We start from the raw sequence: 57,671 nt of genomic DNA, 5'->3' as shown, positions 1-57,671 counted from the left end.
GGACTATGGCCTTGCAAAGACCAGGTCGATTCCGCTGGCAAACCGAACAGCCCATGGCACAATTGATGGTAGCTGATGGACATAAAATTTGGGTTTATGATAAAGATTTGGAGCAAGTTACTGTTAAAACCCAACGGAAAGGTTTAGGTGGAACTGCTGCTTTATTCTTAAGTGGTTATGACAATACCGTAACCCGTGATTTTAGTGTGACTCAGAGTAGCATGGGGAAAGACCTGGTTTTTGATCTCAAGTCAAAATCATCAAAAGCGAATTTTCAGCGCATAAAATTAATTTTTCGACAAGATAGCTTAACGGGATTGGAGCTATATGACCAGTTAGGGCAGGTGACTACAGTGAAATTATCACAAATCAAGTTAAACCCTAAACTTTCAGGTAATTTGTTTCAATTCAAAACACCCAAAGGGGTTGATGTGGTACAGCAATGAGTTTATTTAATACCAACCCCAACCCTCCGCTTGCAGAACTGTTAAGGCCCAAAAGCCTGGATGAGGTGATAGGGCAAAGTCATTTATTGGGTGAAGGGAAATCATTGCGACTTAGCTTTACCAGTAAAAAATGCCACTCTATGATCCTATGGGGCCCGCCTGGGGTTGGGAAAACAACAATTGCCCGTCTTGCTGCTGAAGCATTTGATTGTGAATGGATTGCTCTTTCAGCCGTATTCTCGGGAGTCAAAGATATCCGTGCTGCAGTGGAAAAAGCCCAGGAAAACCTCAGCCACGGAAAACATACTCTTTTGTTCATTGATGAAATTCATCGTTTTAATAAAGCCCAGCAAGATGCCCTGTTACCCTACACAGAATCGGGTTTGGTAACCTTTATAGGGGCAACCACAGAAAATCCCTCTTTTGAAGTGAATTCTGCTTTATTGTCCCGTGCCCAAGTTTATGTTTTAAAGTCTCTAACTGATGAAGAGTTGAGGCAATTGTTTCTAAAAGCTCATCAAGCAGTGTTATCTCCAGTGCAATTTGATGATGATGCTGTAGAAATGCTGATTGGATTTGCTGATGGCGATGCGCGACGTTTATTGAATAGCCTTGAGCAACTTCACAATGCATGTACTGCAATGAATATTGAGGATGTAAGCAAAGAATTTGTCATGAATGCGTTGGCAGAACAGGGCCGGCGTTTTGATAAAAAAGGTGAACATTTTTACGATCAAATTTCTGCTTTACATAAGTCAGTACGTGGGTCTAATCCAGATGCCGCACTCTATTGGCTATGTCGAATGCTGGATGGGGGGGTGGATCCTCGTTATCTGGCCCGCCGTATAGTGAGAATGGCTTGGGAGGATATAGGCTTAGCTGACCCCCGTGCAATGCAAATTGTAAATGACGCTGCAGAAACCTATGAGCGATTAGGTTCTCCTGAAGGAGAACTTGCACTCGGGCAAGCGGTTATTTATCTGGCAATTGCCGCCAAGAGCAATGCAGCCTATGTTGCTTTTAATCAGGCGATGGATTTTGTAAAGCATGATAAGTCTCGTGAAGTGCCTGTTCATTTACGTAACGCGCCTACTCGTTTAATGAAAAAACTGGGATATGGAAAAAGGTATCGATATGCTCATGACGAGCCCCATGGATATGCAGCTGGGGAGCAATATCTACCTGAGGGAATGAAAGAGCCCGGTTGGTATAAACCGGTAGGGCGCGGGTTAGAAATTAAAATTGCCGAGAAAATGGCATTTTTGAAATCTCTGGATGAAAAAAAGCCCAAATCCTGACAGAGATTCGGAAAAAAAGTCCAAAATTACAAAAATTTTCGCGCCTGCTTCTCCATTTACACCGTTTCGGAATATCCAACAACTCTCCTTTTCGCTGTCGCTAGAGATGTAAGTTGTTGCCGTCTCGGAAAAAAAAATATCACTTTGATTTTAAAAAAACACATAAGTCATTAGTGGAGTGAGGAAAGTGAGTTACAAACCTAACTTAATTTAATTGCCTGATTTTAAATATATTTTCATTTTATTCCAAATTTGCTACAGTCTTCTTATTAATTATAATAATTTCATCCAGTATGCATTATTCTAATTACCAAACATGTGCTGTAAGACCTCATATACCTCTTTCCGAGTGGGATATTCTCTCCAGCTTGCCAACTGCTCTGGTGATTATAAATTCTCAGGGACGTATTGTTTGGTTAAATCCCCCTGCAGAAGCAATGTTAGGCTATGGTTTGCTTGATTCTTTATGGTTGGACGTGCTTTTACGAGCGTTTGTTCCTCGTGCTGATGACGGTCATGAAGTTTCTCTTGCCGATGGCCGCCGTGTTCATGTAGCGATTGCAACTTTGGATAGTCTTCCTGGTATATTAGTCAGTTTGACTGATATTACCGCGACCCGAGATTATGAGAAAGCAAAAGAAAATGAAAAACGTTTAGTATCAATTGGTACAATGACTGCACAGCTTGCACATCAAATTAGAACCCCTTTGGCCTCCGCAATGCTTTATACGGAACATTTAAACAATCTCCCGGATTTAGATGTACGAACCCAAAACTGGATTCATCGATTGCAAGAATGCCACTCCAGTATTGAGCAACAAATTCAGGATTTATTGCTTTTTGCTCGGGGTACCACAATAGAGCCAACTCGGGTGGATATGAATTCCTGGTGCTCTTTGCTTGTTCAGCGCGCACAACCCTACGTTTTGGCCAGAAATGTAACTTTTAATTTGAATAATCGACTGGTTACTCAGGAGTCATTAATTCATACAGAGTCGCTAATTGGTGCTGTTTTAAACTTGGTGATCAATTCATTACAATCCGATGCAACAGAAATTAATTTAACACTTGCATCTATGGATGATTCAGGTATACAAATATCAGTAGAGGATAATGGTAAGGGAATGACAGAAGATGTAAAGAGCCAGGCCTTTTCACCTTTCTATACTACAAAGGCCCAAGGCAATGGTTTGGGTTTAGCCGTCGTATATGCAGTAGTAAAAGCCCACGGTGGTCGAGTAAGCCTGGAGTCTAGAGAAGGAGTAGGTACACAAGTTAATTTGTTTTTGCCGTAATATTTTGAGTCGTCCCCCTGCCTATGGCGATGTATCTCCTGATTGGATAGTATGATTAAAGTTCAGGAGCATACTTTCTTCATTCGGGACGATCTCCTTTATAACACTTAGAAAAGGGACTTTCTATGAGTCATGTTTTAATCGTTGAAGATGATCCAGTATTAAGGGAAGCGCTGGCTGAAACAATGACTATTGCTGGCCATACATATATTACTGCTAAAGATGGCAAGGAAGCTTTGGCTCTTCTTGAAATCCATAATCCTTCGGTTGTATTGACGGATATACGTATGGATGAACTTGATGGAAATCAATTACTCGCGGAGATCCAAAAAAGAAGGCTGGGATTGCCCGTAATTTTGATGACTGCTTATGGTTCAGTACAAGATGCGGTAAACGCCCTCCATCATGGAGCTGTGGATTATTTACAAAAACCATTCAGTGCCCAGGTACTAACAGAAAAAATCAATCAATACATCAAAATCGAATTTGATGAAGATACTGGGGAACCCATTGCCAAAGATCCAAAAAGTCAAGCGCTGTTGACTATGGCACTAAAAGTTGCCCAATCGGATGTAGGTGTGATGATTAGCGGCGAAAGTGGGACTGGTAAAGAAGTTTTAGCTCATTTCATTCATGATCATTCAGCGCGGAAAAAACAACCCTTTATTGCGATTAATTGTGCCGCGATTCCTGAACAAATGCTTGAGGCGACCTTATTTGGTTATGAAAAAGGCTCATTTACTGGAGCTTATAAATCAACGCCAGGGAAGTTTGAACAGGCACAAGGAGGGACTTTATTACTGGATGAAGTCAGTGAAATGCCTTTAAGTTTGCAGGCTAAATTGCTCCGTGTTTTACAAGAGAAGGAAGTAGAGCGAATCGGAGCCAATAAAACGATTAGTTTGGATGTGCGTATTTTGGCTACGACCAACAGACAACTTAAGGATGAAGTGAAAGCCGGTCGTTTCAGGGAAGATTTGTTTTATCGTTTGAATGTTTTTCCTTTGCAATGGGATCCTTTACGCGAACGAAAAAATGATATTATTCCTTTAGCAAACTATTTAATTCGAAAACATTGCCAACACAAACACACTGCAGTCCCTGTAATTTGTCCAGCAGCCCAGAAACTGATGTTGGCTTATCCATGGCCGGGGAATGCGAGAGAACTGGATAATGTAATTCAACGCGCGTTAGTCCTGCAGACGCAAGGAATAATAGAAGCGGAACACTTGCAATTGTCTTTAACCAATACACTAACTTCAGAAACATCTCCTGCTGCCACCAGTAAAAATCTACAAATCCATGAGTTTGAATTGATTGAAAAAACTTTATTGGAAAATGAGGGGAATAGGCAAAAAGTAGCCGCTTTATTAGGAGTGAGTGAACGCACATTGCGTTATAAATTGGCAAAAATGCGCGAGGAAGGTTACACAGTATAAATCAATGGATTGGGAGCGAATTTAACGTATTGCTCCTCAGAAAGACAGACAGAATTGTGACTAAACCTGCACGGTTTTTCTCCCGGGACTACAAAGGTAGAAGGGATGTACAATTCACATTATGAGGTAAATAAGGATATGAATGATATTAATACAGTAAACCTGCTTAACCAGATAAAAACGATGTCTGCGAAGGCAGAGAGCGGCATTCTTGAAACAGAAACCAGTCAATCTTCGTTTGGAACAGTATTTCAGCAGGCTTTAAATCAAGTGAATGATTTAAATCAAAATGCAGATGCTTTAAAAACCCGTTATGAAATGGGCGACCCTGATATCAGTTTGGGGGAAGTGATGATAGCAGCTCAAAAGTCTAATCTGGGTCTTGAGGCTACTGTTCGAGTTCGCAATAAAGTAGTTCAAGCATATCAAGATATAATGAATATGCCAGTATAAGTAGGAGTTTGATATGGCATTGGCTGATAGTGCATCAACAGTAGCTGCAAAGTTTTCGAATTTATCTATTGCACGGCAAATTGGTCTATTAGTAGGTATAGCTGCAAGCATAGCAATTGGTCTAGCAGTCGTTTTATGGTCGCGTGAGCCCAATTATGTGCCTTTATATACGCAAATGAATGCACGCGATGCGGCAGAGATAGTATCCGCACTTGAACGGAATGGTATTGATTTTAAGATTGACAGTAACAACAGCGTAATTATGGTTGCATCACAGGATCTGCAAAGTGTACGTCTTAAATTGGCAATGGAAGGATTGCCTCGCGAGCCAGTAGGTTCAGAAGAACTTTTTTCCAGTTCAAATGCATTTAATAGCAGTCAGTTTATGGAAAGTGCCCGCTATAAACAAGCCCTGGAAGCGGAATTAGCTCGCACAATAAGTAAATTTAATGACATTAAATCTGCTCGAGTTCATCTGGCAATTCCACGTGAATCCGCTTTTGTTCGCGATGCTCATGAACCTAGCGCCTCTGTTTTTCTTGATGTTTATTCCGGTTTGGAGCTGAAAAAACATACCATTGCTGCCATTGTGAATTTGGTTGCATCCAGCATTCCAAATTTGTCCTCAAGTCGTGTTACTGTGGTTGATCAGGATGGACAGTTATTGAATGAAGGCGGGGGACAAACGCTCTTTTCGGATACCGAGCGCTTTTTGGACTACAGACAAAATTTGGAACATCAATATGCGCAAAAAATTCAAGACATTTTGACACCTATATTGGGTTATGGCCGTGTTAGGGCAAAAGTGTCTGCTGATATTGATTTTACCAGTTATGAACAAACTCAGGAAATGTTTAATCCGGAACTGCCTTCATTGCGTAGTGAACAAATTATGGAAGAAAAACGCAAGACTTCAAATGATGCAGTTGGGGTCCCGGGCACTTTATCAAATATACCGCAAAATAATCCTGCGCTTGCTGCCAAGAATACGCCTCCTAAAAATGCACCACAACAAGGACAAGCCGCAACAGAATCCGATGTAAGTCAATCCTCAGATTCGCGCACTCAAAGTACCAAAAATTTTGAGTTGGATAAAACAGTGAGTCATACTAAAAATCAGCCCGGTACGATTAAACGAATCACTGTTGCTGTTTTGGTTGATAATCGAGCAGTAATGGATGAAAAGACTAAAAAACTAACCAAAACTCCACTGACTCCAAAAGAAATTGATCAAATTAAATTACTTGTCGCTGATGCAATTGGCTTAAATGCACAGCGTGGTGACAGTTTAAATGTAATCAATACTGATTTTGTTAAACCTGATCCTATAGCTGCCATTCCTGAGGAACGATTTTGGGAGAAAGATATCTTCTGGTCTATAGTGAAACAGGTTGCGGGTGCGTTATTTGTTTTAGCATTAATTTTTGGGGTGCTAAGACCAATGCTTAAAACATTGGCAAGCAATCGAAATGTTGGCAATATTGCGAATGATGAGCAGTCTTTGGGTGATTTAACCTATGATGGAACCATTTCAATCAAGGAAGCCAATGATTATGAGTCGCAACTGAATTTATTACGCCAGGTAGTTGATAAGGAACCCAAAAGGGTAGCACAGGTCGTTAAAAATTGGGTTGATCGGGGGTAATTATGGATGGAATCGAGCGTGCGGCCATTTTGCTATTAAGCATGGGTGAAAAAAATGCTGCGGAAGTGTTAAGGCATTTGGAACCGAGACAGGTACAAAAAGTCGGGGTTGCCATGTCAACACTTAGTAATGTAACCAAGGCAAAAATGGAAAACGTCTTGGTTGAATTTACCAATGCGATTGGAGAGCAAACAAGCTTAACCGTGGATACAGAGCATTATTTACGGACTGTACTCATTGAAGCTTTAGGTTTGGAAAAAGCGACTCCGTTTATCGATCGAATCCTTATCTCCGATAAAGACAGTGGCCTGAATCGTTTAAAATGGTTAGACGGACGATTAATTGCAGATGTGATTCGAAACGAACATCCCCAAATTATTGCTACCATACTCATTCATTTGGATAGCGAGCAAGCGGCTGAAGTAGTACGTTATTTTAGTGTAGAAAAAAGGTCGGAAGTGCTTCTGCGGATGTGCAATATTGATACAGTTAAACCCGAGGCTATCTCTGAACTCGGACAGGTTATTGAGAAACAACTTAGCGGCCAAAAGGTAAGTAAAACTTCTTCTGTAGGGGGAATCAAGAGTGTTGCTGATGTGATTAACTATTTTGATGGGGCTATGGAAGAGGAAGTGCTGAATAAGATCAAAGATTGGGACCAGGAGTTAAGTGAAAAAATCCGCGACAAAATGTTCGTTTTTGAAAATTTGGTCGATATGGATGATCGAAGCATGCAAACTTTATTGCGCGATGTCACTCCTGAGCAATTAAAACTCGCCTTAAAAGGTACAACTGAGCCTACTAAAGAAAAGATATTTTCCAATATGTCCAAGCGGGCGGCGGATTTATTACGTGAAGATATAGAATTACAGGGGCCTGTGAAAGTAGTTGATGTTGAGCGCGCACAACGTGATATTTTAGCTATTGCAAAAAATCTTGCTGAAGATGGCAAGATTGCACTGGGATCCAAGGGTGGAGATGAGATGATTTAACAATGGAACCTGCCTGCAGTATTCGGTTCCTCAGAGAGAAACTTCACTAATTTATTGAATATGATTTCAGGAAGATAGTATGGCGGATGAATTTGAACCCTACTTAAAGAAAAAAGAAAGTATACAAGGGTTTAGTACCTGGAAATACGAATCGGTTTTAAATAATGAAGTAAAGCAAGAAATGAGCGAAGAAGAGCGATTTCTTGCCGAATGCGAACGTTTAAAAAAGGAAGCGGTAGAAAAAGGTTATGCGGAAGGAATGCAACAAGCGCAGACGGAAATAAATGAAAAGAGACAACACTTCCTACGCTGGTTTGATATTCTAAAAAATCCGGTAAAACTTCTGGATGAACATGTAACCCAAGAAATAATTAAAACAGTAATTTGGTTAAGTCAATATTGTATTGGGGTCGAATTAACTGCTTATCCGGATAAATTAAAAAATTTACTCGACTCGATTAAAAAGGAATTACCTTCCCTACATGCTTACAAAACACTGGCTATGCATCCGGAGGATGTAAGCTGGGTTCAACAGGAATTTAGTGAGAATGACATACCTGGATTACAGGAAATTTTAGTAGCAGATCCCTCATTAAGCCGAGGCGACTTTTACCTGAAAGGGGAATATAGTGAGTTAGATGGCCGGTTGCAAACCCGCTTAACAACCCTCTTTGAAAAATATATAAATCAAGAAAATCTGTTTGTTCCTAATAAAGATCAGGATTGATCGATGACTATTTATCAATCTTATGTCCTTAAAATATTGTCTGAAGTTCGCGAAAAAGAGCAATCAGGTTTATTGCATTGCGGTCGGATCAGTCGTGCTGTAGGCCTTACCCTTGAAGCTAAAGGATTTAATCAGCCTATAGGAGCAAGATGCTTTATTACTCTTGATGAAACCCATTCAATTGAAGCAGAAGTGGTAGGTTTTGGCCCTGATTGTGTTTATTTGATGTCTCTAGGGGCGATCCATGGACTTGCACCCGGTATGATAATCACCCCAACGGGGAGAGTTGCCCAGGTTGAAGTGGGAAATCAATTATTAGGGCGAATTGTAAATGGCTCAGGCGCCTTTATCGATGAGGGTCCCCCTCTTGATTTGACTGAAGCGTATCCCTTAATCAGTCCCGCTATCAATCCCTTAAAAAGGGCAGTCATTGATACTCCTTTAGATGTAGGGATTCGTGCAATAAATGGATTGCTTACTGTAGGTCGGGGACAACGAATAGGATTGTTTGCTGGCTCTGGAGTAGGAAAATCTGTTTTGTTGGGAATGATGACGCGTTATACCAATGCGGATGTAGTTGTTGTTGGACTAATTGGAGAACGGGGCAGGGAAGTCAAGGAATTTATTGAATTAAATTTAGGTGAAGAGGGCTTAAAGCGGGCGGTTGTAGTTGCTGCTCCCGCAGATGAAAGCCCTTTAATGCGATTACATGGAGCTAAAGTTGCTACAAGTATTGCTGAATATTTTCGTGATCAGGGCAAGCATGTCCTGCTCCTTATGGATTCTTTAACGCGATTTGCTCAAGCACAAAGGGAAATCGCTCTTTCTATAGGTGAAGCACCGGCAACCAAAGGCTATCCGCCTTCAGTTTTTGCCAAATTACCCAAACTGGTTGAGCGAGCAGGAAACGGGGCGCCAGGAAGTGGTTCCATTACTGCATTTTATACCGTTTTAACCGAAGGAGATGACTTGCAGGATCCCATTGCAGATGCGGCCCGAGCTATTTTGGACGGGCATATCGTGTTAAATCGGTCTATAGCTGAAGAGGGACAATACCCTGCTATTGATTTGGAGGCGTCAATTAGCCGGGTTATGCAATCCATAGTATCTGAGCAACAAATGAATGATATGTTATTATTGAAAAAGAATTTATCATTATATGAAAAAAATAAAGATTTCATTTTACTGGGTGCTTATGCAAAAGGAAGTGATCCAAATATTGACAAGGCGATTCACGTTAGAGAAAAAATTAGGGAATACATGGAGCAAGGAATGAATGAGCGGTTCAATTATAAGGAAAGCGTAGCTATGTTATCCCGTTTGGCTTCATCTTTGGGAGCTAATTGATGAGCCAGCGACTGGAACGTTTAAAACAACTCCTTCAGATTAAAAAAGATGCGACACATGCTGCCTATCAAGATCTCTTAAAAACCCAAGAGCAATTTAAGCAAAATAAAATGAAGCATGAGCAGTTAGTCGCCTATCGACAGGATTATTTACACCAAGTTGAGAAAATTGGTCAACAGGGAACAATAGTTGCCCGATTACGTAATCGCATCGATTTTATTAGCCATTTGGATACAGCTTTAATACAATTGAATGCCCATTTGGCATATTTAGCAAAATTAAGGGCTAAGGCAGAAATGAACTATAAACAAGCGAGAATCTCTGAAGAGGGAGTCAGCCAATTGGTGGACCGGGTTAACAAGAGTGAACAAATCAAGATACAGCGCATGGAGCAAAAAGAAAATGATGAGTATGCGCAAAAGCAATGGTATAGTAAAAAATATCAATGAGTAATCGAAAATTAGGCGTGAGCAAAGTACTAAAAAGAATTTGGATGCTTTTAGCTGTCCTGATTATCTTTATGGCTGTTTTATCCAGCATCTTTCGTTCTCTGACTCCTTGGGCAAAAGAGTATAAGGGGGAAGTAGAGCAGCATCTATCACTTCTGATAGGACAACCGGTTACCATTCAAACGATGGAAACAGGATGGTATTGGTTTCAACCTGTGCTGAAATTGAATCAGGTCACTCTGGGCGACGATTCAAAACAAAATTTCCGAATTAATAAATTATTGGTCGGTATAAACCTTTTTAAATCTTTGTGGAGCTGGCAAATTCAGCCTGGTGTTCTCTACATTGATGACATGCATCTGAATTTGCGAGAAAAAGACAATCATTGGTCCATAGATGGAGTGACAACTGACTCCCTCAATAGCACTGATATGACTCCCGAAAAGACCAGACAAATTCTGGTCTGGTTGTCACAGCAAGATCATTTAATCATCAGACGTGTTTCAGCCTATTTTCATTTTAGCGATGGGGGATTGATACCTGTTAATGGTTTAAATATATCTGTAGCGAATAGAGGGGGACATTATAAGTTCAAGGGTGAAGCACGGCTTGAACAAACCAGCAGTACTGATTTTAAACTCCTGGGTGATGGTTATTTTGATCCGGACCATTTCGAGGATATTGAGGGTAAGTTTTATTTTTCCGCCAAAAATATCGTACCTGCACAGTGGCAAATTCTTTTTCCAAGGACAACAGAACATTTGGAGGGGGGCAAAGGTAATATTAATTTATGGTTGGATGTGCATCATGGCGCGATATCTTCGGTACAAGCAGAACTTTCATTTAAACGGCTCGCTTGGAAGCTGTTGAATAATCAACAAAGCCAATTAATTCAATCATTTTTCGCTAATGTGTCGTGGAAACCTGACAATGCCGGTTGGGAGCTTCATGTTGCCCCAATAAGATTACGTACAGGAGGAGTGACCTGGCCGGAGAATCAAGTATTAGTTAAGTACAACAGAGAACAGCAAAGTTATTTGCTTTTTGTTAAATCAATCATTATTGAATCATTATTATCTAACGCTATAAACTGGCCACAATCTATCCAGAATATATTGGCAATGAAACCTCAGGGAGTTTTACAAGATACTCAGGTTCTCCTTCAATTAAATATCCCTGTTTCAGTTATTCCGCCCGTTCCCTATTTCAGTACTGCTGTAAATGATACACCCTCCTTAGCGGAAGATGAGAACAAGATTTCTATAAATGGCTATTCAATCAATTATGTATTAACCCGATTTATGCAAATAGGATGGGATGCCAAAGAAAGTATTCCCCAGGTTAAAAACTTATCAGGTGTGATCAGTTGGCAACCTGAGCAAGGGCGTTTGGAACTGGATTCCGAAAATTCATCGATAAAAGTAAAAGGCTACCCCGAACAAACATTGACATTACTTAATGGGGCATTTGACTGGAAGGAGTTAAGCGACGGTTTGCGAGTCAGTGTAGAGCGGCTTGCAATAACCCAGCCTGAATTAACGTTAAGCTTGCAAGGGGCCGTTGATCAAGTGACTTGGCAAACTATTGGCAATATACGTCTGGGTGCAGAATTCGCTGGTAAAAACTGGCAGCAATGGGTTGCATTCTTACCTAAAAAATACATGAAGCCCAAATTGTATCTATGGTTAAAAAATGATGTGAAACGTATCGCTGCAGCCAGTGGAAAAATCAGAATTATTGGTTTAGCAAAAGAGTTCCCTTTCGATAATAATACAGGCGAATTCATTATCGACAGCTATGCAAGCGGAGGCGAAATAGCTATTAATTCCAAATGGCCAGTGGTAAAAGAAATTGATGGATACATTCATTTGAAAAATCGTAACCTGAATATTGATATAGTCCACGCCAATTTCCAGGGTGTTCCTGCAAAGAATATGCATTTGCGCATTGATGATATTGGCAAGAACAAAGAAAACTTACTGGTAAATGGAACTATTGATGCTTCTGTGCAAAAAATGATGAATTATGTGATGGCTTCTCCTTTAAGGAAAAAACTGTCACTTTTAAAAATGCTTTCCATTAAAGGCCAAGCATTGCTGAATTTAAGCGTACAAGTACCTTTGTATCCGGAAAATGATGAAGTACTTGCTAAAGGAAATGTGACCTTTAAAAAAAATTCGATGCAGGTCAATTACGAGTTAGTTCAATTTGCTGTACGAAACCTATCGGGTGTATTGATGTTTAATGAAGCGGGAGTGACAGATAGCTATCTTTTTGCTGAACTCCTGGGCCATCCGATGAATATTAAAATTCAATCAGTCAAACTACCCAAGCCTGCCACAACCATCGCCATTACTGGAAAATGTTCCATCAGTTCGTTAAAGCACCAGTTCAAATTGCCTTTATTTGATTTGTTGGATGGTTCTTTTAATGTGAATGCCTTATTGAAATTAAGCGATAAGCCCTCAGAGGCGGACAGCATCAACGTTACTAGTTCATTAGAAGGGCTGGATATCAATTTGCCCGAGCCCCTTGGTAAAAAATCGGCTGCAAAAACTCCCCTGAATTTAAATCTTGAACTTAAGTCTAAAAAGTTCATGCGTGTGCGAGGTAATTTTGATAAACGATTCAGTGCAGATTTGCTGTTTAAAAATAACAAAGAGGGTTATGCTTTTAATTCAGGCCAATTACGTTTGGGTAGTGCAACTGCCGTAAATCAGAATTTACCAGGCCTCTCCGTTATAGGCACTTTGAAAGGGTTTGATTTTCAGGAATGGAAAGAGGTATTCAATCAATTTTCTTCAGCAAAAACAGACAACTCCATCTTGGCTAATCTGAGAATTATCCATATAACGATAGAAAAATTAAATTTTTTAAAACAACAGTTTAATACTATGGTTGTTAAAGCAAAAATACTGCCTAATAAAGACTGGTCTTTCAATTTGCAACAAAAAAATATTGCAGCTGACTTGGTTTATCATCCACCCTTAAATGAATTAAGTGGCCATGTGCATTATTTGCATATAGATAAAATTGAATCAGCAAGTGATGAGCTTACTGAGACTTCGGAACTGCATCCCAATCAAATACCTAATCTTAATTTGCGTGTTGATAATTTGTCTTTGGGTAAAGTCAATGTGGGTGATGTAACTCTGAAAAGCAAATCGACTGCTGAAAAATTAAAAATAGAATATTGCCAAATAAATTCTCCAGTATATCAATTTAATGCCCAGGGGGAATGGCTTCAAAAAGAAAAAGCTAATCAGACTAATTTTGATGTAAAACTCAATATCACAAATTTAGCTAAAACATTAGAGCTTTGGAATGTAATGCCTGCTGTGCATGCCAAAAAAGGGTATGTGGAATTTCATGGAGGCTGGAAAAAAAGCTTGTATGCGTTTTCGCTTGCTTCAGTCAATGGGAATATGTATATACAACTAAAAAATGGAAGAATTACGCATTTAAGTAAAGAGACAGAAGAAAAATTGGATCTGGGTAAATTACTGAGTATTCTGAGTCTGCAAACTATTCCGCGGCGCTTGCAATTGGATTTCAGTGATTTGGCGCATCAAGGATACAGTTTTGATATTTTCCAGGGAAATTTCGCTGTTAATAAAGGAATTATGGCAACGCAAGACAGTTATCTTGATGGCCCGGTTGCTTATGCAAGCATGAAAGGGGACCTGGATTTAATCAAGCATACTTATGATTTGAACTTGAAGATTTCTCCGCACATAACAGCCAGTTTACCTGTTGTGGCGACAATTGCTGGTGGTCCTGTCGCCGGTGTTGCTGCCTGGGTTGCAAATAAAATTATTAATCAAAGCATGCAAAAAATTTCTGCGTACAGTTACAAAATCTCAGGGCCATGGAATGAGCCTGTGGTACAACAACTTAGCATTGTAAAAAAATTAATGAAAAAGGAAGAACGTAACTGAGAAAACCTGACAATATAGGACTCAGGCTACATTAACTAAAAATGAAGACTTAAATGCTACAACTTATATTTGATCGCTATTGGGATATTTGCTTATTAAAAGAAAGTCCCGAAAATACACCTTACTCTATTTCTCGCATGGTATTGAGTGGCATTTTGTTAGCATTACTTATGACAATTGAATGGGATTATTCTAACTTAAATTCCTCTGAGGATTTGATAAATAACGCATACATCTCAATATGTTTAATGATTTCATACGTTATATATACTTATTTTGTCTTGTACTTTAGAGGGGTGACCTCCAGGCTTGTACAAACTGTTACCACGTTATATTTCATTAATATTATTATCCATATACTGGTTATTCCTTTGTTGATTCTGGCTCCCTATTTATCTCAAATTCATTTAAAAAATCCTTTATTGATGTTTATTGGGATAATCTATTTGTTTTTAAGCTTGGGTTTAACTATTTGGCAGTTTGTGATTACCGCCCATGTCTATAAATATGCACTAGACTCAACAGCCATTAAGTCAGTTTTTGCTGCTTTTGGTTTAATCGCGGTTAATGTTCTAACGGTTTCTTTATTACAATAAGAATGGGATGATTATGCACTTACATATTTTAGGTATAAGCGGAACTTTTATGAGCGCCCTTGCTTTACTGGCGCGCGATGCAGGGCATAAAGTCACTGGAAGTGATGCTAATTGCTATCCCCCAGTAAGTGATTTGCTTTCAGCAAAAGGGATAACCTGGACTGAAGGTTATGAGGATACTACCACGGCATTGGAATCAGATTTGATTATAGTGGGGAATGCTATAAAAAGAGGGATGCCTGTACTAGAGGCAGTGATTGAATCTGGTAAACCCTATACTTCTGGCCCCCAATGGCTCGCTGAAAATATTTTAAGTCGCTATCAGGTGATTGCCGTTGCAGGTACCCATGGCAAAACGACCACGACTTCAATGATTGCGTGGATTTTAGATCAAGCGGGATTTAATCCAGGTTTTTTAATTGGTGGAGTATCCTCTGATTTTAAAACGAGTGCATGCCTTGGCTCAGGCAAATGGTTTGTAATTGAAGCTGATGAATATGATAGTGCTTTTTTCGATAAACGTCCAAAGTTTATGCATTATCGACCAAGAATAGCTATTTTAAATAATCTGGAATTCGACCATGCTGATATTTATCCTGATTTGGCAGCGATACAGTTACAATTTCATTATCTCTTAAGAACAATTCCTGTAAGCGGAGTGGCAATTAAACCTCGAGATGACAAAGCACTGAATGAGGTTCTCGCTCGCGGCCAATATTCTCGAATCGAAGATTTGGCTTTAGAAGGTGATGCCGAATGGAAAGCCCAATTAATCGAGGAGAATGGTTCAGCGTTCAAAGTGTTGCGTCATGGCAAAGAAGTGGCCGAAGTCAGATGGTCTTTGATTGGACGTTTTAATGTAGAAAATGGTTTGGCTGCCCTTGCCGCAAGTATAAACGCAGGAGTTAATCCTAAAGTGGCAGCGGAAGCTTTAGAACGTTTTACGCCGGTAAAGCGTCGTTTAGAAGTTCGCTCTAATAAACATGGAGTAACGGTTTATGATGATTTTGCCCATCATCCTACCGCTATAATGCGGACAGTTGAGGCCTTAAAGCGCAGTAAACGCCACTACCGCATTTATGCAGTATTAGAGTTTGCATCCTATACCATGCGTACGGGTGTTCACGCTGAGGAAATGGGCCATGCCTTAAATCCCGTTGATGGTGCCTATATTCTCGAACCGCACGATTTTAATCTGTATGAAACCATAGGGAACTGGGATTTTCCTTATAAAATATGTAAAGACCATGATGAAATAATAAAAGAAATAACTGCTGCAGTGCACGAAGGAGATGCTGTTCTAGTGATGAGTAATCGGGGTTTTGACGGGATCCATCAAAGACTAATCGATTCTATAGAACAACGGTTTTCCAAAGAGTAATAAGGTGCAAAGCACTATGATTAAATCGGTATAAATTCAAGCTCTTCGAAGTACCTGTTATAACGGGTTACATCCCAGTTCTGAATTTTATTGCTCGTGAATCATAAAGGGAAAAGAGCACACTCTGCCCCACTGGGTTATCCTCGTACGTATTGAACATAAAAAAATTAGAAAAAAAACTTTTAATTCTTTTTATGTTCAAATAGTTAAATTAATAGTTGCAATATTTTTTATTGGTTGCTATAAAAAATGAAGGTGTTTACGTTTTTGGACAAATGACGCGTTGCAGTGATTGCGGGTCAGTATTTGCAGGAGGGACGCAATGCCACATTTTGCCGAATTTCAGCAAAAAGCAAAAAAACTGGCGACGTGTTTAGCAAGAAGTTATGGACAAAATATGGGGTGTTTGAGCTTTTTTTCCCTCTTCATACCGAACAATGCTGCCATGGAAGATGCAACTACCATAAGTATGCTGGCTCACAGTTTAGATGAGACCTATGATCTAATCCAATATGTTAAACTTGTAAAAAATGAGCCTCAGTTAACCCTGGATGAGTTCAATGAATTTAGAAGAAAGGTGATTATTGGAATATATTTGTTAAAGTGGTCTCAATATAGTACCTCTGCCAGAACTTCCCTTCATCAATCTCTGATAGATTTATTTCGAAAGCATTTAGGAGTCCACTCCATTGGAGAAATAAACCAGGATTTTTTTAATTCATGTTTGAGTGATCTAAGTTACTATTGCACATTCGTATATGAACGACGTGAAGAGGGATCTTATTCTGATCTCGACCATCGATTAGGAGCAACAATTCAAAAGGAAATTCATGAAGCAAAATATTTTTCGTCTCGTAATAATTCTTTGTCCTTTTACGGGCTTTACGCAGGGATCATGAATTCTTTAGGAATGAGTATGTATTAAGGAGGATGTATGACTTTTACCCCACCAGCATTTGCAACATTTAGAGTCAATACGCTTAATCTGGAAACTAATTATTCCATTTTATTGGGAAGATATACAATAATTGATAGTGCGTTAAGTGATGGTTCCTCGGCAATACAACCAAGCAGTCTCGAGGTTTTAATAGCAAGGACCAATGAAGTACTAAAATGTAAATCGGGTAGGGACAGCCAGATTGAAGTGTTCAATCTTTTAGTAAACGAACTTCGCCAAATTCCCAAAGAAAACAAGGAATTAGCCAAACAGGGGGCTCTTTTTTTATTAGGTGCTTTAATCCATCGTTATTTTCGGCTGATTAAAGAGTACGATGATTATAATGCTTATGCCTCCTGGACTTATTGGGCCAAATGTCAAGTAACCGATTGTAAGTTATTCCTGGCCATAAGAAGGGCCTTAAAGTTTAAAGAATTAGATGTTCTTAAAAAGATATGCATTGAAGAAAGCACAAGTAAGAAATTCAATCCAGCTGATTTAGATAAGAAATTTAGGAAAGATGATTTACAAATCCTCGACGTTGTGACGATAGTAAAAGCACTTGAAGTGTTCCGTGACAACATGTTTATGGAGGACAAGGATAAAGTCCAACGGTACATGAATTATCCTCATTTCGCAAAAGATGAAAATTTCAAATCATATTTAGAAGATATCATAATCACACAGTCGCAGAGAGGGGCGCAACTACTGCACCGATTTAAAGCAATTAACTTTATCCGTTCACTTGCAGAAGGAATTGAAAAGGAGCATCAGCAAATTGAGATGGAGTTAGAGAAATGGTGTAAGGCTGTTGCCAAGGAACACAAGAATTTCAGTACATTCCGAAATTTAAATGATGTAGCAATTAATGAAAGTATTATGAAACATGTAGAGTCTGAAAAAGCTAGGAATAGAATCTTCGATTTATTCTATACTCCTTTAGTTCAGGAAAATCTGGAGACGCTGGATCATCCTACTTTTTTGGCAAAAATGAAAGAGTGTTATGATTCCAAGTGCAGTTATATTCTTTTTGGGGGATATGCCTTATTGCTGCAACAATCCGAAGCTTTGGGTTATGACCTCATGTTTACAATACAGCAAGTTCTAGGCGAAACCTCTAAAGAATTGACTAAAGAAGATAGGTTGAATGGCTTAAAATTTCTTAAACAGTTTCTCGAAATTGAGTCGAATGTGGCCCTGGATTATGAATTTTTTGATGGTAAAAGCTGTATGAATACTTTAATTGCAAGAGCTGAAGTGGCGCTCAGCAAAGAGGAAGTCAAAGAGGAAACAACGGTTCTTACACTTTGACAAGAGATTGTAAGGGGTTTTTGAAAATGTATCCAAAGATCTTGTACCCTAAAAACGCCATACCCCTCTTACAAGAGGGGTGTATTATTTTGGTTTAGAAAATTATTTTCCTGATTTTCATAGTTAAGATCTAAACGGAACAAATTAAATTGTGTTTTCTTATCATATATATCCATCTTTTCTATCCTTTTTAGCTTGGAGACTAAATTTATAGAGAAGGGGAGACCGCATAATTCGATAAATATTTTTATAAACCACATAGTCAAAATCATCTTGATGAAAACAGAATCCGGTAAAGTGCTATAAAATGCAATAGTGGTAAATATTACACTGTCCAGGCCTGATGCTAAAAAAGAGGCCAGAAAAAATCGGGCTGCCATATATCTTCCGTGGACTTTAATTTTAGTTTTGGCAATCAGATAGGAGTTAAAGGATTCAGAAATGAGATAACTGACAAATGATGCCAGAATAATACGGAAGTTAATGGTTAACAGGGTATCAAAAATAGCGTTATTGGTTGCAAACTCGGGATTAGGCATATGAATTACAAGTTGGCCATACAAAATGAAGAATAGATTAAAAAGAAATCCACACCAAATGGTACGCCGTGCGTATTTATAGCCATATACTTCAGTAATTAAGTCTGAAAGTAAAAAGGACAATGGGAAGATTAGGGTCCCTGCATCTGTTGTGAACCCCCAAAAGCTGATTAAACGGGGATCAAACCAGTTTGCTAACACGATAATCATCGAATAAGTCAACGTCAGATACCATAAATAGCTCGAATGAATAATAAGTAACTGAGTATTCGCTGAAGTATTTGCTGCTGTATCCATTATCAGAGCTCTAATGAAAATGGATTGAAGTTGGTTTTTACATCATAGTGATCGACGTTATCTTTTCTTTTCAGATAATTAGAAATCTTATAAGTAATTGGTAATGCACACACTTCATACAATACTTTGAGTAGATACATTGTGCCTATTATTTGCCAGATTGCTGGATAAGGAATAATAAATAAAAAGGCTATATGAGTAAAAAGGATGGTATCAATACCTACACCTATCATAGTGCTTGTAATGGCACGTAACCAAAGTCGTTTCCCTGAAGTCAGCACCTTTAGTTTCGCCAAAATAATTGAATTGGCGAATTCACCAAAAAAATAACTGATGACTGAAGCCAGAAAAACTCGTAAAGTGCCTTGGTAGACTGTTGCATAGGCTTCTTGATAAGACCAAAAAGGTGAGGGGGTTAAATAAATTGTAATCCATGTCCCCAAAAATACGATAGTATTTGCCAATAATGCCATCCAAATAATTCGTCTGCTCACCTTGAAACCATATACTTCAGTCAAGACATCATCGAAAACATACGTCAAAGGAAAAAAATCAACCCGGCAGCATAATTGATTGAACCGAAGGCAGCAATTTTAAAGGCAGCTAAATTGGATAAAATTAAAAAAGTAGTAAACAGTATGCCAACACTGATAACACTCGATTTATTTGCAACACTTTGTTGAGGAAATTTTTGAATTAAATCCAGGTTATTGCTTTGTTCTGCAGAATACAAAGCGGCAATATGGGCAATGTCTTCGCGTGAAAACTTATCCAGCCATTTATTTTGATACAACTCACTTACCGGTTTATCAAAAGTTGTTGCTTTCCCAGTTACCTGGACTCTCACATACACCTTTGCAGTGTTTTGATAATTGGCATTAATTCCTATAACCCTATATGTGTTAGAAATAATTTTGTCTGCGGGAACTTGGAATAGTTGTTTTATTTGACGAAATAATTTATTGATCATGTTTTCCAGTTAGAGGAACAATAATGACTGACCTATTTATTATGCCTAAAAGTAAACCAAAAGTCAGTACTTGTATGCCCGTAACCCTTATCGGTAATACCATTCAAATGGAGCCCCTGGCCCCAAGGCATTACGAAGGCTTGCGCTCTTCGGCAGATGATGGACGAATATGGACTTATATGCCTTGTAAAGCGAACGGGGAATTTTATGAACCCTGGTTTGCGGATTGTTTGTTAAAACAGATGCAAGGAATACAATTTACTTATGTGATAAGACGCCTCAAAGATCAGGCATTAATCGGAAGCCGCGCTTACTATGAGATAGATACACAGCATAAAAAATTGGAAATTGGTTATGGTTGGCTCTCTCCTTCAGTATGGGGTACTCGCTATAACCATGAGTCTTTGTTACTGTTATTTCAAAATGCATTTGAAACATGGGGGATTAACCGCGTGCAAATCGCAACCGATCCGCGTAATGTTAAAAACTACAATACCCTAAAAAAATTAGGTGCTACGAAAGAGGGTATACTCCGCCAACACATGATTCATCATAATGGGCAAATTACGGATACTGCTCTATTTAGCATTCTTATTGGGGAATGGCCTGCAGTGAAACAGAGATTGCAAAAACGGTTAGAGCGTGTAGGAACTCTCTCGAAATAAGAAGTAGCCGGGTTTAAGACGAGCCGCAAACCAAAAATTTACCACAGGGTTAAACCTGTTAAATTGGCTCCAAGGTCTTTACCCAGGCTACAATAAGTCACGCATTTAGTGGGTGGTGAATTTCATCTCCCCATCCTTATAAGCCACTTTAATGGTTTCACCTGATTTGAATTTCCCTTTCAATATATCCTGCGCCAGTGGATTTTCTACTTGCTGTTGAATGGTGCGTTTTAAAGGCCGTGCGCCATAGACAGGATCAAAGCCCGCATCTGCTAAATGCGTCAAAGCTTCCTTGGTTACTTCCAGGTGTATATCTTGTTGCTTTAGACGTTTTTGCAAATAGCTGATTTGGATCGCAGCAATTTTTGCGATTTGATCTTTTTCAAGAGAATGGAAAACTACCGTATCATCAATGCGGTTAATAAATTCTGGACGGAAGTGCTGACGGACCATTTCCATAACTGCATCTTTAATTTGCTCGTATTTGAATTTATTACCCATTTCCTGTATCAAATTAGAGCCGAGATTTGAGGTCATGACAATGATTGTGTTACGAAAATCAACAGTACGTCCTTGGCCATCCGTCAAGCGGCCATCGTCCATGACTTGTAAAAGTATATTGAACACATCGGCATGTGCTTTTTCTACTTCGTCAAGTAAAATTACAGAGTAGGGTCTACGGCGTACCGCTTCTGTCAAATATCCGCCTTCTTCGTAACCTACATATCCTGGAGGAGCTCCTATTAGACGGGCTACTGAATGTTTTTCCATAAATTCGGACATGTCGATACGTACCATAGCTTCTTCAGTATCAAAGAGAAATGAAGCCAATGCCTTGCATAATTCAGTCTTACCTACTCCAGTAGGACCTAAAAACAAAAATGATCCTATAGGCCGATTCGGATCTGATAAACCTGCACGTGAGCGGCGGATCGAATTGGATACTGCATCAATTGCTTCATTTTGTCCTATGAGACGATTATGCAGCACTTCTTCCATACGCAGTAGTTTTTCTTTTTCACCTTCCATCATTTTGGCAACAGGTATGCCAGTCCATTTGGAGACTACTTCTGCAACTTCATCTTCTGTTACCTTATTACGAACTAATTTGTTCTCATGGGATTCTACTTCAGCTACTTGGGCTAATCGTTTTTCAAGTTCGGGAATACGTCCGTATTGCAATTCAGACATACGACTAAGATCTCCGGCACGACGCGCAGTTTCCATTTCAAGTTTAGCCTGCTCCAAAGACTCTTTTATTTGGGTAGCACCCTGCATGGTTGCTTTCTCAGCTTTCCATACCTCTTCCAAATCAGAATAGTTATGTTCCAATTCCTCAATGGTATGTTCCAAATCTTCCAGCCGTTTTTTAGAGGCTTCATCATGCTCTTTCTTAAGGGCTTCACGTTCGATTTTCAGTTGAATCAAACGTCGTTCCAATTTATCCATGCTCTCTGGTTTTGAATCAATTTCCATCCGAATCAGGCTGCCTGCTTCATCAATTAAATCAATTGCTTTATCAGGAAGTTGTCTGTCGGTAATATATCGATGCGAAAGGGTAGCAGCTGCCACTATGGCTGGATCGGTGATTTCAACGCCGTGATGCACTTCATAACGTTCTTTTAAACCCCGAAGAATAGCAATTGTATCTTCGACACTGGGTTCATCAACCAATACTTTTTGGAAACGCCGCTCTAGGGCTGCGTCTTTTTCGATGTATTGACGGTATTCATCCAGGGTAGTGGCACCGATGCAATGAAGTTCCCCACGTGCTAAGGCAGGCTTAAGCATATTTCCGGCATCCATCGCACCTTCTGCTTTTCCAGCACCCACCATGGTATGTAATTCATCAATAAAAAGAATTATTTGTCCTTCCTGTTTGGCTAAATCATTGAGTACTGCTTTAAGGCGTTCTTCAAATTCACCACGGTATTTTGCACCGGCAATCAAGGCGCCCATATCCAGGGAAAGCAGACGTTTGTTCTTTAAGCCTTCTGGAACTTCACCATTAATAATACGTTGCGCCAATCCTTCAACAATTGCAGTTTTACCTACCCCAGGTTCTCCAATCAAAACAGGATTATTTTTAGTGCGTCTTTGTAAGACTTGAACGGTTCTTCGGATTTCATCATCACGGCCAATCACGGGGTCCAGTTTGCCCTGTTCTGCACGGGCGGTTAAGTCCAGCGTATATTTTTCCAAAGCCTGTCGTTGCTCTTCAGCATTTGGATCATTAATGGTTTCTCCGCCTCTTAATTCCTGAATTGCATTTTCAATTGCTTTAACATCACCACCTGCTTGCTTGAGAATGCGGGAAAGACTTCCTTCTTCGGTTATGGCTGCTAATATAAAAAGTTCACTGGAGATGAAATTATCCTTTTTTTGTTGAGAGAGCTTGTCGGTAACATTTAACAATCGGTTCAAGCTATTGGAAATGTGGATATCGCCTCCCATCCCGGATACTTTCGGGAGCTTGTCCAAGGCTTGATCTAAAAGGGTCCTTAACAAGGGGATGTTCACTCCTGCCTTACTGAGCAAAGGTCTGCAGCTTCCTCCTTGTTGATCGAGAAGGGCCTTCATTAGGTGTTCAGGTTCTATAAATCCATTGTCTCTTCCTAAAGCTAATGATTGGGCATCTGCTAAGGCTATTTGAAACTTTGATGTTAGTTTATCCATTCTCATGATATATAACCTTTTAATGGGTGTTAATTTTCTTGTATCTACCGTAAAATGAGGGTTATTTTAATTATTTCAAGTGATGAATTATGACAAGTGACCATTCTTCTAATTCTACTCCAGACTCTCAAACTTTGCTGAATCAAATCATCATTGATTACATGAAGGAGTCAAAACGAAGGCGTCGATGGAAATGGGTGATGCGGGTAATTTATTTACTTATTATTGCATTTATAGTCTATCGAGTGTCAATCAGTGCCAGTGACGATACCGGCACTAATATCAAACCTCATGTCGGTGTAGTAGATCTGATTGGTGAAATGTCAGAAGCTAAAGCCAATGCAGATGACTTTGCCAAAGGGGTGGACGCTGCTTATAAAAATTCGGGCTTAAAAGCATTGATTATTCGTATTAACAGTCCTGGCGGCAGCCCCGTACAAGCGGAGTACATGTACAATATTATAAAATTTTATCAAAAAAAATATCCCGACATTAAAATTTATTCTGTTTGTGTGGATGCATGCGCTTCTGCTGCATATTATGTTGCGGTTGCAGCGGAAACCATTTATGCCAGCCCTGCGAGTATGGTGGGTTCTATAGGTGTTTTATATAATGGCTTTGGTTTTGTTGACTTGATTAACAAAATTGGGGTTTCACGTAGACTCCAAACATCGGGGGTGAATAAATCATTTCTCGATCCGTTCTCTCCTGAAACAGATTTTGCAAAACAAAAGCTGCAAGAGATGCTGGATCAGGTTCATAAGCAATTTATCAATCGAGTTAAAGAAGGGCGAGGAAGCCGATTACACATAGACGATGAAACATTCTCGGGACTTTTTTGGACTGGTGAACAAGCCTTATCTATGGGGTTAATCGATGGTTTTGCGAGCAGTGGACAGTTAGCGCGTGAGATAATCCAAATTCCTGAGGTTGTTGATTATACCCACAAGCAAAATCTTTTTGACCGGGTGACCAAGAATCTGGGTACTGCCCTGGCTGACGAACTTCCTTTAAGTTTTGGGGCAAAACAAGGATTTAAATAAGGGTAAGTTTAATAAAAAAATAAATCTCGGAGTTTTTTATAAAAGCTGTATTAATGAGTCTCACTGCATCTGTAATTCCCGCCAAGGCGGGAATACAAATCTTAAATGGGATAATTGAAGTTTCAAGTGAGGTAGGAATGGTAATGGATGCATTAGACTACTCCCATTCCTTCGGCGATTGCCTGGGATGGGAGTGGTTGCTCTTCTTATTTCAGAACAGGTGAGATGGTCTGTAGTAAGGATTTAAATACTTTGGGGGTGCCCGCAACAATATCTCCATGTTTCAGATAATCATCGCCTCCATGTAAATCACTGATTAATCCGCCTGCCTCTCTGATTAATAAAGATCCTGCAGCAATATCCCAGGGACGTAAACCTAACTCCCAAAATCCATCAAGTCGTCCACTGGCCACATAGGCTAAATCAAGTGCAGCTGATCCAGTTCTTCTCACTCCAGCACATTTACCCAATAAAGCTTCGAAAGTTGGTAAATATCTTTGTGCTACATTGATATCTCGTGAGGGGAATCCAGTTCCTAAAAGAGAAGCCACCAGTTGGGTTTGTTTAGAAACCCGTATTCTACGATCATTTAACCGTGCCCCACGCCCACGGCTTGCGGCAAAACACTCATGGCGTAAAGGATCATAAATAACCCCATGCTCTATTCTGCCTTTTACTTTTACCGCGATAGAAACAGAAAAAAAAGGAAATCCGTGCAGGTAGTTGGAAGTTCCATCCAGGGGATCAATAATCCAGATTGTCTCTCCATCGCCTTCTTGCATGCCACTTTCTTCGGCAAGGATACCATGCTCAGGATACGCTTTATGGATTGTATGAATAATTGTTTGTTCGGCTTTAATGTCTACTTCGCTAAAATATTCATGGTTGGTTTTAGCGGTTATCTTGAGACGGTCCACTTGCTCCATATGGCGAACTATAATTTCACCGGCTTGTCGTGCTGCGTTAATTGCTATATTTAAAAGGGGTTCCATGAATAATACTCTTTAATCTACAAAACCGGTGATTCTATCATATTTTTTTTGCACAAAGAGAGTGAAATATGAAAAAAGCAAAAATCGTAAAAAAGAGAGTTCGATGATATGATATAGCGCTCACTGTGCTTTATTAAAAAAGTTTTTTATGAGTTTAAATTCAATACGTATTATTTTAGTAGCAACCTCCCATCCTGGAAATATAGGCTCAGCTGCCAGGGCAATGAAAACAATGGGATTAAATTCACTTTATTTAGTCAATCCCAAATCTTTTCCAGATTATAAGGCAAAAGAAATGGCAGCGGGTGCTGATGATGTTTTGGAGCGCGCAGTTGTCACTGAAACTTTGGATGAGGCTTTAATCGGTTGTCAGCTTATTTTAGGTACCAGCGCACGGCCCAGGGGGCTTTCTTTACCAGGCTTAACTCCATCTTCTTGTGCTGATTTAATTAGCCAGCAAGCAGATCGTACTCAAATTGCTATAGTTTTTGGAAGGGAACATGCCGGACTTACTAACGAAGAACTGCTAAAATGTCATTATCACATTCATATTCCCAGTAATCCGGAATACAGCTCGCTTAATCTGGCGCAGGCTGTACAGATTATAGCTTATGAATTACGCATGAAAATGTTAGCCCCCAAGGCTGAAGTGTCCTTGCGACAAGATGAATATGCTGCAGCAGATGAAATCGAGCAGTTTTATGAACATTTAAGGGAAGTATTTATTCAAATTCAGTTTTTAAAAGCTTCAAATCCAAGACGTTTGATGCAGAGAGTACGGCGGTTATTTAATCGCATAAACCTGGAAAAAACAGAAGTTAACCTGCTACGCGGAATGTTAAGTCAGGTACAAAAATCCTTGGAATGGGCACGTAAAGGAGAAGTAAGTGAAGGCGATAGTTAAAATACCTATCTATTTTGATTATATGGCCACCACCCCGGTTGACCCACTTGTTGTGGAGCGAATGATTCGCTATTTGGGGCCTGATGGTGATTTTGGTAATCCTTCGTCTACAACTCACGAATTTGGGAGAGTCGCGGCGCTTGCGGTGGAGCAGGCCCGTACCCAAGTTGCGCAATCAATTCATGCATCAGCCCAAGATATAGTTTTTACTTCAGGGGCTACAGAAGCAAATAACCTGGCGATAATTGGTGCAGCTCATTTCTACCAGAATAAAGGAAAACATTTGGTGACTATGAGTACGGAGCATAAAGCGGTGCTTGATAGTTTTAACCGTTTAGAAAAAGATGGATTCACAGTTACCTACTTACGTCCCGAACCGAATGGTTTGCTGAATTTGGAACGCTTGGTTGAGGTACTAAGACCTGATACCATTTTAGTTTCCATAATGCATGTAAACAACGAAATTGGAGTGATACAGGATATAGGGGCGATTGGCACTCTTTTACGCGATAAAGGGATCATTTTTCATGTGGATGCAGCACAAAGCGCTGGAAAACTTCCTATTGATTTGACCCAGCTTTCTGTAGATCTAATGTCCTTTTCCGCACACAAGAACTATGGGCCAAAAGGTATTGGCGCCCTTTATGTCAGGCACAAACCCCGAATTCGTCTCCAACCTCAAAGTTTTGGCGGTGGCCATGAGGGAGGCTTACGTTCAGGAACCCTCGCCACCCATCAAATTGTGGGTATGGGAGAAGCGTTTGCATTAGCAGAAAGCGTGCGCGAAGTGGAACAGTCTCGACTTTTAAAATATCGGCACTATCTGTGGGATGGTATTAAACATCTGCCAGGCATACAGTTGAATGGCGACAAACAAAAACGAATCGCCGGTAATCTGAATATCAGTTTTGCTGGATTAGACGGAGATTCTTTATTATTAGCGTTGAATGAACTTGCTGTTTCGTCTACCTCGGCCTGTAGTTCTGCCAGTATTCAACCTTCATATGTACTGAGAGAAATAGGATTGAGTGATGAGCTTGCCCAAAATAGTATAAGATTATCTATAGGGCGTTTTACGAAAGAAGAGGAAGTGGAGCACGCGATTAAGGTTATTTGCACGCAAGTAACTCGATTGCGAGAAATATCGCCGCTTTAATGTATATATAATGTATAATAGAACTGTAATGTATAATAGAACTGTCCAGGATTATTTTTTTTCACCCAGGCATGTCGGTGTTGTTAATTTGACTGATCAATTTTCGATAACTGTTAAAAACACCCAAAAAGGTCAGGGGACTATTGAGTTTTACATGCAATGTAATTCACAGGGTACGATTGTACGGGCATGTTTCAAAACTAATAGCAATCCTTATGTAATTGCAAGCTTGGAATGGTTATGCAGACTGCTGGAAGGGCAGGCTATAAATAGTGTGCCCCCAATTGATTACCAGCTTATTATTAAAGAATTGGATATTCCTATTGCCCAGTATCCTGTTGCATTAAGAATTATTGATGTTTATAAAGAAGCTTTGCTTTTAATAAATAAAATATTTGAATTTAATTGAGAGGTACATAATGAGTGTGGTAATGCATCATGTAGATAGCGCAGTACCTGAAATCAGTTTTACTGAGGCAGCAGTAAAACACGTGGTGTCTTATTTACAAAAAAATCCTGATTACACTGGAATTCGTTTATCGATAAAAAAAACTGGCTGTTCTGGTTTATCTTATGTGGTGGATTATGTACTTGCGCCTCAAGAGACTGATTTAGTACTCCCTTTGAGTGAAAACTATGTGGTTTGTATTGATAAATCCAGTTATTCTTTCCTGAAAAATATGAGTGTAGATTATGTCAAGCAGGGATTAAATTATAAATTTGTGTTTAATAATCCTAACCAGACCGGCCAATGTGGATGTGGAGAAAGCTTCACAGTAGATTAGTCCTCTACATAATATAATCGGGGTGCAGCCAGAAACTTCTCATACCACCCGGACTATCTGAAGAATGACTTTCCATGCACAATTGTGCCTTATTTGTAAAAAATCCCAGAAATCTGGCTAATTCGGTTTGGCTGAGGCTGTCAAAATAGTTTCCTCATCGGTACCAGGGGCTAGGGAGCACTTACATTCTGGTAAATCGCTGTCACTTCATGGGGCATCTATTTCTAGATGCCAATTCAATTTGCTTTGTGAGTGTTTTTTTCAAGAAAAGCCAAACTAAAACGTTCATTTAGATGACAATGAAGGTCGCTTGTGTGTTTTTGGGTCATATTCATCCTTAGAAAATCAGATGTGTCCGTCAATTAAATGCACATGGTACTTTTTTCTTCTATTTAAACAAAGAAAGCATGCAATTGTTCTTTTTATCAATAATTTACGTCATTTAAGCAAGCAAAAGGAATTAAATAATAAATTCGCCTTGTCCAGTTTGCGGGTAAAGTGGTAAAATTTTTTTGACTTAATATTTCCTTAAGAAATGAATATCATTAAAACAATATTTACACTCTTTGAGATGTTTGGTACTATATAGGCCATAGTGTTCGGTGAGTGTATGTACTGGGCATAATTTTATTTAATTAATTTGTACTAGGAGACTTAAATGAGCACAGATACAATGGTGCAAAGCAGCGAAGCACTTTCACATCAAGTAATTCATGCTGTTAAAGGGTATTTAACTAGTGTTAGTAATAAAGATTCCAACTTAAATTTATATCAATTAATCGTAGAAGAAGTTGAAGCGCCTTTATTCCGTACTGTTATGGAATTAACTCGTTACAACCAATCAAAAGCTGCACGTGTTCTGGGTGTAAGTCGTGGAACTTTGCGTACCAAATTAAAGCGTTATTTTGATGACGAGTTTATTGGAACCCGAGATTTCTAAACCTTAAAGAACCATTTTTCACTATTTTTCTTAATTGCTTCCTAATATAGTGGTCTTTGGCTAGGCACTCTGCTACTATTGATATCAGAGTTGGTCAGGCAATCGCTCTTTGTTTTGCAAAGGGAGGAAAGTCCGGGCTCCAGAGGGTAGAGTGCCAGGTAATTCCTGGGAGGTGTGAACCTACGGAAAGTGCCACAGAAAATATACCGCCTCTTTGAGGTAAGGGTGAAAAGGTGCGGTAAGAGCGCACCGCGCGACTGGTAACAGGCGTGGCAGGGAAAACCCCACTTGGAGCAAGACCAAATAGGAGTCCTTTGGCTGAAAAGTCATTACGTGTGGCCCGCACGGGACTCGGGTAGGTCGCTTGAGGCATGTGGTGACACATGTCCCAGATGAATGATTGTCCATGACAGAACCCGGCTTATCGACCGACTCTTTTTTCCTTGGCCCATCCTTTCTCCTGATACCCTAAATCCTTAAATTCATTAATCCTCTAATTATGCTGATTGCTGTAATTTGGGTTTAACCCGTATTTCAAATTGTTGCACAAAAAATTTCTAAATCCTATCAGAAAACGTCCTTAGTGGTAATCTTATGGATACCCAGTAACTGGCGGGATGTAAAAATTTCAATCACTTTGATGTGGAATCTATATTAAAAATTGATCATGTAGGCTATAATATAGTCATCTTTTTTTAGTTTTTAAAGATTATATGAAAAATCAGCAGCTACATTCTCTCTATACTACCCCTGGTAAAATTTCCTCTGATCAAGCTCTCCTAGAACAAATTATTGAGTTCGCGGGAATAGGATTTAGTCAAAACCTTCAACAATTCCTTGGATTACATAGAAGGGAATTTGGGTTATACAGATCAAGGAGGAGTGATAATTTAAAATTCAGTCCGGGCTATTTGGGTTTTGTAAATGCTCTGATTCACGCTTTGTCCTCAGCAAAAGAGGATATCGATACAAAAGCTATTCGTATTAAATATGCTGAGCATCAACATTATTCAAACCAACCAAAAACCAAGGACGACTATCAGCGAATTCCACCCATCCAAGATGACAATACTCTTAGTGATAATGTTCTCGAACGACTGCATGCTTTTGAAATGCAGTTAAAGGTTATTCGGGAGCAACAGCTAATTCTCAAAGCCAAATCTTTAGTAAAATTAGCAAACGATGACATTCTTTTAAAGCAAGAGCACCTGGCCTCCATGCAAAAACTCTATTTGAATTTGCTTTCAGTTTATACGCCAAAATCGATGGCTGAGTTTGACAAAAAATTTGAACTGTTGGGGAGTGAGAAATCATTTTCTACGTTTACTCAAAAATTACATGAGAAAAAATTAATCATGGATGGCGTTATGGAAGAGGTACAGGGAACTCCTGCTGCAGAAGCAATTATGGTGGAGCAATCTGCACTTGATAATCACCTAAAGACAATTGAATCATTTAAAAAACAAGCAGCAGAGTTAAAGAACTTGACCACATTGCTTAGGCAAATAAAAACTATTGAGGCCAATCTCACACAAAAATCTGATGAGCTGTTGATAACTAAAGATGCGCATAAACTTGAAGAAATTATCCGCTTTATTATTGACTTAGAGAAAGAATTACAACGGATCAAAAAAGGGGTAAGTGGCACCTCGGAAATACATCAAAATATCCTTCAGGTCATTGAAAATACAGAACGAGCTTTACTGCAGAAAAAGTCAGAGGCCCAATCCTATCTAGAAGAAATCAAGAGACAAGCCTCTTTTACCCAGGAAATCAGTGACACCAGCAGCGGCCTCCATCCAGAAATAGTAGCTCAAGACGATGCAATAACGGAAAGTGCTTACGATCCGAAAAATGAGCAGGTTAAGAACACTGACGAAGTGGAGCAAATTGAACAAACTGTGAAAACTGCCGAAGTTGTGGAAGCTGGCGAAAGTAAGAGGACTGACGAAGTTTTGAGCGTTCACGAAGCTGAAAAAACCGACGAAGGTGTCGAAATTCATGAGCTTGTGAGTCCCAGCGAGATTGCTAAAATCAATCAAGTTGTTGATTCCGGTGAAACTGTTGAACTCTCAAAAGGTATGAGTCCCACTGAGATTGTTGATAGCAAACAAGCAGTTCATACCGACAAGATTGTTGAAATCAATCAAGTTGTTGATTCCGGCGAGAACGTTGCGAAAACCGAAGAGAGTGGTAAAAATAATGAGATCATTACAGCAAAGAAGGAGCGGCTGCAAGAAGCAATCTCATTGATCCAATCCTATGAAAATACCCTGAAAGAAGAACAGGGTAAAAATCAATCTTGTTTGGGCTTTTTTCATAAATCACGCAATGCCGCTAAGATTAAATATTGCGACTCATTAATAACTGAACTACAAACCAGTCTTCAAACTATCAATGCTGAGAGTAAATTGCTGGAGATTATTAACATCGCCCATCGGAATATTAATAAGTCTGGTAATCAAGCTGAAATTACCAAAGGGGGCAGTTATTTCGGTACAAGCCGCATGCTCAGTTTACAACGCCTTTTGGGTATTGAGGATGCGTGGGAAAAGGGAGGAAAATCCAGAATTTTTGGAGTGTCCATACCATCTGATTTCCATGGCCTTAAAAACACCGGTATGGTTGGTGATGATGTAAAAAATATTGTGACTAATTATTATGGATTTAAAAGTAATAGTGATCATGAATATCGGCGGCTAATAGAGAAGATATTCCCTGAGCCAGCCATCACTACTCTGGAACCTCCTCGATAAACTTTTATTATTTGAACCACCGGGGTGTGTTTTGTACCCCCGGTTTGACTAAAATGAAAACATCGCTACTTTCCCAAACTAACCTTCTCCAGCCAAGTGTTTTTTAAGAAGAGCATTGATTTGTTCGGGATTCGCTTTTCCCTTGGTTTGCTTCATAATTTGCCCTACAAAGAATGCCAGCAATTTTTCTTTTCCTGCCCTGTATTCAGCTGCTTGCCCAGGAAATTGCTGAACTAACTTAATAATCATTTCCTCCCAGGCAGCAGTATTATCTTCTTGCTGAAATCCCTCTCGCTCGATGATTGCCTCAATGTCTTCTTCACCAGCCCAGAGCAAAAGGAAGATGGCTCGAGCATTGTTTAAAGAGAGAGTTCCATCTTGCAGTTTATCAAGAAGAGTCGCCATGAGTTTTGCTGATATACGTGGATTATCAAAGGTTAAATTCCCTTCATTTAATGCTGCAGCATATTGGCCTTTTAACCAATTAATAATCATTTTTTCTGAAGCGCGGGATTGTTTTTTAATTGATTTAAAGAACTGATAAGCTGCTGGAGAAGAAAGGATAAAATTAATGTCTTCATCGTTAAGAGCAGGGGTATTTTTTAATTCAGCATGAATTTTATCGGGTAAGTCCGGTAAACTGTTCTTGACTTCCGCAATAAGAAAACGAGAAATTTGTATTGGCAGTAAATCCGGATCAGGGAAATATCGGTAATCGTTCTCGTTCTCCTTGCTGCGCATTGCATGCGTAGTATGAGTATCAGGATTATACAAACGAGTTTCCTGAACTAACTGTTGCCCACTTTCCAGGATATCTTGATGTCGCGCTTGTTCATAAGCTATTGCTTTCTCGATAAAGCGGAATGAATTCAGATTCTTTAATTCAGTTCGCGTTCCCAAAACGGTAGTTCCTTTGGGCTTTAGTGAAAGATTGACATCACAGCGGAAATTTCCTTCTTGCATATTGCCATCACAGATCCCTAAAAATTGCACCAATTGATGCAATTTTTTAAGATAGCTCACTGCTTCATAGCTGGAATAAAGGCAGGGGGCAGTTACTATTTCAAGTAAAGGGGTGCCTGCACGGTTCAAATCAATACCACTATACCCTGAACGCACTCCGTGCAAAGATTTGCCTGCATCTTCTTCCAAATGGGCACGAACGATTGAAATATCCTTTAAACTGCCATCTTGAAGAGTGATTGCCAATTTACCATTGCTTACTATCGGTTTTTGAAATTGACTGATTTGATAACCTTTGGGCAAATCCGGATAAAAATAATTTTTGCGCTCAAAAACAGATAGATCATTAATGTCCGCCTGGATTGCCAAACCAAACTGAATTGCCATAATAACCGCTTCTTTATTCAACACGGGTAAAACCCCTGGGAATCCTGCATCAATGAAACAGGTTTGTGAATTAGGAGTTGAACCAAAAGCGGTAGATGCACCTGAAAAAAGTTTTGATTGAGTTTTTAGCTGAATATGTACTTCAAGACCAATGACTGTATCCCACTGCATAATTCACCTTTATTGATTTGGACTGGCCAAATGCCAGCTGGTCTGTTGTTGGTAATGATGAGCAATCTGAAGCAAACGGCTTTCACCAAAATGTTTGCCCATAAGCTGCAAACCTATAGGTAGTCCATGAGCAAAGCCCGTGGGAATGGAAATAGCGGGAAGTCCAGAAAGATTAGCTGCAACTGTGAACACGTCAGAAAGATAATTTTGAATGGGATCAGCTATTTTTTCATTGAGTTTAAAAGCACAAGTTGGAGATGTTGGGCCAAGAATTACATCTACAGATTTAAGGGTTGTGACAAGTTCCTGCTGGATAAGTCGACGAATTTTCTGAGCTTGCAAGTAATATGCATCAAAATACCCGGATGAAAGCACATGTGTTCCGGTGAGAATTCGACGTTTTACTTCTATTCCAAAACCCTCGCTGCGCGTACTGCGAATGAGCTCGATTAAAGACGATGCGTTCTCACTGCGATAACCGAATCTTAAACCATCATAACGTGATAAGTTTGATGAAGCTTCAGCGCAAGCTATGACATAATAGCAGGGTACCCATAAAGGTTGAAATTCCAAATTTAAATGAATAATTTCGGCTCCCATCCCCTCAAAAATTTTTACAGCTTCAAGAATGGCCTGTTGTATTGTTTGATCTACCTGAGATTGAAAGAAACAAGACGGTAAGCCAATTTTAAAATTAGCTAGAGGCTTATTCAGTTCGGCTTCATAATTAGGAATTGAGGATTCAACCGAAGTAGAGTCCTTAGGATCATGTCCTGACATGGCTTGAAGCACTAATGCCAAATCTTCGGCGCTTCTCGCCAAAGGCCCTGCTTGATCCAAACTGGATGCATAAGCAATCATACCGTAACGTGAAATGAGTCCATAAGTGGGTTTTATCCCGCTTATACCGCATAAAGCTGCAGGTTGTCGTATGGAACCTCCCGTATCAGAGCCTACGGCAAAAGGAACCAGACCTGCAGCTACGGCTGCAGCTGAGCCACCGGAAGAACCTCCGGGTACCCGTTCTTTATCCCATGGATTTTTTACCGGACCAAAGTAGCTGGTTTCATTGGACGAGCCCATAGCAAATTCGTCCATATTGGTTTTACCAATTAGAATAGCACCTTGATTGAGTAATTTTTCAACTAAAGTGGCTTCATAAGGGGAACAAAAATTTGCGAGCATTTTTGAGGCACAAGTTGTTTTCATACGTTGGGTACAAAAGAGATCTTTTATTGCCATAGGGATTCCTGTGAGGATTTTACCTTGGCCATTTTTTAATTCTTGATCTGCTTTTTGGGCCTCAAGAAGAGCATGCTCTTCATCCAAACTGATAAAAGCATTTAAATCCTTCTGCTTTTGAATTTGCATTAAATAATGTCTGGTTAATTCAACACTGGAAAATTGGCCCTGATGTAAGGCTTGAGAGAGTTGCTTCAAGGATAAATTTTCCATAGTTACTTATCCTGGCCTATAACTTGAGGTACTAAATAAAGATCTTGTTCAAACTGGGGTGCCAGTTTCTTTAATTCGTAGAGGCAATTTTCTTCAGTAACTGCATCAGTTCTTAATCGTTGATTTAACTCAAGGGGATGAAAAAGCGGCTCTACTTCTGAAGTATTAACAGATCTTAATTGGTCGACGAAATTCATTATCGCGTTAATATCTGCGATAAGTTGGGGTGAATGTTCTATATCTGTATCCAGATAAGCCAGCTGAGAAATGTTCTCGAGTTCTTTTACCGAGATGGTCATAAAAAGGGTACCTCACACAGTTAACATTTTATTATAACCAGGATATTAAAACTTAAAAATATAATTGTAATGGGAAATTTAACAGATGCAGCAACATTCTGTTGCTGCATCTGGGGTAGGTTATTGATTATACCCCAAAGTAAAAACTATTTTTGGTCTGACTCTGTGATTGTTTTGGAGTTGAAGGCTGATTTTTGAAAAAATCAACCATGAGTTCTTTAAACGTAATACGAGAAGGGGTGGGTTGTTTCTGGGAGAAACTGTAACCTTGCAGAGGTAAAATTCCCTTTTCAATAGTTCGTAACTCACTGTTGTCGAGGGTCATTGCCCCAAAATGGTATAAATTATTATTAACCACTACAACAGTATGATGATCTGCCGCATCAAAATCGGTTACTTCAGAAGCCAGCTGCGTGAATGTCCCGAGCGTTTGGTTTGGACCCAACTGTCCTTTTGTATTCAAACCACTCACAAGTAACACACTGTCTTGAGTAAGGATAAAACAACCTACAGCAGTGGTCTTAATTTGTCGGGCTTTTATATCAGGGATTTGAGTCCAGATATTGATGAATGATTCCTTAGAATTTAATCCCAAAAAACCTGATTCATTATTTCCGCATGCGAAGACTTCTCCGGCTCTGGTTAAAAGAAGTGCATGTTGATGTTGATTATTCACTGAAACATCCGCCACATCAAGGTTATCAGGGAGGGCTGGGACCCAATCAGGTAAAAAAAATGTGTTATGCCGGTGTTGATAACCTTTTAAGGAGTTACCCAAAACTTTAAAGGAGTTATGAGTATCAATTAAAGCACTTGTATGATCTTGCGCAAAAATTGTTTCTGTGGATGTTTCTATAGGAGTGGGGCTATAAAAACTTAACTGATCGGAGTCAGGTTTTACTTGCTTTTCTGCATTTCTGCCCATGCCATAAACTGTTCCAGACTCTCCTAACAAAAGAGAATGTGCAAAGCCGGTTGAAATATGTTGGATGTTTTCCTTGAGATTGGCGATTTCCGTTAACATGCACGCTTTTTTTATATCATTGCCGAGTCCGAGTTGGCCACTTGAATTATTGCCTACTGCCAAAACACGTCCACGATTTAAAAGAACCAGAGTAAAGTCTTGCCCACAACTCACTTCTTTTATTTTTAACTCATCGGTTAAGTAGCTTGAGACAAAATTTTTTAATTGGGTTGATACCCTTTTCAGTTTTATTATTTCGATTAAAGGAAGGTTATCTAAGATTAAAAATCCAAGTTCCTGAGGAAGAGTTGTCAGTTGGTGTGCTATATTTTCCAAATTAGGTCTACCCATAAATTTTCTCCTAACAATTAAGTTATAGGTAAGCCTAATTTCCCTTTAGAATTTATAGGTTTTTTGGCTTTCCACAGAAAACGTATGTTCCTCATTTTTGTTCAAAAGATCAACTACATCTTTTAAAATTTTATCATCCACAGTGGTAAGCGTACCTTGGCCATGCTTTTTACTGTAGGCATTCCAAAGGCCTATGGATTTAGAAAATGCTGGCAATAAAGAAGATAAAGCCTCATCTTTATTAAATACAACTCCTTTCCACATAAAGTTGCTTTCATTTTGCTCAATGGAACGTGCAAATGCAACCTGCGTAGCTATTTTCATGACTTGTGCAGGTTCTAAATTGTGATTTTTTACTTCTCGAGTTAATAAATCTATTAACTCCAGTTTGACCCTATTATTGGATGTGGATTTTACGTACTCCTGTAAATCACTTAACAGGCTGACTGCAATTTTTTGTTTTGAGCCTAACTTTTGAGTTGTATCCTTTTGAGAAGAAGAAAAGAAAGTCCCGGTCCCAATAGAGACGTTTGCCAGTTGTTGTCTGAAAGACCGGCTTGTAACAGCCGTTTCTTCTGCTTGGAGTTGTTTTTCATCTTGTGCCTGTGAATCATAACAAAGGACCAAGTTGGTTGTCATATCAGGAAATGGGTAATTGCCTGTCAAAAACGCACCATACCCTTGTTTGGTGTGGCCCATCACTACAGCCCAGGGATCTACAATAGTACATGTAGATAAGTCAGTTAAGTCATTGGAGTTATGATCAAGAAGAAGATAGGTATGAGAGCCTAAGCCCACATTATGACTCACCATTTTAACATGCATAGGAGGCAGTTCTCCCTCTTCCATCTTTTTTAAGAGGTGGTCCGCTGCCAATTGGGCAAAAGAATGACACGCTCCGACGCCGGTTTTTCTTACCATTTGTGCGGTTTGAGCTATTTTTCCCTGATCATAGCTTACATACGCCCCACCCAATCCTATAACTTGTGCTTTGGGGAGTTGTTTTGATTTCGCCAACACTGTTTCTCTCGCCGTTGGCTCGATTAACCACTCAAATGCACCGGCATCTGTCGATCCATATTGTGCGAGATTCAAGTGCCACAATTGAGTAGTTACTGGTGAGGCGACAAAAACGGAAGGATCGTACTTGCGATTAACAGAGGGTAATTCACCGAAAAAAGGATGATTGATGACTACCTCAAGCACCTGTAATTCAAAAGCGGAGAGAATTCTACTGTTATCGTTAATGTATTTTTGGGGATTCTTTAAAAATAAATCCAGTTTTTCATCAGTATCTATTATTTTAAAAAAATGGGGCATTGTGGTTGAAAATGAAACATCTTCAAATGTATCCCGTTCAATAATAGCGACTACTTCGGGAATTATATCGACAATGGTTCGGTCTTGCTTTTTTATTACCTCGAACAATTTGCGTTTAGAGTCTTCTTCCTGAAGTCCATCATAAACCTCCAGGAAAAGCTCATACAGCTTTTTTTCATCATAATTGCGCCCGTCATAACAACGCGCATTGATGTTTTGTAAAATTTTACCCTTATAGTCAAACTCTGCATAAAATTCGCTTTTTAATTGCTGAATTTTAGAGTTAGGGCTCTTTTTTATAGTTACGGGTTCAGTTTTAGTTTTCATGAGAATTATTGATTTAATAATGCGTTCATGAATTAATATAGAATTTATTTATTAAGGAAAAATTACTTATTTATTAAGGATTTATTAATACTTTTGAAAAGTGTAATACTTTCAAATCCTTATGATTAATTTTTATTCAGATAAAATATTAAACAATTATAAAAAACAAGTAATTCTTTGAAGAAAATCGTATTTTACATGAGGATACTTAGGGTAATTACTTTTTAAGATAAGGAAATTCCTCGTGTAATAATTGGATTACCTGATTTAATTGTTCTTTACTCTTTGTTATTAGAAGCACCGTATCATCTCCTGCGATTGTGCCTAATATCCCTGAGTTTTGAATCATTTGAGATGAAAAAGAGACGAATTTTCTATCAATATAAAAAGCCAGGCTGTTCGCATTTCCAGGATGGGTGTGTAGCACAATAAGACCAAAATCGGATACTTGCATGTTGAGAACCAAAGGGAGATTGGGCATATTGAAATCGACTGCCTGATAAGTGCCTCCTATTTTGGCAATTTTTAATTTTTTAAGTCTTCGGGACAGGGTTGCTTGCGGAATGTTATAGCCCCGTGCCTTTAAACTGTTCTGTAAGTCAACTTGTTCTGCAATTTTTTCCGTTTGTACAATATTTAATATATGCCCATCAAGAGCAGCACCTTGACTCATTTAAACCTCCAATCGAATTGATAATCTTGTGAATACAAAATCATTTATAGTGGAATTATATTCAAAACATCTTGACAGGGCAAGTCAAGGTTGTTAAATTTAAAAAACGCATAAAAATTGGATTTATATTCAAATGAAACATTTATTTTATTTTATTCTAGCAGGGTTTATTATTTTTATTTCATTGTGCTATGCAAAAATACCCAATAATGATACCCAGTACATTCATTTTGCCGTCGCGGCCGAATATCCACCATTTGAATATAATGATCATGGGGAACTTAAGGGGTTTGATATTGACCTGGCGCGATTGATTGCAAAAAAGCTCAATAAAGAAGCATTATTTGACACCATGCAATTCAGCAGTATTTTACCCGCAATAAGTACAGGTCAAGTCGATGCTGCGATTTCTACACTCACCATCACCGAACAGAGAAAAAAGAATTTCGATTTTACTAAGCCTTACTATTTCGAGAGTATGGCGGTTGTCTTCCCAGATAAAACCAAGATCAGCAACATACAACAACTAGCTGGTAAAAAAATAGGAGTGCAATTAGGTAGTACTATGGAAATTTGGTTAAAGCAAAATGTTCCTAGTGCTCATCTTTTAGTCATGGACAATAACAATCAAACCATTGCGGCTCTTAAAGCAGGCCATATAGATATGGTTTTAATGGATGGAGTGCAAGGTGCGGTATTTAGTCAAAAAAACTCTGGGCTTTCTTTTTCGATTATTGCCAAATCCGCGGATGGTTATGGTTTGGCGCTTAAGAAGAATGCGAAATTAACCCAAAAAATAAATCAAATTTTAAATGAGTTGGAGCAAAATGGTGAGTTGACTGCACTCAAGAAACAATGGCTGGAGGGCACCCAATGGAAGAGTTAAAACAAAATATCCTCTATATAGGCGAGGGGACTTTAGTTACTTTAATATTGTTGCTTGGTGGGCTATGCATTGGGACTTTATTAGGAACTGTACTGGCTTTACTACGATATCAAGGAATAATGAAACCATTAATCAATAGCTTTATTTCGGTAATGAGGGGGACACCGGTTATCTTGCAACTTAGCTTTATTTATTTTGCTGTGCCGGCCTTAATTGGTATGAAGGCAAATATTCTCATGGCAGGGCTTTTAACCTTTGGATTAAACAGTTCAGCCTATATTGCCGAAATTTTAAGGTCTGGAATAGAGAATCTGCCAAAAGGGCAGTTTGAAGCAGCGAAAACTTTGCAAATACCCAGCTTTTATTTATGGAAAGACATCGTTCTACCTCAAGTCGTTAAAAATATTTTTCCAGCGTTCATTAATGAAATGATTGCATTGCTGAAAGAAACAGCTTTGATTGCAACCATAGGAGGAATGGATTTAATGCGCCGGGCCCAATCAGTCGCCGCAGAACAATTTACCTATTTTGTTCCGTTGTGTATTGCCGGTTGTTTTTACTACGGGATGGTTCTCTTAATCGAATTGATGGGCAAAAAAATTGAGGAAAGGGGGCTTTATGTTAGTCATTAATCAGGCATCAAAAAACTTTGCATCTCTGCCAGTATTAAACTCAATTAATTTGAAATTAGAGACACAGACTGTATTGGGTTTGGCAGGACCATCTGGAAGCGGTAAATCTACGTTGTTGCGGTGCATCCAACAGTTAGAAACATTGGATTCAGGCAGTATTGAAGTAAGTGGCCAAAGTGGGTTTATGTTTCAGGATTTTCAACTTTTTCCCCATATGACTGTATTGAAAAACTTAATTTATGCGCCTCGTCTGCAAAACAAGTTAATAAATCATGAAGAGAAAGCGCACTCTTTGCTCCATAGTTTGGGTATGAGTGATAAAGCATCAGCGTACCCTCACCAGCTATCAGGTGGACAAAAACAACGTGTTGCTTTAGCACGCAGCTTAATGATGAATCCCAATTTGTTGCTTTGTGATGAACCCACCTCTGGTCTTGATCTGGCGACAATTGATGAAGTGATTAGTTTATTAAATTCGGTAAAATCTTTAGGTGTTACGATGGTCATTGCTTCCCATGATCTCAATTTTCTCAGCAGAATGTCCGATCGGCTCATTGTACTGAAAGGCGGGAATATAGTTGTAGATGTCATCCCTAAAGAATTAGCCGACCCTATTTCGCATTTAAAACAATACTACCAGGAGTAACCCCATGAACGAATCGATTAAAAAAATTGTGCTGGCTTATTCAGGAGGGCTGGATACCTCTGTAATGATTCCATGGCTTAAAGAACATTACCACCAGGCAGAGATTATCGCGATGGTTTGTGACTTGGGACAAAATGAAGATTTAACAGCAATTAAAGAAAAAGCACTTAGAAGCGGTGCCTCAAAAGCTTATGTAATGAATGTACAAGATGAATTTGTTACCGATTATTTGTGGCAATTAGTCAAGGCAGGGGCGCTTTATGAAAATCAATATGTGTTAGGTACCATATCCCGACCCCTTATTGCAAAGCAACTGGTTGAAATTGCATTACAAGAGCATGCAGAAGCAGTGGCGCATGGAGCAACTGGAAAGGGTAACGATCAGGTTCGTTTTGAATATACGGTTAAAGCATTAGCCCCCGAACTCAAAATTATTGCCCCATGGAGAGTTTGGAAGATCAAATCAAGGCAAGAAGCAATTGAGTACGCCAAATTACATGGGATAGAAGTCCCTGTTACGCCAAAGTCACCTTATTCCCGTGACCATAATCTTTGGTATATTTCGCATGAAGGAGGTCTTTTGGAAGATCCGCGTCAACCCAAGCCTGATGATTTATTATTAATGACCTCATCTTTGGAACAGGCTCCTGACAATCCTGAGTTGATAAGTATTGGTTTTGAAAAAGGAGTACCTGTTGCTTTAAATGCCGTCAAGATGCCCCCTGTAGAATTACTAAGGCAATTAAATCAAATTGCTGGTTCCCATGGAATTGGCGTGGCTGATATTGTTGAAAATCGGCTGGTTGGCATGAAAATCAGAGGAATATATGAAGCCCCTGCAGCTGCAGTTCTCTATAAGACGCACCAGATGCTGGAAAGTTTATGTCTTGATCGAGCTACCTTGCATTTAAAACAATCATTACAGCAAACCTATGCGAATCTTGTTTATGAAGGGCGATGGTTTTCCCAGGCAAAGAATGCATTGGATGCACTGATTGATGTGACCCAACAGCATATGACCGGTACTGTAAGTGTACAGTTATTTAAAGGAAATATCGTTCCTTATGGAATGCATTCCCCTTATAGTTTACATGATCCTGCTTTAGCTACATTTGAGGAGGATGGGGTTTATAATCAGAAAGATGCTGAGGGATTTATTAATTTATTTTCTTTATCAGCACAAGTATATGGCAAGGTACATAAAGGAGGTAAATGATGACCAATATAATTTGGGGAGGGCGGTTTAAAAAGGAGCTCGATCCCAGAGTCATGCATTTTAATGCTTCCTTGGCTTTTGATAAGGTACTCTTTGCCCACGATATTACCGGAAGTCAAGCCCATGCTAAAATGCTGGCACGCCAGGGACTGATTTCCAACCCGGAAGCAGATTTGATCTGCAATGGGCTGGAAGTAATAAAGCAGGAGTTGGAAAAAGGTCTTCTTGAGTTTGATGAGTCAAGTGAAGATATTCATATGTTTGTCGAACAATTGCTTGTTAGCAGGATTGGCGATGTAGGTAAAAAGCTTCATACAGGCCGTAGCCGCAATGATCAGGTTGCTCTGGATTTACGATTATATTCCCGTGATGCCGGGACGGATATTAAAAAGCTTCTACATGATTTTAATGAAGTTTTGGGAGAATTGGCCTGTGTCCATGCTCAGGATAAAATTCCTGGATATACCCATTTACAGCAAGCCCAACCTATTTATTTAGGTCATTTTTTTTCTGCCTATCAGGCGATGTTTCATCGAGATTTGGGGCGGTTGCATGATTGGCATACCCGGATGAATTTCTCGCCTTTGGGAGCTGGTGCGCTGGCAGGAAGCACTTTGCCTTTGGACCGTGAGTGGGTTGCTCAAACCCTGGGCTTTAATGGCATCATTGAGAATACATTGGATGCAGTAAGTGATCGTGATTTTGTAATTGAGTTTTGTTCTGTTGCATCGATTATAATGATGCATTTATCCCGGCTTGCTGAAGATTTAATTCTTTGGGCTACACAAGAGTTTGGTTTTATCACCCTTGATGATGCCTTTGCTACAGGTTCATCTTTAATGCCCAATAAGAAAAATCCGGATGTGCTCGAATTGGTTCGGGGGAAAAGTGGTCGAGTCTTTGGACATTTGATGGGGATCTTAACTGTAATGAAAGGGTTGCCGCTTGCCTATAACAAAGACATGCAAGAAGATAAGGAATGTTTGTTTGATACCGTAAATACATTGGTCGCTTGTCTGGAAATTATGACGCCATTTTTGCGAAGCGTGCAATTTAATACGCAATTGATGGAACAAAAAGCCAATAGCGGCTATCTTAATGCTACAGCAATATTAGAGTCCCTTGTATTAAAAGGAGTCCCTTTCAGGGATGCCCATCACCAGGTGGGGGAATGGGTGCAGACAGCAATCGATAAGAATTGTTCGCTTGATGAGGTTATTAAAAATAAACTTTGAGCTTTTCATGTATTGACTGCGGTGCAGCGGAAACGGGAATTTAGAAGGATGATTCACGGATTCCGCGGCGCTGTTCCTAAGCCATACCCTGCAAAACACCAATCTGCGAGATTTCTTGCAGAAGCTAATTTTTAAAGTAGAATGATGAGACATCATAACTATTTTCTATTGAGCTAATCATTCATGTTACAGCATTATAAAACCCAGGGGGGCGTTGAGTTAGAGTGTTATCAGACTTCGCTTGAGTATGAACAAGGTATTGAGAATCTTCTTGAACATTTGGATTCCCAAAGAGGCGCTTTGTTTGCTTCAAGTTTCGAATACCCTGGGCGCTATACATGTTGGGATATTGGTTTTTATAATCCCCCCTTGGCTTTTATCTGCAGACAGAATTTAGTTCAAATAGATGCTTTAAATGACCGCGGCAAAATCCTCTTAACCTTCATTATCCCTTTATTTAAAAATGAAACCAATTTGCAAATCCTTTCTCAAAGTCAAGCAGGGCTGCAAATTAAAATCAAACCTTCGGAAGAGGTCTTTAGCGAAGAAGAGCGTAGCCGGCAACCCTCTGTTTTTACTGTAATCCGTCTTATCCTGGCTTTTTTTAAAGTGGAAGACGAACCGTATCTGGGATTATATGGGGCTTTTGGTTTTGATTTGATTTTTCAATTTGAAAACTTGCAAAAACACAAACAAAGAGAAGTGTTACAAAGGGATATGGTTCTTTATTTACCTGATGAAATTTATGTGGTGAACCATCGTAAAGAAGAAGCTTTCATTCGCCGCTACGATTTTCAATTTCAGGGTCAATCCACAAAATCCCTGGAAAGAGAGGGCGTTTCTGTTGCCTATAAATCACCTAATAAACCTGAAGGGGCATGTGATCACAATCCAGGAGAGTATGCACAGGTAGTCACCCAAGCCAAGGAGCGTTTTGCCTGTGGTGATTTGTTTGAAGTGGTCCCCAGCCAAACCTTTTATGTTCATTACCAGGATCAACCCTCTTCGTTATTCAAAAAAATGCGCCGTTTAAATCCTTCTCCCTATGGTTTTTTTATTAATCTGGGTGATGAAGAGTATCTGGTTGGTGCATCACCAGAAATGTATGTAAGAGTGCAGGGAAAAAGAGTAGAAACTTGTCCAATATCGGGAACCATTAAACGTGGCGCCGATGCTATCGAAGATGCAGAAAACATTCAGATTCTGCTCGATTCCAAAAAAGAAGAATCCGAGTTAACGATGTGTACTGATGTAGATAGAAACGATAAATCCCGTATTTGCGAAGCAGGCTCTGTCAGGGTAATTGGGCGCAGACAAATTGAAATGTATTCGCGGGTAATCCACACGGTAGATCATGTTGAAGGTACATTAAGGGAAAATTTTGATGCTGTCGATGCTTTTTTAACTCATATGTGGGTGGTTACAGTAACAGGTGCACCCAAAATATGGGCTCTTAATTTTATTGAAGAACATGAAAAATCTCCCCGCAAATGGTATGCCGGTGCAGTAGGGTGGTTTGGTTTTAATGGAAATTTAAACACGGGACTGGTTTTGAGAACAGTACGGATTGAAAAAGGCATTGCGGAAATTCGTGTGGGCGCGACCCTGTTGTATGATTCCATACCCGAATCCGAAGAGCAGGAGACACGCTTAAAAGCATCTGCTTTTTTAGATATGCTCCAAAAAAAAGATGCTGATGGTGTAAAGAAGACCAAGCATTTTCCTCTAACAGGAAAAGGCAAGCATGTTTTACTTATTGATCATCAGGATTCATTTGTACATACCTTGGCTAACTATTTTCGGCAGACGGGGGCGGAAGTCAGCACAATTCGTTTCGACAAAGCCATGCGCTATTTGGAGATGCAAAAATTTGATCTGGTAGTTTTATCGCCGGGCCCTGGAAAACCCAGTGATTTTAATCTATCACAAACAATTGCGGCGGTGATTTCCCTAGGGATACCCTTATTCGGAGTGTGTTTGGGGCTACAAGGAATCGTTGAATATTTTGGTGGTGTTTTAGATGTACTGAACTATCCCATGCACGGTAAACCTTCAACTATTAAAGTGGAGGGGAAGCCTGAATTATTTTCCGATTTAGGCGAATCGTTCAAAGCAGGAAGGTATCACTCCTTGTATGCGCGTTTGAATGCATTACCCAAAGAGTTGAAGGTTACTGCAATGAGTGACGATGGAGTAGTGATGGCTGTCTCTCATCAGCAATTACCCATACATGCGGTACAATTCCATCCTGAAACCATTTTGTCTCTAGTGAATCAGGCTGGGCTAAAAATTATCACCAATTTGATGAGGATGATCTAGGACAATGCGCAATAAGATATTGATGCTTTACGCTGTATCTTTTGTTTTAGGTATCATAGTGGGTCTGGTAGGATCTACATTTCGTTTGTCAATCGATGTGTTGAGTCATTTGTTAGACAACTTGTTCCTTTTCCTTGGTGATCATGGATGGCCCTCAGGGGTAATTTCAGGATTGGTTTCAATGGTTCTGGTATATGCTGCATATTTTGCAGTGAAACGCTTCGCTCCCCAGGCTTCAGGAAGCGGGGTACCAGAGATTGAAGGCACATTACTGCATTTAAAAACCATATTTTGGCGTCGCTTGTTACCTGTAAAGTTCTTTTTTGGAATCTTGGCTCTTTCTGTGAAGATGATTTTGGGAAGAGAAGGGCCCACAATCCATATCGGCGGTAGCTTGGGAGAAATGTTGGGAGGTTTGTTTAACTTAACCCGCCGCAGAAAAGACAGCTTGATTGCCGCAGGAGCAGCTGCGGGTTTAGCTGTTGCCTTTAATGCTCCGCTTGCGGGAGTTCTCTTTGTCATGGAGGAAATGCGCAACCAGTTTAATTATTCGTTTACCAGTTTCAGTATGGTGGTTATCTGTTGTATTACTGCAACTGTGATTCTTGATTTAATGATTGGTCCTCAGGCAACCATTCCAATGGATGTATTTGAATTTCCTCAACTTGATTCTTTATGGTTATTTGCCATCTTTGGTATTGTTGTAGGTTTTGTAGGACTCTTGTTTAACCTATCTTTAATAAGAACTTTGGGGTTTCTGGATAAGCTTACCTCCAAACAAAAATCATGTTACGTTTTGATTGTAGGATTCGTGATTGGTTATCTGGCAGTGCATCATCCAGCAGCAGTGGGCGGTGGGATGGATATTATCCATCAAGCATTAACCCTGTCGCCTGGATTTGGCTTTTTGTGTTTTCTGTTAGTGGTACGATTCATTGGAACAATGGCATGCTATGGAACGTCTGTGCCTGGAGGAATTTTTGCTCCCATTCTTTCTTTAGGGACGCTTCTGGGTTTGGCCATGTTCCATATTTTAGAAGTGCTCCATATTGATTTTTTAACCCAACCCGGCATGTTTGCAATTGCAGGAATGGCTGCGCTTTTTGCTTCCTCTACCAGGTCTCCAATTACCGGGGCAGTATTAGTAGTTGAAATGACTCATAATTATTATTTAATTTTTCCTGTGATGATGGCCTGCATTACCGCGACTATTGTTTTGCAGCTCGCGCCGAACGGACCAATCTATGAGCAGTTACTCGACCGTACTCTGCGCTTGAATGATAAAAAAACTCCATCTCCCCAAAAGACAAGTTGAAATAAAGTCTAATCTTTATGGGGAGAAAAAACGAAGTGCCCGAGGTGGACTTGCTGCAGATTTAAAAAAATCAATCTACATGAAGAACAATTTTGCCAAAATGTACGCCGGATTGCATATATTGCTGTGCTTCTTCAACCTGGTCCAAAGTAAACTCTCTATCAATAATAGGGCTGATTTTTTTTATTTTCAGGGCGTCTGCCCATAATTTATGGGCATCAGACCATAATTTGTTTTTTTCCACAAGCGATTGGGAACGGAGTACAAATCCAATAATTTGCAATCTTTTTCGCATAATTAATGCCAAATTACATTCCACAGTACTTCCTTTAAGGCATGCAATCTGAATGAGTTTGCCTTTAGGCTTAAGTAAATGCAGATGCTTATTAAAATAATCGCCGCCTATAAAATCAACAATTAAGTCAACGCTATGATCTTCGATTAAATCTTCGAAATCTTGTTTACGATAGTTGATAATTTGATCGGCACCAAGCTTCCTTGCCTTATCTATTTTATCGTCAGTCCCTACAGTAGTAATTACGCGTGCATGCGTCAATTTAGCCATTTGAATCGCTAGCGAGGCAATACCGCTTCCTGCCCCATGGATAAGCAATGTTTGTCCTTGGCTCAACGTCCCCAAATCAAATAAGGTGGCGTAAACCGTAGTTAGTGCTTCAGGAAGAGCTGCAGCCAGGGTGTAGTCCCAGTGATCAGGAATGTGCTGTGCTAGCGATGCTTCCACAGGACAAAATTCAGCATATGCGCCGCTACCAACCAATCCATAAATTTTATCTCCAGGTTTGAATTGATCCACCTCTGCACCGACTTCGACAACCTCCCCTGCAACTTCCAAACCCAAAATATCCGATTCGCCGGCTGGAGGAGGGTATTTACCATAACGCTGCATAATATCAGCCCGGTTTAAGGCTGTTGCTTTAACATTGACTAAAATTTGTGATGCACTGTATTGGGGATTAGATCCATTTTCTATGACCAATCGACTGTGGGGGCCTGGGTTTTCTATATGTACGTAGCGCAAGATTTTTTCCTTATCACAGTTCAAATCGGTAAGCTCATTTGAGTTAGGGGGTAGGGATTATTTATCCAGTCAAAGGGTTCTCCTCATCTCATCAGAAGAAACTTCATTTAAGTGTACCTGAAGAACTCCGACCCCTTAACTACTTTACTTAAATAACCATCCCTATATAATGCTTGTACAGACCCCTTTCTATATTGGGCAATGGCTAAATTCAACCATCAACCTCTTTATGCTTGGCTTTTTATAGTCCCTCAACTTATTGTTACCCTGATGTTTTTTATTTGGCCCGCAGGTAATGCGTTGTTGCAATCCTTTTTTTATACAGATGCGTTTGGCCTTCATAAAAAATTTGCAGGGTTTTCGAATTTTCTGGATCTCTTTTGGGATCCCATCTACAGCAAAGCAATTGGAGTTACCTTCATTATTGCTTTCAGTGTTACTTTTTTTACGATGAGTTTAGGGCTCCTTATGGCAATATTAGTGAATAATAGAGGTCGGACGCAAGGGGTATATAAATCTTTATTGATTTGGCCTTATGCAGTGGCTCCTGCAGTAGCGGCAATATTATGGCGTTTTTTATGCCATCCAACTTTAGGATGGCTGACGCATTTTTTGCAGTCGTTCGGAATAAATTTTGATTATGTTAATAACGTAAATCAGGCCTTTGCCGTGATAATCCTTACTGCAAGTTGGCAACAGTTTAGTTATAATTTTTTATTTTATTTGGCAGCCCTCAAAACCATTCCTTCATCATTAATTGATGCAGCAATTATCGATGGTGCTTCTGGATGGCAGCGTTTTTGGCAGATTATTTTTCCACTGTTATCACCCACCACTTTTTTCTTAATCATCATGAATTTGATGTATGGTTTTTTTGATACTTTTGGCATTATTCAGGTGATGACCCATGGAGGTCCGGGGAATAGTACAACCAATTTAATTTATAAAGTATATCAAGACGGGTTTGAAGGTATGGATTTGGGAAGTTCGTCAGCACAATCGGTTCTCTTGATGATTATTGTCATCAGTGTTTCTCTAGTCCAATTTAAATACCTGGAAAAAAAGGTTCATTACGCATGAAATCGTATTTCACTCGTGTTTTATCGCATGCATTTTTATGTTTCTTTGTTATTCTGATGTTATTGCCTGTCTATCTGGCATTTGTTGCGGCCAGTAACGAAGGCAGCGTGATGATGCAATCCCACATCCCTATTGTTCCAGGTAACTTGTTACTCAAAAATTTCAAAGCAGTTATGGCTGAAGGCTTGGCCGTTACGGGAGGAGAGCCTATTACTTCCATGCTGTTGAACAGTTTTTTTATGGCTATGGCCATAGCATTGGGAAAAATTATTTTTGCCCTGGGTTCAGCTTTTGCTTTAGTTTATTTTGATTTTCCATTTAAAAAGTTATGTTTTGCCTTAATTTTTACCACGATGATGCTGCCTATAGAAGTAAGAATTGTACCTACATTCCAAGTGGTTGCTTCTTTTGGACTATTAAATTCATATACGGGATTAACTTTACCTTTATTTGTGTCCGCAACAGGGACTTTTTTATTTCGTCAGTTTTTTAAGACCATACCTCATGAACTGGTTGATGCAGCAAAATTGGATGGAGCAGGGGCTGTCCGTTTCTTTTTTGATATGGTTTTACCTTTATCCAAAACCCAAATTGCCTCATTATTTGTTATTTTATTTGTATATGGTTGGAATCAGTATCTCTGGCCGCTGGTGGTTACGACAGAAACCAAAATGGCTACAGTGGTGATGGGTATTCGATATTTAGCCGGCGTGGCAGATCAAATTCCACAGTGGAATTACATTATGACAGTTGCATTGATTGCTCTCATTCCACCTTGTATGGTGGTGCTACTCATGCAGCGTTGGTTTGAAAAAGGGTTAAAGTAAGCATGGCAACAGTCAATCTCATTGAAGTCTCAAAGAGTGTTGGACCGACAACAATTCTGGATAAAGTCAACGTGAGCATCGGGAAGGGGGAGTTTATGGTAATCGTCGGCCCTTCTGGATGTGGAAAAACTACTTTATTACGTCTAATTGCTGGTTTGGAGGAGATAAGCTCGGGTTCGATTTTAATAAACAACCAATGTGTTAATAAAATACCTGCCGCCAAAAGAGACATGGCTATGGTTTTTCAAAACTATGCCCTCTATCCGCACATGACTGTATTTGAAAATATGGCTTATGGGCTAAAAATGAGACGGTATAAGAAGGAAGATATTAAAAATCGGGTCAATGCGGCAGCTCAGATGTTGCGCTTAACTCCCTATTTGGAGCGTAAGCCCCAGGCGCTTTCAGGCGGGCAAAAACAAAGAGTTGCTATGGGGCGAGCCATAGTTCGTTCTCCGGCTGTTTTTTTATTCGATGAACCCTTATCAAACCTTGATGCAAATTTACGCACGGAAATGCGTCATGAAATTAGACGATTGCATCAACAGCTCAACACTACCAGTTTATATGTAACCCATGATCAAACAGAAGCCATGACTATGGCTGAGCGCGTTATTGTACTCAATCAAGGTATTGTCGAACAAATAGGGACACCCCAGGAGTTGTATCAAAGTCCAGCAACTTTATTCGTGGCTGGATTTACCGGACAATATCCTTTGAACGTTTTTTCGGGAATTTTTGATAAAAGCAGTAATAGGGTGCAAACCAGCTTGGGGATTGACTATCCTGTTTCTGAGTCCGCCCCCCTTGAAGATACCGACGAACTGGTTTTGGCAATTCGTCCCGAACATGTTTTATTGAGTACGGAAAGTCCTCAAGGTATTCCAGTTCATGTGGAGTTTGTGGATGATATGGGTGCAGATAAATTAATCCGGGCAAAATGCATCAAAAATGGCCAGATAATAAATTTGCGTGTTTCTGCAGATAACCCACTTATAAGTGGACAACTTTGGATTGAGCTACCTAAAATTAGATTACATCTTTTTCATCGTAAGTCTGGAAAACGTATTGGAGAATAGCGTGAGTAAAGAAAAGAATAAACTAAAGCCAATAGATACACCCGTATATCGTTATTGGTCTGCATTGTATATGTCTTTTTATTCACGACGTTTGTATGTTGATGTTGGAAAGCGTTGGCGGGGTTTTGCTTTTCTCTATCTCTTGTTGACAATAGCTCTATTCTCAATTCCATTTGCTTTAAGGATGGGCTTTAGCTTGAATCAGTCGTTCAAAGAACAAATCACTGATCCTTTATCCAAAATCCCAGTGTTTTACATCCAAAATGGAGAGGTTTCTTTTGATAAACCCATGCCTTACTTGATAAAGAATGATCAGAATCAGGTAGTGGTATTGATTGATACCACAGGTAAAGTCAACGATTTCCCCGCTGAATATCCTTATCTTACTATTTTGATCAATAAAAATAAAATTTCTCTTAAGGTACCCAGCCTAAAATTATTTAATATGAAGGACTCAAAACCCAGTAAAGGTACTCCTTTAGTTCAGACCTTTGATAAAGGAACGAATCTGGTTTTCGATGGAAAAAAGATTGCAGAACAAAGCTCAATAAGAAATTTGAAATATTTTTCTCAAATGATGATTTATCCTCTGGTAGTGGCAATATTCTTTTCAATTTTTATTGTATTTTTCCTTGTTTTAGCATTTTTGGGACAAGTTTTTTCCAGTATATTCTTTTCTTTTAGTGTAACCTTTATGCAATCAAGCCGGCTATTAATTGCAGCAGGAACGCCAATGATGTTGCTGTTGTTTATAATGCTCACATTTAATGCAATTTTCCAGGGATCAGGGTTCATTTTATTTGCTTTACTGATCGCTTATTACAGTTTGGCACTTTTTTCACTACGGGCAGAAAGTAGACGCATCGTAATGTCATAAACGATGATTGAGTCCAGTAGGATTTGGTGGATTTGGATGATCTAGCCTATTGGTAATTACAGGATAAAATTTTGCGAGTGGTGACTTTATGAAAGAGTTAATTCATTTTGCACATGGAAATGGCTTCCCCGCGTTATGCTATAAACAGATGCTGGACCGTCTCGGGAAAAAGTATGATTACTGTTATATTGACAGAATTGGTCATAATCCTTTTTTTCCTGTTAGCGAAAATTGGCATAATCTGGTATCGGAAGTTGTTGATAGCATTAAGGAACAAGCCAATCAACCTGTTATTGCCATAGGCCATTCTTTGGGGGGCGTCTTAAACTTGTTGGCCGCAATTGAACATCCCGAATTATTTAAAATGGTAATCATGCTGGATTCTCCTTTAATCGGCACCTTTAAATCAAGCATGGTCCGATTGGCCAAAGCCCTTGGAATCATTGATCGGGTGACACCGGCATTCAGAACCCGGGGGCGCCGGATGTATTGGGAGAATAAGGAACAGTTAATTAATTACCTTAAAACCAGGGACTTATTCAAAACCTTTACGGATGCTTGTTTAAATGATTATATTACCTATGGCCTGGAGTATAAAGAGGATGGGTATTATTTACGCTTTGACAGGCATATTGAATATCAAATTTATCGCACTATCCCTCATGTCATTCCCACTTATGAGGGTAAGTTATCAGTTCCAGCAGCATTAATTTATGGTGACAAAAGCACTGTGGTTGGTAAAATGGATGTGCGTTACATGAAAAAATATTTTAATGTAGCAAGCTATAAAACCAAGGGCACCCATTTATTTCCTATGGAATACCCTGAAATTGTGGCAATGCAAATAATAAAAATCATTTCTGGTTTAAACTTAAATAGTACAAGTGGTCAGAAGGCCCAAAACAATTAAGGAGAATAATGTGCTACACGCTATTTTAGTGCTCATGGTTATTGGCGCTGCGGGGATATTACTTACCAGGCAGGCAGCAATTTCAGTATGGGCAATTAGCTTTGCTATATTTAGTGCTCTTGTTTTCTGTTACGGTTCCCCTGGCTTGGCGACCAAAATTATTCTTCTGTTAGTCGAATTTGCTTTAATCGTTGGTGCCCTAACCCCTTTAAGAAGAGCATTATTATCCAAGTATTTTTTTAAAACCGTAAGCAAAGCCATGCCAGCGATGTCTGCCACTGAGAGAGAAGCACTTGAGGCGGGAACAGTCAGTTGGGAAGGGGACTTATTTAGTGGCGCCCCGGATTTTTCCAAATTGAGAAATTTACCTACAGTCCGTTTGACGGAAGAAGAACAAGCATTTCTTGATGGTCCGGTAAATACTTTGTGTGCGATGATTGATGACTGGAATATAACTCATAATCTTACCGACTTACCGGAAGAAATTTGGCAGTTTATCAAAGATAATCGCTTCCTGGGGATGATTATTCCCAAACGATATGGAGGCCTTGAGTTCTCTGCCACAGCACAAATGTCAGTTTTAGTAAAAATCTATGGACGTTCCATTACGGCAGCAACCACCATATCGGTACCTAATTCACTGGGCCCAGGCGAATTATTGCTTAAATACGGGACTGAAGAACAAAAAAATTATTACCTGCCAAGATTGGCCGATGGGCGTGAAATTCCATGCTTTGCCCTTACAGGTCCAAATGCAGGTTCTGATGCAGCATCAATCCCCGATAAAGGTATCGTATGTTATCAAGAAATTAATGGCACCAAAGTACTGGGTATTCGATTAAATTGGGACAAGCGTTACATCACTTTATGCCCGGTCGCTACAGTAATTGGCTTAGCCTTCAGATTATTTGATCCGGATAATTTATTGGGTAAAGGTGAAGATGTGGGTATCAGTTGTGCGTTAATACCAGCACATACTCCGGGCATCACGAAAGGGCGCCGTCATTTCCCATTGAATACAGGGTTTTTAAATGGCCCTACACAAGGTCGAAATGTATTTATTCCAATGGACTACCTGATTGGCGGAGTGGCTATGGCAGGTTGCGGATGGCGCATGTTAATGGAATGTTTAAGTGCGGGAAGAGCCATATCCTTACCCTCGAGCGCTAATGGAGGAGCCCAAGCGGCAGCTTTAGCTTCGGGAGCTTATGCACGCATTCGCAAACAATTTAACCAGCCAATTGGAAAGTTTGAAGGTATAGAAGAACCACTGGCTCGAATTGCAGCAAATACTTACATCATAGATGCAGGTGTAGTTATGGCTGCAGCTGCAATTGACAATGGTGCGAAACCTTCTGTGGTAGGAGCTATTTTAAAATATCATACTACTGAGCGTGCAAGACAAATTTCACTTGATGCCATGGATATTCACGGTGGAAAAGGAATTTGTCTCGGACCTAATAATTCTTTAGGGAGGGGATATCAAGGATCACCAATCGCTATTACAGTAGAAGGTGCAAATATCCTTACTCGAAGCTTAATCATCTTTGGCCAGGGAGCGATTCGATGCCATCCTTATGTTTTTAAGGAGCTTGAAAGCATCAGAAATAATAATTTAGTTGAATTTGATAAGGCGTTTTTTGCCCATGCTGGATTTATTATTGCCAATTTCTCCAAGTCCGTCATTTTTGCCTGGACTGATGCCCATCTGTCAAAGGCTCCAGTGAGTAGTGTCAAACGTTACTACCAACTCGTACATAAATACAGTGCTAACTTGGCATTTCTAGCGGATTTCTCAATGATGGTTCTGGGCGGCAATCTGAAGCGTAAAGAGAAACTATCCTCTCGACTTGGAGACATGCTCAGTGCTTTATATCTACTTTCAGCAGTTTTGAAGCGTTTTCATGAAGATGGTGAGCCCAAAGCTGATTTACCCTTGGTTGAGTGGAGTTGCCAGCAATTATTGTATGAATGTGAAGTTGCAATGCATGGCGTAATTGTGAATTTCCCTGCACGATGGGCACGCATTCTGCTACGTTTGATTATTAAACCCCTAGGAAATCTAAGAAATAAACCTAATGATCAGTTAGGCCACTTGTTAGCTCGAACTCTGATTGAGCCATGTGAAACACGTACCCGTCTGACTCGTTTAGTTTATAGTAAGGCGAGTGAGAATTGTCCTTTAGGTCGTATGGAAGAGGCTTTCCATAAAATCTGTGCTGCTGATGAGTTGGAAAGAAAGGTAATGAGAGCAGTGAAAGATAATGTTTTAAAATCTCTTACTTTGCTTGAACAGATTGATGAAGCCTTGGCTTGTGGGTTGCTCACTGAAACCGAAGCCAAACAATTAAAAGAAGCTGAGTTGGCGCGACAAGATGTGATTAAAGTGGATGATTTCAATGATGAGGAACTACGACGTTCCTCACCAATGAAAACTCAGCGAAATAAAAAGGTTATTGTCAATAAAGACGATATTGAGTCAGAAATGATTTAATTCGAATCATTAAAGCTGCAGTCGAAGTATTTGTATGTGGCTTGCTAAATCGCAGTGGGAATTGGGAGAGTATAGGTTAAGTAACCTTTTTCCACTGCATTCCACCAAGTCTACAATTTAACTGAAACATGGAGTATAACCAGTGTAAATAATACGGAGGTTGTCATGAACAGGTCTGCAATGAAGAATATCAAGGCTGCATTATATTTAGGATGTTTTTTGTTGCTTTCTTCCATGTCCAGTATGACCTTTGCAGACCCTCCCGATCAAGTTGCCCGATTAAGCTACCTTAGTGGAGTAGTGAGTTTTTTACCCGCAGGAGAAACACAATGGACAGAAGCAATCCTTAATCGCCCTTTGATCGCAAATGATCAGATATGGTCAGATACAGGTAGTGCTGTTGAAATGCAATTACCTGGCGCTGCTGTGCGTATTGGGAGTCAATCGGATTTAAAAATTTTGAATCTGGATGATGAAATTGCACAATTTCAAATTACACAGGGCACCCTTGTTTTAAGTATTAAACGGATAAACTCTAATCAAGTTTATGAGGTAGATACTCCGAACCTAGCGTTTACTATAGCTGAACCAGGTTACTATCGCTTTGATGTCTCCACAGAAAATGACAGAACGATGGTGAGCGTAAGGGTGGGGCAAGGAATCGCATATGGAGAAAATGCATCCTATACGATTAATTCTGGACAATCATGTAGTGTTACAGGTACAAATTTAGAAAGTTATCTATGTACCGCCCTGGGACCAATTGATGGATTCGAGAGCTGGAGCCTGGAACGGGATAAAATCGCGGGTACCGTCTCCACACAGTATGTTTCAACAGAAGTGATAGGATATGAAGATTTAGGAAATTATGGAGCATGGTCTGAAGATGAACTATATGGACCTGTTTGGCTTCCCAATAATGTACCTGAGGACTGGGCGCCTTATCAAAATGGCCAATGGATTTGGTTAGGATTATGGGGTTGGACTTGGGTAGATAATCAACCCTGGGGATTTGCACCATTTCATTATGGCCGTTGGGCATATATTAGAAACCATTGGTGTTGGGTTCCAGGACCCATTGGAGCCCGTCCTGTTTATGCTCCGGCATTAACTGTATTTATTGGGGGTAATAATTCGCAATTTATGCTTAACGGCGGGTTCGGAATTGGTTGGTTTCCTTTAGCACCTGGAGAACCCTACATTCCTCCCTATCAGGTTAGCCGAAGTTACTTTAAAGCAATTAATTTAAGTAATACGGTTATCGATGTTACTTACATTAATAATATTTATCGGCATCGAAATCTGAGAATTAATTATAAGAATGGGTACATCGCTAATGCACTCACAGTTGTATCAACTCACGATTTTGTTAATTCCAGATTAGTAAATAATTTACGTGCACGTGTCCCTAATCAAATCTTGTTTAATGCGGTAAAAACCTATACTGCACCAGTTGTACCACAACCTCTCAGTATTCTCGGAGGGAAGGGCCCGGCCAAGGTAGTGCCCCCTGCTAAAATACTATCTAAGGAAATTGTCATCAAAACCCAACCTGCGCCACCTCCACCTTCTTTTTCCCAAGCCCAACCCTTTTTGAAAAAAAATGCAGGCAAGCCATTAACTCCTAAAGAATTGAAGGCTATATATCCTGGGAATATTAATAAGGGTATGGTTAATGGAACTCAGCAAATTGTACCAGACCATAAGCCTAGGATTTTTAAACAGCAACCTCCAGCGCTTGTGCATCCAGTCCCTGGAGCCTCTCAATCTCCGGGTACTCAACCTGCCCCTAATGTTCAACCTGGTCCTGTGGTTCAACCGAGTATTATTCATCGTCATAAACTACATCCTGGGCCAAATGTGCAACCGGGTGTTAATGTACAACCCGGAACTAATGTTCAGCCTGGGCCTAACATCCAACCCGGTCCCATTACTCGACCTCGTCATAAACTACATCCTGGTCCCAATATTCAACCAGGTCCTAATGTTCAACCTGGGCCTAACATCCAGCCCGGTCCCAATGTTCAACCTGGTCCCATTACTCGGCCTCGTCATAAACTACACCCTGGGCCCAATATTCAACCAGGTCCTAATGTTCAACCTGGGCCTAACATCCAGCCCGGTCCCAATGTTCAACCTGGTCCCATTACTCGACCTCGTCATAAACTACACCCGGGTCCTAATGTTCAGCCAGGGGTCAATGTTCAGCCAGGGGTCAATGTTCAGCCA

Annotated in this window: 49 protein-coding genes and 1 other RNA gene (1 of these 50 running past the window's edge); 38 read left to right on the top strand and 12 right to left on the bottom strand. The window is 39.7% G+C overall.

The window, feature by feature from the left end; translation table 11 throughout:
- The 15 genes from lolA to KYQ_RS05935 all read left to right on the top strand — a co-directional run.
- Positions 1–446: the 3' portion of an outer membrane lipoprotein periplasmic chaperone LolA gene (lolA, locus tag KYQ_RS06005; RefSeq protein ID WP_010653467.1), read on the top strand. It extends 163 nt beyond the left edge of the window; 446 of the gene's 609 nt are visible here — the last part of the coding sequence; its start codon lies off the left edge, out of view; its stop codon occupies positions 444–446.
- Positions 443–1,744, top strand: coding sequence for a replication-associated recombination protein A (locus KYQ_RS06000; RefSeq protein WP_019349757.1), 1,302 nt, complete (start codon positions 443–445; stop codon positions 1,742–1,744). The genes lolA and KYQ_RS06000 overlap by 4 nt, the downstream gene beginning before the upstream one ends.
- 293 nt (positions 1,745–2,037) lie before the next feature.
- A complete protein-coding gene (locus tag KYQ_RS05995) occupies positions 2,038–3,039 on the top strand; it encodes a sensor histidine kinase (protein ID WP_019349756.1) in 1,002 nt (333 codons plus the stop codon).
- Positions 3,040–3,164: 125 nt separating this feature from the next.
- Positions 3,165–4,478 (top strand): sigma-54-dependent transcriptional regulator, encoded by a 1,314-nt coding sequence (locus KYQ_RS05990; RefSeq protein ID WP_010653470.1) that lies wholly within the window; start codon positions 3,165–3,167, stop codon positions 4,476–4,478.
- Between the two features lie 138 nt (positions 4,479–4,616).
- On the top strand, positions 4,617–4,931 hold the full coding sequence (gene fliE, locus KYQ_RS05985; protein WP_010653471.1) for a flagellar hook-basal body complex protein FliE: 315 nt from the start codon (positions 4,617–4,619) through the stop codon (positions 4,929–4,931).
- A 13-nt stretch (positions 4,932–4,944) separates the two neighbouring features.
- Positions 4,945–6,576, top strand: coding sequence for a flagellar basal-body MS-ring/collar protein FliF (gene fliF / locus KYQ_RS05980; protein WP_010653472.1), 1,632 nt, complete (start codon positions 4,945–4,947; stop codon positions 6,574–6,576).
- 2 nt (positions 6,577–6,578) lie between these two features.
- Positions 6,579–7,568: a flagellar motor switch protein FliG gene (gene fliG / locus KYQ_RS05975; RefSeq protein ID WP_010653473.1), complete on the top strand. Its 990-nt coding sequence runs from the start codon at positions 6,579–6,581 to the stop codon at positions 7,566–7,568.
- 79 nt (positions 7,569–7,647) lie between these two features.
- Positions 7,648–8,295, top strand: coding sequence for a flagellar assembly protein FliH (locus tag KYQ_RS05970; RefSeq protein WP_010653474.1), 648 nt, complete (start codon positions 7,648–7,650; stop codon positions 8,293–8,295).
- Positions 8,296–8,298: 3 nt separating this feature from the next.
- Positions 8,299–9,642 carry a flagellar protein export ATPase FliI gene (gene fliI, locus KYQ_RS05965; protein WP_010653475.1) on the top strand — a complete coding sequence of 448 codons (1,344 nt, stop codon included), beginning with the start codon at positions 8,299–8,301 and terminating at the stop codon, positions 9,640–9,642.
- Complete coding sequence (gene fliJ / locus KYQ_RS05960) at positions 9,642–10,091, top strand: flagellar export protein FliJ (RefSeq protein WP_010653476.1); 450 nt, start codon at positions 9,642–9,644, stop codon at positions 10,089–10,091. The genes fliI and fliJ overlap by 1 nt, the downstream gene beginning before the upstream one ends.
- Complete coding sequence (locus KYQ_RS05955; RefSeq protein WP_010653477.1) at positions 10,088–14,029, top strand: YhdP family protein; 3,942 nt, start codon at positions 10,088–10,090, stop codon at positions 14,027–14,029. Before fliJ ends, KYQ_RS05955 begins: the two co-directional genes overlap by 4 nt.
- A gap of 53 nt (positions 14,030–14,082) precedes the next feature.
- Positions 14,083–14,625 (top strand): hypothetical protein, encoded by a 543-nt coding sequence (locus KYQ_RS05950; protein WP_010653478.1) that lies wholly within the window; start codon positions 14,083–14,085, stop codon positions 14,623–14,625.
- 7 nt (positions 14,626–14,632) lie between these two features.
- Positions 14,633–16,006 carry a UDP-N-acetylmuramate:L-alanyl-gamma-D-glutamyl-meso-diaminopimelate ligase gene (mpl, locus tag KYQ_RS05945; protein ID WP_115264577.1) on the top strand — a complete coding sequence of 458 codons (1,374 nt, stop codon included), beginning with the start codon at positions 14,633–14,635 and terminating at the stop codon, positions 16,004–16,006.
- 322 nt (positions 16,007–16,328) lie between these two features.
- Positions 16,329–16,931 carry a hypothetical protein gene (locus tag KYQ_RS05940; RefSeq protein WP_010653480.1) on the top strand — a complete coding sequence of 201 codons (603 nt, stop codon included), beginning with the start codon at positions 16,329–16,331 and terminating at the stop codon, positions 16,929–16,931.
- A gap of 9 nt (positions 16,932–16,940) precedes the next feature.
- The gene (locus tag KYQ_RS05935) at positions 16,941–18,254 is read left to right on the top strand and encodes a hypothetical protein (protein ID WP_010653481.1); all 1,314 of its coding nucleotides are present in this window, start codon (positions 16,941–16,943) and stop codon (positions 18,252–18,254) included.
- A 68-nt stretch (positions 18,255–18,322) separates the two neighbouring features.
- On the opposite strand, the gene KYQ_RS05930 is transcribed toward KYQ_RS05935, so the two are convergent.
- The 3 genes from KYQ_RS05930 to KYQ_RS19470 are packed head-to-tail and all read right to left on the bottom strand — an operon-like array spanning position 18,323 to position 20,060.
- Entirely contained in the window at positions 18,323–19,090 is a 768-nt protein-coding gene (locus KYQ_RS05930) for a queuosine precursor transporter (protein WP_010653482.1), read from the bottom strand.
- A 2-nt stretch (positions 19,091–19,092) separates the two neighbouring features.
- Positions 19,093–19,584 (bottom strand): queuosine precursor transporter, encoded by a 492-nt coding sequence (locus KYQ_RS19475; protein WP_231294617.1) that lies wholly within the window; start codon positions 19,582–19,584, stop codon positions 19,093–19,095.
- Positions 19,585–19,628: 44 nt separating this feature from the next.
- Entirely contained in the window at positions 19,629–20,060 is a 432-nt protein-coding gene (locus KYQ_RS19470) for a hypothetical protein (RefSeq protein ID WP_019349752.1), read from the bottom strand.
- 23 nt (positions 20,061–20,083) lie between these two features.
- Between KYQ_RS19470 and KYQ_RS05920 the strand changes: the two genes are divergently transcribed.
- A complete protein-coding gene (locus KYQ_RS05920; RefSeq protein ID WP_010653484.1) occupies positions 20,084–20,725 on the top strand; it encodes a GNAT family N-acetyltransferase in 642 nt (213 codons plus the stop codon).
- 105 nt (positions 20,726–20,830) lie between these two features.
- Here KYQ_RS05920 and clpB read toward each other — a convergent pair whose 3' ends face one another.
- Positions 20,831–23,407: an ATP-dependent chaperone ClpB gene (gene clpB / locus KYQ_RS05915; RefSeq protein WP_010653485.1), complete on the bottom strand. Its 2,577-nt coding sequence runs from the start codon at positions 23,405–23,407 to the stop codon at positions 20,831–20,833.
- An 83-nt stretch (positions 23,408–23,490) separates the two neighbouring features.
- Between clpB and KYQ_RS05910 the strand changes: the two genes are divergently transcribed.
- A complete protein-coding gene (locus KYQ_RS05910) occupies positions 23,491–24,444 on the top strand; it encodes a S49 family peptidase (protein ID WP_010653486.1) in 954 nt (317 codons plus the stop codon).
- A 206-nt stretch (positions 24,445–24,650) separates the two neighbouring features.
- On the opposite strand, the gene KYQ_RS05905 is transcribed toward KYQ_RS05910, so the two are convergent.
- The gene (locus KYQ_RS05905) at positions 24,651–25,436 is read right to left on the bottom strand and encodes an inositol monophosphatase family protein (protein ID WP_010653487.1); all 786 of its coding nucleotides are present in this window, start codon (positions 25,434–25,436) and stop codon (positions 24,651–24,653) included.
- A gap of 148 nt (positions 25,437–25,584) precedes the next feature.
- Between KYQ_RS05905 and trmJ the strand changes: the two genes are divergently transcribed.
- The 7 genes from trmJ to KYQ_RS05865 all read left to right on the top strand — a co-directional run bounded on the left by trmJ (position 25,585) and on the right by KYQ_RS05865 (position 31,977).
- On the top strand, positions 25,585–26,340 hold the full coding sequence (gene trmJ / locus KYQ_RS05900; RefSeq protein WP_010653488.1) for a tRNA (cytosine(32)/uridine(32)-2'-O)-methyltransferase TrmJ: 756 nt from the start codon (positions 25,585–25,587) through the stop codon (positions 26,338–26,340).
- Complete coding sequence (locus KYQ_RS05895; RefSeq protein WP_010653489.1) at positions 26,324–27,496, top strand: IscS subfamily cysteine desulfurase; 1,173 nt, start codon at positions 26,324–26,326, stop codon at positions 27,494–27,496. The genes trmJ and KYQ_RS05895 overlap by 17 nt, the downstream gene beginning before the upstream one ends.
- 28 nt (positions 27,497–27,524) lie before the next feature.
- Positions 27,525–27,905, top strand: coding sequence for an iron-sulfur cluster assembly scaffold protein (locus KYQ_RS05890; protein WP_010653490.1), 381 nt, complete (start codon positions 27,525–27,527; stop codon positions 27,903–27,905).
- 10 nt (positions 27,906–27,915) lie between these two features.
- Complete coding sequence (locus KYQ_RS05885; RefSeq protein ID WP_010653491.1) at positions 27,916–28,281, top strand: HesB/IscA family protein; 366 nt, start codon at positions 27,916–27,918, stop codon at positions 28,279–28,281.
- A gap of 658 nt (positions 28,282–28,939) precedes the next feature.
- Entirely contained in the window at positions 28,940–29,221 is a 282-nt protein-coding gene (locus KYQ_RS05875; RefSeq protein WP_010653492.1) for a helix-turn-helix domain-containing protein, read from the top strand.
- An 86-nt stretch (positions 29,222–29,307) separates the two neighbouring features.
- Positions 29,308–29,661: RNase P RNA component class A (rnpB, locus tag KYQ_RS18690), an RNA gene on the top strand.
- Positions 29,662–30,438: 777 nt separating this feature from the next.
- Positions 30,439–31,977 (top strand): hypothetical protein, encoded by a 1,539-nt coding sequence (locus tag KYQ_RS05865; protein ID WP_231294615.1) that lies wholly within the window; start codon positions 30,439–30,441, stop codon positions 31,975–31,977.
- Positions 31,978–32,055: 78 nt separating this feature from the next.
- Here KYQ_RS05865 and gatB read toward each other — a convergent pair whose 3' ends face one another.
- From gatB to KYQ_RS05835, 6 genes are all read right to left on the bottom strand, one after another.
- Positions 32,056–33,498, bottom strand: coding sequence for an Asp-tRNA(Asn)/Glu-tRNA(Gln) amidotransferase subunit GatB (gene gatB / locus KYQ_RS05860; RefSeq protein ID WP_010653495.1), 1,443 nt, complete (start codon positions 33,496–33,498; stop codon positions 32,056–32,058).
- A 9-nt stretch (positions 33,499–33,507) separates the two neighbouring features.
- Positions 33,508–34,953, bottom strand: coding sequence for an Asp-tRNA(Asn)/Glu-tRNA(Gln) amidotransferase subunit GatA (gene gatA, locus KYQ_RS05855; RefSeq protein WP_010653496.1), 1,446 nt, complete (start codon positions 34,951–34,953; stop codon positions 33,508–33,510).
- A 2-nt stretch (positions 34,954–34,955) separates the two neighbouring features.
- Complete coding sequence (gatC, locus tag KYQ_RS05850; RefSeq protein ID WP_010653497.1) at positions 34,956–35,252, bottom strand: Asp-tRNA(Asn)/Glu-tRNA(Gln) amidotransferase subunit GatC; 297 nt, start codon at positions 35,250–35,252, stop codon at positions 34,956–34,958.
- Positions 35,253–35,379: 127 nt separating this feature from the next.
- Positions 35,380–36,567, bottom strand: a complete 1,188-nt coding sequence (locus KYQ_RS05845; protein ID WP_010653498.1) for an F-box protein — start codon at positions 36,565–36,567, stop codon at positions 35,380–35,382.
- Between the two features lie 45 nt (positions 36,568–36,612).
- Complete coding sequence (locus KYQ_RS05840) at positions 36,613–38,214, bottom strand: hypothetical protein (protein ID WP_010653499.1); 1,602 nt, start codon at positions 38,212–38,214, stop codon at positions 36,613–36,615.
- A 217-nt stretch (positions 38,215–38,431) separates the two neighbouring features.
- Positions 38,432–38,887, bottom strand: coding sequence for an arginine repressor (locus tag KYQ_RS05835; RefSeq protein ID WP_019349748.1), 456 nt, complete (start codon positions 38,885–38,887; stop codon positions 38,432–38,434).
- A gap of 133 nt (positions 38,888–39,020) precedes the next feature.
- On the opposite strand from KYQ_RS05835, the gene KYQ_RS05830 reads away from it, so the two are divergent.
- The 7 genes from KYQ_RS05830 (at position 39,021) to clcA (ending at position 47,136) form a co-directional block, all read left to right on the top strand.
- Complete coding sequence (locus KYQ_RS05830; protein ID WP_010653501.1) at positions 39,021–39,773, top strand: substrate-binding periplasmic protein; 753 nt, start codon at positions 39,021–39,023, stop codon at positions 39,771–39,773.
- Complete coding sequence (locus KYQ_RS05825; protein ID WP_010653502.1) at positions 39,761–40,405, top strand: amino acid ABC transporter permease; 645 nt, start codon at positions 39,761–39,763, stop codon at positions 40,403–40,405. Before KYQ_RS05830 ends, KYQ_RS05825 begins: the two co-directional genes overlap by 13 nt.
- Complete coding sequence (locus KYQ_RS05820; RefSeq protein WP_010653503.1) at positions 40,392–41,051, top strand: amino acid ABC transporter ATP-binding protein; 660 nt, start codon at positions 40,392–40,394, stop codon at positions 41,049–41,051. Before KYQ_RS05825 ends, KYQ_RS05820 begins: the two co-directional genes overlap by 14 nt.
- Before the next feature lie 4 nt (positions 41,052–41,055).
- A complete protein-coding gene (locus KYQ_RS05815) occupies positions 41,056–42,267 on the top strand; it encodes an argininosuccinate synthase (RefSeq protein WP_010653504.1) in 1,212 nt (403 codons plus the stop codon).
- Complete coding sequence (argH, locus tag KYQ_RS05810; protein WP_010653505.1) at positions 42,267–43,502, top strand: argininosuccinate lyase; 1,236 nt, start codon at positions 42,267–42,269, stop codon at positions 43,500–43,502. The genes KYQ_RS05815 and argH overlap by 1 nt, the downstream gene beginning before the upstream one ends.
- Before the next feature lie 183 nt (positions 43,503–43,685).
- A complete protein-coding gene (locus tag KYQ_RS05805) occupies positions 43,686–45,821 on the top strand; it encodes an anthranilate synthase component I (RefSeq protein ID WP_010653506.1) in 2,136 nt (711 codons plus the stop codon).
- Between the two features lie 4 nt (positions 45,822–45,825).
- Complete coding sequence (gene clcA / locus KYQ_RS05800) at positions 45,826–47,136, top strand: H(+)/Cl(-) exchange transporter ClcA (RefSeq protein WP_010653507.1); 1,311 nt, start codon at positions 45,826–45,828, stop codon at positions 47,134–47,136.
- 70 nt (positions 47,137–47,206) lie between these two features.
- Here the strand turns inward: clcA and KYQ_RS05795 are convergent, their stop codons facing one another.
- Complete coding sequence (locus KYQ_RS05795; protein WP_019349747.1) at positions 47,207–48,175, bottom strand: NAD(P)H-quinone oxidoreductase; 969 nt, start codon at positions 48,173–48,175, stop codon at positions 47,207–47,209.
- A 201-nt stretch (positions 48,176–48,376) separates the two neighbouring features.
- Here KYQ_RS05795 and KYQ_RS05790 point away from each other — a divergent pair, with 201 nt between their 5' ends.
- The 7 genes from KYQ_RS05790 to KYQ_RS18220 form a co-directional block, all read left to right on the top strand.
- Positions 48,377–49,255 (top strand): carbohydrate ABC transporter permease, encoded by an 879-nt coding sequence (locus KYQ_RS05790; RefSeq protein ID WP_010653509.1) that lies wholly within the window; start codon positions 48,377–48,379, stop codon positions 49,253–49,255.
- Positions 49,252–50,082, top strand: coding sequence for a sn-glycerol-3-phosphate ABC transporter permease UgpE (ugpE, locus tag KYQ_RS05785; protein ID WP_010653510.1), 831 nt, complete (start codon positions 49,252–49,254; stop codon positions 50,080–50,082). Before KYQ_RS05790 ends, ugpE begins: the two co-directional genes overlap by 4 nt.
- Before the next feature lie 2 nt (positions 50,083–50,084).
- Positions 50,085–51,161 carry an ABC transporter ATP-binding protein gene (locus tag KYQ_RS05780; protein ID WP_010653511.1) on the top strand — a complete coding sequence of 359 codons (1,077 nt, stop codon included), beginning with the start codon at positions 50,085–50,087 and terminating at the stop codon, positions 51,159–51,161.
- Position 51,162: 1 nt separating this feature from the next.
- Positions 51,163–52,038, top strand: coding sequence for a DUF1189 family protein (locus tag KYQ_RS05775; protein WP_010653512.1), 876 nt, complete (start codon positions 51,163–51,165; stop codon positions 52,036–52,038).
- Between the two features lie 88 nt (positions 52,039–52,126).
- Positions 52,127–52,948 (top strand): alpha/beta fold hydrolase, encoded by an 822-nt coding sequence (locus KYQ_RS05770; RefSeq protein ID WP_010653513.1) that lies wholly within the window; start codon positions 52,127–52,129, stop codon positions 52,946–52,948.
- Positions 52,949–52,982: 34 nt separating this feature from the next.
- On the top strand, positions 52,983–55,442 hold the full coding sequence (locus tag KYQ_RS05765; RefSeq protein WP_019349745.1) for an acyl-CoA dehydrogenase: 2,460 nt from the start codon (positions 52,983–52,985) through the stop codon (positions 55,440–55,442).
- A gap of 165 nt (positions 55,443–55,607) precedes the next feature.
- Positions 55,608–57,671, top strand: a 2,064-nt coding sequence (locus KYQ_RS18220) for a DUF6600 domain-containing protein (RefSeq protein ID WP_019349744.1), incomplete at its 3' end; no start/stop codon positions are given.

It is taken from the genome of Fluoribacter dumoffii NY 23, assembly GCF_000236165.1.
Taxonomy (GTDB): Bacteria; Pseudomonadota; Gammaproteobacteria; order Legionellales; family Legionellaceae; genus Legionella; species Legionella dumoffii.
The sequence above is the reverse complement of the archived record's forward strand: the minus strand, read 5'-3'. Positions and strand labels throughout refer to the sequence as shown.

What these genes read in the sequence shown, in the direction of transcription:
- fliE (WP_010653471.1), top strand. Translation starts at nt 4,617, where the DNA reads ATGAATGATATTAATACAGTAAACCTGCTTAACCAGATAAAAACGATG.
- fliJ (WP_010653476.1), top strand. Translation starts at nt 9,642, where the DNA reads ATGAGCCAGCGACTGGAACGTTTAAAACAACTCCTTCAGATTAAAAAA.
- KYQ_RS05865 (WP_231294615.1), top strand. Translation starts at nt 30,439, where the DNA reads ATGCAAAAACTCTATTTGAATTTGCTTTCAGTTTATACGCCAAAATCG.
- KYQ_RS05835 (WP_019349748.1), bottom strand. Translation starts at nt 38,887, where the DNA reads ATGAGTCAAGGTGCTGCTCTTGATGGGCATATATTAAATATTGTACAA.
- KYQ_RS05815 (WP_010653504.1), top strand. Translation starts at nt 41,056, where the DNA reads ATGAACGAATCGATTAAAAAAATTGTGCTGGCTTATTCAGGAGGGCTG.
- gatA (WP_010653496.1), bottom strand. Translation starts at nt 34,953, where the DNA reads ATGGAAAATTTATCCTTGAAGCAACTCTCTCAAGCCTTACATCAGGGC.
- KYQ_RS05805 (WP_010653506.1), top strand. Translation starts at nt 43,686, where the DNA reads ATGTTACAGCATTATAAAACCCAGGGGGGCGTTGAGTTAGAGTGTTAT.
- clcA (WP_010653507.1), top strand. Translation starts at nt 45,826, where the DNA reads ATGCGCAATAAGATATTGATGCTTTACGCTGTATCTTTTGTTTTAGGT.
- KYQ_RS05890 (WP_010653490.1), top strand. Translation starts at nt 27,525, where the DNA reads ATGTATAATAGAACTGTCCAGGATTATTTTTTTTCACCCAGGCATGTC.
- argH (WP_010653505.1), top strand. Translation starts at nt 42,267, where the DNA reads ATGACCAATATAATTTGGGGAGGGCGGTTTAAAAAGGAGCTCGATCCC.
- gatB (WP_010653495.1), bottom strand. Translation starts at nt 33,498, where the DNA reads ATGCAGTGGGATACAGTCATTGGTCTTGAAGTACATATTCAGCTAAAA.
- KYQ_RS05920 (WP_010653484.1), top strand. Translation starts at nt 20,084, where the DNA reads ATGACTGACCTATTTATTATGCCTAAAAGTAAACCAAAAGTCAGTACT.
- clpB (WP_010653485.1), bottom strand. Translation starts at nt 23,407, where the DNA reads ATGAGAATGGATAAACTAACATCAAAGTTTCAAATAGCCTTAGCAGAT.
- KYQ_RS05845 (WP_010653498.1), bottom strand. Translation starts at nt 36,567, where the DNA reads ATGGGTAGACCTAATTTGGAAAATATAGCACACCAACTGACAACTCTT.
- KYQ_RS05790 (WP_010653509.1), top strand. Translation starts at nt 48,377, where the DNA reads ATGGCTAAATTCAACCATCAACCTCTTTATGCTTGGCTTTTTATAGTC.
- mpl (WP_115264577.1), top strand. Translation starts at nt 14,633, where the DNA reads ATGATTATGCACTTACATATTTTAGGTATAAGCGGAACTTTTATGAGC.
- KYQ_RS05765 (WP_019349745.1), top strand. Translation starts at nt 52,983, where the DNA reads ATGGTTATTGGCGCTGCGGGGATATTACTTACCAGGCAGGCAGCAATT.
- KYQ_RS05990 (WP_010653470.1), top strand. Translation starts at nt 3,165, where the DNA reads ATGAGTCATGTTTTAATCGTTGAAGATGATCCAGTATTAAGGGAAGCG.
- KYQ_RS05820 (WP_010653503.1), top strand. Translation starts at nt 40,392, where the DNA reads ATGTTAGTCATTAATCAGGCATCAAAAAACTTTGCATCTCTGCCAGTA.
- KYQ_RS05955 (WP_010653477.1), top strand. Translation starts at nt 10,088, where the DNA reads ATGAGTAATCGAAAATTAGGCGTGAGCAAAGTACTAAAAAGAATTTGG.
- trmJ (WP_010653488.1), top strand. Translation starts at nt 25,585, where the DNA reads ATGAGTTTAAATTCAATACGTATTATTTTAGTAGCAACCTCCCATCCT.
- fliG (WP_010653473.1), top strand. Translation starts at nt 6,579, where the DNA reads ATGGATGGAATCGAGCGTGCGGCCATTTTGCTATTAAGCATGGGTGAA.
- KYQ_RS06000 (WP_019349757.1), top strand. Translation starts at nt 443, where the DNA reads ATGAGTTTATTTAATACCAACCCCAACCCTCCGCTTGCAGAACTGTTA.
- KYQ_RS05910 (WP_010653486.1), top strand. Translation starts at nt 23,491, where the DNA reads ATGACAAGTGACCATTCTTCTAATTCTACTCCAGACTCTCAAACTTTG.
- fliI (WP_010653475.1), top strand. Translation starts at nt 8,299, where the DNA reads ATGACTATTTATCAATCTTATGTCCTTAAAATATTGTCTGAAGTTCGC.
- KYQ_RS05840 (WP_010653499.1), bottom strand. Translation starts at nt 38,214, where the DNA reads ATGAAAACTAAAACTGAACCCGTAACTATAAAAAAGAGCCCTAACTCT.
- KYQ_RS05825 (WP_010653502.1), top strand. Translation starts at nt 39,761, where the DNA reads ATGGAAGAGTTAAAACAAAATATCCTCTATATAGGCGAGGGGACTTTA.
- KYQ_RS05930 (WP_010653482.1), bottom strand. Translation starts at nt 19,090, where the DNA reads ATGGATACAGCAGCAAATACTTCAGCGAATACTCAGTTACTTATTATT.
- KYQ_RS05770 (WP_010653513.1), top strand. Translation starts at nt 52,127, where the DNA reads ATGAAAGAGTTAATTCATTTTGCACATGGAAATGGCTTCCCCGCGTTA.
- KYQ_RS05940 (WP_010653480.1), top strand. Translation starts at nt 16,329, where the DNA reads ATGCCACATTTTGCCGAATTTCAGCAAAAAGCAAAAAAACTGGCGACG.
- KYQ_RS05970 (WP_010653474.1), top strand. Translation starts at nt 7,648, where the DNA reads ATGGCGGATGAATTTGAACCCTACTTAAAGAAAAAAGAAAGTATACAA.
- KYQ_RS19470 (WP_019349752.1), bottom strand. Translation starts at nt 20,060, where the DNA reads ATGATCAATAAATTATTTCGTCAAATAAAACAACTATTCCAAGTTCCC.
- KYQ_RS05905 (WP_010653487.1), bottom strand. Translation starts at nt 25,436, where the DNA reads ATGGAACCCCTTTTAAATATAGCAATTAACGCAGCACGACAAGCCGGT.
- KYQ_RS05875 (WP_010653492.1), top strand. Translation starts at nt 28,940, where the DNA reads ATGAGCACAGATACAATGGTGCAAAGCAGCGAAGCACTTTCACATCAA.
- KYQ_RS05830 (WP_010653501.1), top strand. Translation starts at nt 39,021, where the DNA reads ATGAAACATTTATTTTATTTTATTCTAGCAGGGTTTATTATTTTTATT.
- KYQ_RS05885 (WP_010653491.1), top strand. Translation starts at nt 27,916, where the DNA reads ATGAGTGTGGTAATGCATCATGTAGATAGCGCAGTACCTGAAATCAGT.
- ugpE (WP_010653510.1), top strand. Translation starts at nt 49,252, where the DNA reads ATGAAATCGTATTTCACTCGTGTTTTATCGCATGCATTTTTATGTTTC.
- KYQ_RS05935 (WP_010653481.1), top strand. Translation starts at nt 16,941, where the DNA reads ATGACTTTTACCCCACCAGCATTTGCAACATTTAGAGTCAATACGCTT.
- KYQ_RS05995 (WP_019349756.1), top strand. Translation starts at nt 2,038, where the DNA reads ATGCATTATTCTAATTACCAAACATGTGCTGTAAGACCTCATATACCT.
- KYQ_RS05780 (WP_010653511.1), top strand. Translation starts at nt 50,085, where the DNA reads ATGGCAACAGTCAATCTCATTGAAGTCTCAAAGAGTGTTGGACCGACA.
- fliF (WP_010653472.1), top strand. Translation starts at nt 4,945, where the DNA reads ATGGCATTGGCTGATAGTGCATCAACAGTAGCTGCAAAGTTTTCGAAT.
- gatC (WP_010653497.1), bottom strand. Translation starts at nt 35,252, where the DNA reads ATGACCATCTCGGTAAAAGAACTCGAGAACATTTCTCAGCTGGCTTAT.
- KYQ_RS05950 (WP_010653478.1), top strand. Translation starts at nt 14,083, where the DNA reads ATGCTACAACTTATATTTGATCGCTATTGGGATATTTGCTTATTAAAA.